This is a genomic window from Oceanimonas sp. MB9, from assembly GCF_011319775.1.
In the GTDB taxonomy this organism is placed as follows: Bacteria; Pseudomonadota; Gammaproteobacteria; order Enterobacterales; family Aeromonadaceae; genus Oceanimonas; species Oceanimonas doudoroffii.
In genome coordinates this window covers 1-55,654 of sequence record NZ_VFBE01000007.1, presented here as the reverse complement: position 1 = coordinate 55,654, position 55,654 = coordinate 1, and the positions used below count along the sequence as shown (strand labels likewise).

Below are 55,654 nucleotides of genomic sequence, written 5' to 3'. Positions count from 1 at the left end.
TGCGGTGGAAGGTTCCGTTCAGGTGGACATGTCACCGGTGCCCGGCGACCCGGAAGCCACCATTGAAAAAATGCGGCAAATCAAGGCCGCCGCCCTGGCGCCGGCGGAGCCGTCCCAGGCCGATCGCAGCGCCGCGGCCCAGGCCGAACAACTGATTGCCGAGGCCCGCAGCGAGCTGAGAGAGCAACAACGTGGCGGCACCGATAACCGCGCCACCGGCGACGAACCGCGCGACGCCGGCACAACGGAAACCGCCGAGACGCCATTGGCTTTGAACACTGCCAGCCCCATGCAGCAGCGTAATGACGTCATCGCCGGTGTCTACGGCCGCGCCGCCGAACAACAGGCCCGAGCCCTGATCGGCCTGGCCTGATTCCCCCTTCCCTCCTGACTTCGCGACCGTCGGCCATACTCCCGGCGGCCGCGCTCACGTCGCATTTGTAACCCGCTGACAAACTTTGGTGACATTTAGCGGTTTCAATGGCCGCCCTTATTCACTTGCCGTCCGGCTGAGCATCACCGGGGCGTATTGCAACTGCGAACAAGATGAAAAAATCCTTCTCGATTTGGGTAGTGGCGTTGCTGGTGCTCGCCTTGGCGGGCACGCTGGGTTATGCGCAATGGTTTGGCGACCAGACCCCTTCGGCGCCGGTTACGGCCGAGGTGCAGCGGGGTGACCTCAGTAGCCTGGTCACCGCCACCGGCATTCTGCAACCCAGCGACCATGTGGACGTGGGGGCCCAGGTATCGGGCCAGCTCGAGGTGATCCATGTGGAAGTGGGCGACCAGGTCAAAGCCGGCGATCTGCTGGCGGAAATCGACCCCACGGTGTATCTGGCCCAGGTAGATGCCAGCCGGGCTCAGCTACGCAACCAGCAGGCCCAGCTCAAGGACCGCCAGGCCCAGCTGACCCTGGCCCGCATTCAGCACCAGCGCCAGCAACGGCTGATGGCGGAAAACGCCACATCACGGGAAGCGGTGCAAAGTGCCGAGGCCGGGCTGCACTCGGCACAAGCCCAGGTGGAGGCGCTCAAGGCCCAGATCAGCCAGACCGAGTCCAGCCTGCGCGCCGACGAAGCCAACCTGGACTATGCCCGTATCTATGCCCCCATGGACGGCACAGTGGTAAGCATCGACGCCCGCCAGGGACAAACCCTGAACACCAACCAGCAGGCCCCCACCCTGATGCGTATCGCCAACCTGGCCACCATGACGGTGCAGGCGCGAGTGTCGGAAGCCGACGTCAACCGGCTGACCCCGGACATGAAGGTGTACTTCACCACCCTGGGGGATGCTCGCCGACGCTGGCACAGCCGGCTGCGCAAGGTTGAGCCGACCCCGGTAGTGGAAAACAACGTGGTGCTCTACAACGCCCTGTTTGATATCGACAACCCGGAAGGGCGGCTGATGACACAAATGACCACTCAGGTGTTTTTTGTGCAGGCCGAGGCGCACGATGTGGTGCTGGTGCCGGTGTCGGCGTTGCGCTTTGCTTCACCGGAACAGGTCGATCGGGCCCGGGTCAGGGTGCTGAATGCCGATGGCCAAACCGAGCCGCGCACGGTGCGGCTGGGGGTCAGCGACCGCATTCAGGCCGAAATCATCAGTGGCCTTAAGCCGGGTGATCGTGTGGTGCTGAACCTGGCCGCCGGCACCGGCGATCAGGGTGAACGCCGCCCCCGAATGAGGATGCGTTTCTGATGAGCACACCACTGATCTCCTTGCGCGGCATAGTGCGGGAATATGGCAGCGGCGAGCTGACCACTCGCGTGCTGCACGGCATTGACCTGGATATTTACGCCGGCGAATTCGTCGCCATCATGGGCAGCTCCGGCTCGGGCAAGTCGACCCTGATGCACATTCTCGGCTGCCTGGACCAGCCCGACGACGGTGAATACCGGCTGCTGGGCCACGATGTGGCCAGCCTTGACCCCGACGAACTGGCCGCCCTGCGCCGGGAGACCTTTGGCTTTGTGTTTCAGAGTTATCACCTGCTGGGCGGGCTGAGCGCGCGGGAAAACGTGGAAGTGCCGGCCATTTATTCCGGCCTGCCGCGGGCGGCGCGGCGGCAGCAGGCCGCCGGTCTGCTGGCCAGGCTGGGGCTGGAGCATCGACTCGACAATCGCCCGGGGCAACTTTCCGGCGGCCAACAGCAACGGGTATCCATTGCCCGGGCGCTGATGAACGGTGGCGACATCATTCTGGCCGACGAGCCCACCGGCGCCCTCGACAGCAAAAGCGGCGCCGAGGTGATGGCCCTGCTGACCGATCTGGCCCGCCAGGGCCATACCGTGATCCTGATCACCCACGATGCCGGCGTGGCGGCCCAGGCCGATCGGCGCATTGAAATCAGTGACGGTCGTATAGTGGCAGATTCAGAGCCGGCGACGGAGCGCCCGGTGATGCCGGCAAGAAGCCGGCATCAGACCGGCGGCTCGCTGGCCAACGAGCTGCAGGAAGCGGTTCGCACCGCCTTTCGCTCCCTGCACAGCAACCTGTTTCGCGCCGCCCTCACCCTGCTCGGCATCGTGATTGGCGTGGCCTCGGTAATCACCATGCTGGCCATTGGCAACGGCTCCCAGCAACAGGTGGTGCAGAGCATCAGCGCCATGGGCAGCAACCTGCTGGTGGTGCGCCCCGGCGCGCCCAACCAGTGGGGACGACACGCCACCTCCACCCTGGTGCCCGCCGACATGGAGGCGATAAAGGGACTCGATAACGTTACGGCGGCGGTGCCCGAGCTGGGAGGCAGCGCCACCCTGAGGGTGGGCAATCGGGATCACAGCCCGGAGATCAACGCCACCTCCGCCGACTTTACGCTGGCCCGGCAGTGGAGTCCGAGCGCCGGCACCTTCTTTACCGCCGAGGATGAACGCAACTACGCCACCGTCGCGGTGCTGGGTCAGTCGGTGGTGGATGCGCTGTTTCCGGGGCAGGATCCCCTGGGACAATACGTGATGGTCAACAACATTCTGTTTCAGGTGATTGGCGTCATGGAAACTCGGGGGGCCTCGCCCTGGGGCCAGGATCAGGACGATGTGGTGTTTGTGCCCTATACCACCGGCGGGTTGCGGCTGTTCGGCCAGCAGTTCCTGCGCAACATAACCGTGTCGGTACAGGAGGTGGCGACCATCAATGACACCGAGGCCGACATTCACCGGCTGCTGCTGGCCCGCCATGGGGTGGAAGACTTTCAGATTCGCAACATGTCTTCCCTTATCGATACGGTGTCGGCCACCACTCAAACCTTTACCTGGCTGCTGGGCTCCATTGCCGCCATTTCGCTGTTGGTGGGGGGTATAGGAGTAATGAACATCATGCTGGTGAGCGTGACCGAGCGCACCCGCGAAATCGGAATTCGCATTGCTACCGGTGCCCGCGGCCGCCATATACAGCAGCAGTTTCTGACCGAGGCACTGGTGGTGTCGGCCCTGGGTGGTGCCATTGGCGTGGTACTGGGCTTGAGTGCCGCCGCCCTGGTGAGCCGCTTTGACATTCCGGTGCATTTCTCACCGGCACCGGTGCTGCTCGCCTTTGGCTGTGCCTTTATTACCGGCCTGATCTTTGGCTGGCTGCCGGCACGCAAGGCCGCCCGCATGAACCCCGTTGTGGCCCTGGCTTCGGAGTAACACCATGACCGTTTTTCGCCCCCTAACCCTGCTGGCACTGCTGACCCTGAGTGGCTGCGCCCTGCATGACGATCCGATACTGCCCACGCCGACGCTGGCCGATCACTGGCTGAGCCCAAGTAAGGCCACCACGGCGCCGGATCGACAATGGTGGCAAGGCTTTGGCTCTCCAACCCTGAACCAGCTGGTAGAGCGGGCACTGACCAATGCGCCTGATTTGCGCATTGCCGCCGAACGCATTAGCCAGGCCGAAGCCAGACTGGCCGCCAGCGGCGCCTCCCTGTTCCCGACCCTGAACGCCAGCGGCAACAGCAATCGCGACTGGTCACAGCCAGGCTCCCCGAGTGAACGCAGCAACCTGGGCCTGGAGCTGAACTACGAGCTGGATCTGTGGGGTAAAAACAGGGCGGGCCGGCTGGCCGCCGGTGCCAACCTGGCCGCCAGCCGTTACGACTTTGAAAGCGCTCGGCTGACGCTTATCGGCGCCGTGGCCAACACCTGGTTTCAGCAGCTGGCCAACGAAGAGCGGCTGCGCATCAACGAGCGCAACCTGGCCATTGCGCAGAACAACCTGAGCATAGTGGACGCCAAATACCGTAACGGTGCCGCCGCCCTGAGCGAAGTGCACCGCCAGCGCACCGCCGTGCTGACTCAGGAGGCCAGCCTGCTGCCGCTGCGGGAGCAGGCCCGCCAGGCTCAGTCCGCCCTGGCCATTTTGCTGGGTGAGACACCCCAGGCCTTCGCGCCGGCGGCGGGTGAGCTGATGGCACTGTCGGTGCCTGCGGCCGGCCCCGGACTGCCATCGGAACTATTGCTGCGCCGCCCCGATCTGGCCAGCGCCGAGGCCGGCCTGCTGGCGGCAAATGCCGATCTGAGCGCGGCCCGTGCCGCCCTGTTGCCCTCGGTGCAGCTTGCCGGCAGCGGCAGTCTGGCCAGTGCGGCCCTGCTATCGCTGGCGGATCCCAGCCATACCCTGAGCCTGGGCACGTCACTCAGCCAGGTGTTGTTTGACGGCGGCCAGCGCCGGGCCGAGATAAGGCTGAGCGAGTCCCGCCGGCGCGAGCTGGCCGAGACCTACCGTCAGGCGGTGCTGACCGCCCTCAAGGAGGTGGAAGACGCCCTGGGTAACGGCGCCCTCTATCAGGCACAAGAAGCCCGCCAACTGCGCATTGTGGCCGAAGCCCGGGAGACCCTGCGCCTGAGCGAAGTCCGTTACCGGGAAGGCGCCGACGAGCTGCTGACCCTGCTGGATGCCCAGCGTACCCTGTTCAGTGCCGAAGAGCAGCTGGCCAGCCTGCGCCAGAATCGGCTCGACGCCGCCGTTAACCTGTTCAAGGCGTTGGGCGGTGGCTGGGAGGCGCCTGCTGGCATTGTGCCAGCAGGCGCTCCAGTTGAGGCCACAATGAATCCGGGCAGTGCGCCGGGTTGATACGCATATAACTGTCGGCATCGGCCTGATGGCTGAAGTAACGCCCCGGGGCCAGCAGAATGCCCTCTTCCGCCGCCCGCCGGCTGAGATCGGCGGCGCTGATCTCGCCGGGCAGTTTCAGCCAGCAGAAAAAGCCGCCCACCGGCCGGTGTTCCACTCCGAACCCCAGTGATTCAAAACGGGCCAGCACGGGCTCACGCACTTCATCCAGTCGCCGACACAGCTGCTCCACATGGCGGCGGTAGCGGCCACCGGTGAGCAACCGGTACATCAGATCTTCGGTGGCCATGGAGGTGGACATGCCGGTGATCAGCTTGATGTCGGTCAGTTCGGCGATCAGCGCCGGGTTGCTCACCAGAAACCCCACCCGCAGATCCGCCGACAGGGTTTTGGACAGGCTGCCGGTGTAGATAAGTCGCTCAAACCCGGCCAGGCTGGCGAAACGCAGGCTGTGCCGAACGTCAAAGTCGGCGTAAATATCATCTTCCAGCAGCCAGCACTGGCGCTCACTCAGCAGGCTGAGTACGCGCAGCGCCCGTTGGCGGCTGACGCCGGCGCCAGTGGGATTGCTCAGCACCGAGTTGGTGAGATAGAGCACGGGCCCGTGCTGCTCCAATGCCAGGCGCAGGGCCGCCGGCACCGGGCCTTCGGCGTCTCTGGGCACGGCCACCGGTACGGCGCCGTGCAATCGAATCAGGGCCTGAAAGTTGTAAAATCCCGGATCGTCCACCAGCACCCGGTCTCCGGGCCGAACCAGGGCGCGCATCACCATGTCCAGGCCGTGAGAAGCACTACCGGTCATCAGGATCTGGGCCGGATCGGCCTGAATGTCATACCGCTCCAGCCTGAATCCCAGTTGCCGGCGCAGCGCCGGATGTCCCTGGACGGAGCCATATTCGGTGAGCGGGGCCGGCTGGCGTGCCAGTTCACGCAGGGCCGAACGCAGATCGGCGTCCCCCAGCCAGTCGGCGGGCAGGCAACCACTGCCGGGTTTGAAAGGAAACGTTTCGGTATCCATCACTCGCCGCAGCAGTGCCACCTCCTGGGCCATGGCACTGGCCGAGGCATCCACCTCCCGCACCAGCCGGCGAGCCTGGGTGCTGCGGGCAACATAAACGCCGCTGCCACGGCGGCTGACCACCAGGCCGGCGGCGGCGAGCCGCTCGTAGGCGTCGGTGACGGTAAAGCGACTGACCCCCAGCGCCTCCGCCAGTTGCCGAATGGAGGGCAGCCGCTCTCCCGGTTGCCAGCGCCCATCACCCACCGCCTGGGTGGCATGGCGCACCAGTTGCTCGACAAAGGGAAGGCTGCCGGCCTTGTCAAAGGCCCAGTCGGCGGCAGAAATGGTCATGGTCATATTCCCCATACAATGGAGTCAATACTGCAACAAGTGTCTTGATTGTCTGCCAGTAAAGCGAGGATGCTCCACGATGGCAAGCGCGTTCCCGCTGCGCGCACGGGCGGCTTCGTCATATAATGGTGGTTATTTGGTACGGAGATTGCCTTGAGCGTTCCGAATTATCTGGCCGGTTATCCGGCGTCCCTGCAACAGCAGGCCGCAGAGCTGTTGGCCAGTGGCCGTCTCGGCCTCTACCTGCAGCGTAAATACCCCAAGCCGCACGCGGTGCAGAACGACAAAGCCCTGTACGATTATGTGAGCAGGCTGAAAAGTCGCTACCTGAAAAAAGCGGCGCCGCTCAGCCAGGTGCGCTACGACAGCAAGCTCAATGTGGTGAAACAGGCACTGGGGCTACACACCTACCAGGCCCACCTGCAAGGCAGCAAGCTGAAAACCCGCAACAGCATCACGGTGGCAGCCCTGTTTCGCGAAGGGCCACCGGAATTCCTGCGCATGATAGTGGTGCATGAACTGGCCCATTTTCGCGAGAAGGAGCACAACAAAGCCTTCTATCAGCTGTGCTGCCACATGGAACCTGATTATCACCAGCTGGAATTGGATACTCGTTTGTGGCTGCTCTGGCGGGATCAGAGCCAGGGGCATGAGGCGAACGACTCGAATGGATGAGACCTTGTTGTTTTTTCTTTAAAAAACAATAAAACACCTGCTTTTTATGTGGGAAATACGTATATCTGGCTCTGGCGTCGAGTTCTAAAATGAGCTCCCAGTAACACGACCTCCAGACGAGGATAATAACAAATGACCAAAACCATACTACTGGGAGCCTTGCTGAGCGCTACCGCCGCCCCGGCGCTGGCGGAAATGCCACCACAGGCGGCCGTGTGCATCAGCTGCCACCAGGCCAGCGGCCTGGGCATGGCCAACCTGGCCCCATCCATTGCCGGCATGCCGGTGCCCTATCTGGCCGAACAACTGCGCCATTTTCAGAGCGGCGCGCGCGACAACGCCATCATGAAGCCCATGGCCATGATGCTGGACGATGCCGGTGTTGAAGCGGTGAGCCAGTGGTTTGCCAGCCTGCCGGTGAGCCTGCCAGAGCGTCCGGCCTTCAGGGGCGAAAAACCTGCCCCCCAGAACATGGCCACCGGCGAAAGGCTGGCCTACCAGGGTGACTGGCAGCGCGACATTCCCAGTTGCGTCTCCTGTCATGGCCCGGAAGGCGTGGGCGCGGGCGAGGCCTTTCCCCGCCTGGCCGGCCAGCACGCCGATTACATTGAGGGGCAGCTCAAGGCCTGGCAAAGCGGTAGCCGAGCCCCCGATACTCACGGCTTGATGGCGCCCATCGCCAAACGTCTGAGTGCGGAAGACATTTCCGCCGTCGCCAGCTACTTCGCCAGCCTGGGAGGCCAGTAACATGTTCAGAATTTCCGCCATGACGCTTGGCCTGTCTCTGGCCGTTACCGGCCTGGCCCATGCCCAGGGCACCGCTCAGGCCGCGCACCTTGAGAAACTGGCCATTCAGGAAGAACTCCCGGTGGGGAAGGCCGCCGGGACATACCCTTCCCCTCCGGGCTGGGACAAACTGCCCGACGGTGAGTTTGGTGAAAAGGTGGTTCGGGGTTACAACTACTTTGTTAACTCCCAGTCCATGTCACCGGAATTTGTGGGCAACGGCCTGAACTGCGTTAATTGCCATATGGATGGTGGCAAAAAGGAAAACGCCGCGCCGCTGTGGGCCGCCTATATGAGTTATCCGGCCTATCGCAAGAAGAACGACCGCATCAACAGCTATGAGGAACGCATTCAGGGTTGCTTCCTTTATTCCATGAACGGTACGCCGCCCGAGCATATGAATCCTGTGCTGGTGGATCTCTCCGCCTACGCCTACTGGCTGGCCCAGGGCACCCTGACCGGGGAGCAGTTTGATCCGGCCGACATGGCTATTCCCAGCGACGAAGAGTTACTCAAGGGCGGCAAGCGCGACGACTTCCCCTTTATGCAGGCCTATCTGGATGCAGGCGGCAGCACCGAACCCAAGACCCCGGGCCGAGGCTACCCCAAGCTGGCCGAGCCGGAACTGCCTCCCGCTTTTGCCCGCGGCAAGCAGGTCTATGAACAGGAATGCGCCGTGTGTCATGGGGCCAGCGGGGAAGGCCAGCAGGTTAATGACCGCTACGTGTTCCCGCCACTGTGGGGGCCGGACACCTACAACTGGGGCGCCGGCATGCAACGGGTAAACACCGCCGCCTACTTCCTCAAGCAGAACATGCCCCTGGGACAGCCGGGCAAGCTGACCGATCAGCAGGCCTGGGATGTGGCCATGTTCCTCGACTCCCACGAGCGTCCGCAGGATCCACGTAACCACGGTTCACTGGAAGAGACCGTCAAGAAATATCACGGTGGATTCAGCCAGTACGGCAAGGAAGTCAACGGCAGCGTGCTGGGCACCGCCAGTCACCCGAACCATCCGAACAAACCGTAATAACAGGCTCGGAGTAATAAAAGGCCGCAAATGCGGCCTTTTTAATGTGTCGAATGGACGTCATCAGAAGGTGATCGGCAGACTGAAGGACACTTCCACATCCGGTGCGTCCTCGGTCAGGCCCGCCTGCAGATTCAAATTGAGTGAAGATTTCTCGGTCAGAGCCAGGGAGAAACCGGTGGACAGACTGTCCAGCTGCAATACCTCGCCCACTTTGCGGCCGTTAATGCTGGGTTTAAATACGGTCCTGTGATTCACCCCCAAGCTGAATGAAAGGCGATTATTGACCGCAAAGCCCATGCCCATACCCAGAAAGAAACTGTTGCCCAGGTTAAATTTATCGTTTGCTTCCCCGTCATCATCGAGGTCTCTTCCCGCATCATCTCCCAGGTTCCAGCTATAACCTGCAGTACCAAAGAGCACCGCAGGATCTGTTGGATAAATCAGTGTCATGCTAGGTTCAATTGACCAGGTACCGGAACCGGTGGGCGGGTCTCTGAAGATATCATTTTCGTCAAGTTCATTATCAAAAGGTGACTCGCCTGTATCTGATTTAATCCTCACCCCACCGATCCAAAAGGGAGCAGACTCCAGGTTAAATTGGTAACGAATAGCACCTTCAATATCACCCAATGCTCCCCCTTTCGAAGTGAAGGTTCTGGGTGCCTCTGAAGCCTGTCCATTGCCCACACGCTTGCGAAACGTGTCGTATCGATAAACCCAGGGAACCCTCAGTTCCAGTTCAATTCTTTCTGTAAGACCATAGCGGGCCGCCAGGCTTGTTGTGAAGGTTGCCTGATCGGCATCTTCCAGCTCGATAATGCCCACCAGAAATGCTGGCACTTGGGTAAATCCCAGTATGGAAATACGGTTAGAGGTGTTTTGCGAATAACTAACGGCAGGCTCTATTTCAAACGTTCCCTTGGGAGTCAACAAGCCACGGGTTTCAAGGGTGTTGGCGATGGAATCAACCACCTGCTTGTCTTGGGCATGGACAGGTATAGCCAGCGAGAATAGCAAGCCAGTGAAAAATATCCCTTTTTTCATAACTATCTCCTTATTCCATATCTTGCTATCAACCTGTGTAACGATGACTTGGATATACACAACAACTCGGCTGCTCTCCCGGTTCTACCAGGCACCATATCCAGTACACGCTTGATTGCGTATGCTTCGGCCTTTTCCCTTGCCTTTTTCAAGCTTAGATCATGATGAACTTCAGTGACAAAATTATCGCTCAGTCCCATCATGGATGCTTCCAGGTAGTCACTTTCACAACGTGAGACTCCAACCATCACCCTATCATTTAACTCTGAAATATTTCCCGGCCAGCTGTAGTCAAGAATAGTCTTTTCCGCACCGGCGGAAAATCCTAGAATATTTTTATTCCATTTACGTGTTGTTCTTTGCAAAAACACCCTTGCCAAAAGTACACTATCCTGTCCTCTTGCCCGAAGAGAAGGTATTGATATCCACTCCTGCTTTAGATATGAAAGCAACTCTGGAGTGATTGATGAACACCCGTTCAGGCCTTCAGAGTCCATGCTGCAACTGAAGACAAAGTGACACCCTTCCACATTCATGGATAACAAGGAACATATACTTGACTGAACTTCTTCAGGCAGTTCAACAACATCCTGAATAAAAACACACACGTTATTTGACTTGTTCTTTAAAAATGAAAGCTGCTGGGTGATTTTAGCATTAGAAAAACTTGAACTCAGGCTGGAGAAATCGAGTAACGATATATTATGCAAGTCCGCCCAGCGTCCGGCGAGAAATCGTTTGCCGACGCCGGCCTCACCTGACAGAGTTAAGCATTTACTCTCACAAGCATACAGCTTGCTCAAGGACTCTCTAAAACCATCGCTTTTGCCAATGACCTCCCCCTTCTGAAAGGGTAAGCACAACATATTTCTTAATTCATTCATGCCATAGGCACGGCCAAGAGTGACTAATAAACGATCATCATGTACAGGCACGGTATGATAATCGTAACAATATGTTACAACAAATATGCTCCATTCCTTCTGGGACAGCTGCTCCTTGGACAACAAGGCAACCCAGCAGATACCGCTGTATCTCGTCATGAAACATTTAAGGGCTGATGAGGGCTCCGCTTCTCCTACACAATCCAGCAAGGCCACCGTTGTATCACTGCTGTCGAGGTATGCCGATGCCGACTCAAGGTTGGTATACCTGATGATTGACCAGTAATTAGACTGATCGCTTAGTGACTTCACACTCGCCATGCAACTGGAGCACTGAAGCAGCAAAATCTCCCTTTCCAAGATCATGAACTATCACCACAATCATCATCCTATGATTGAAAAAATATAGTTCATAAACCACACTCAGTGTCGCCCATCGCCCCCAAAAAAGTATAAGGCATTGATTGAACTTACTTTTTAATGATAACCCCCCTCAATCTGACACCTATTTTTCACAGCAAAGAAAACCTGGCAAAATTATGCATTTCACCAGGCTGCCACTTAATAAACTCTACCAAAGCCTGTTAATAGCCAAGCCTTCTGGTAGCCGCCCTAATTCTGGACTCTACATTTCGTTGTGCTTTATAACTATGATAGTTAACAGGTGATTTAATGTTCACGTCAAGAGTCGCATTGGTTTTTATATTGCTGGCTGAGCTCTTGAGAATAAGGCCTACTTTCCCTGCATCCAAAACCGGAGTAATACTCACACCAGTGACATCAATCAGCTCCTTGTTTGCCTGGCCATTTAAAAGCCCATAAAGATTGCTATTAAAAGCAAGCCGATTGTTTATCATTACCTTCATACTGAGACCAATGGAATAATGTGTGTCAGCGGTAAAAAAGCCTCCTCGCTGCTGCTCCAATACACTTTCCTGCAGCGCCGACATGCTGCTAAATACAGCCGTTTCGTTATTAAAAGCCTCTGCGGAAGCAGTCAGCGCCAGTGCTACCACCACCCATTTCATAACGGCATACCTCCATCAATAATCGTACTCAGATGGCAACATCAAATCAGTTAGGTGTGGAAGTCGCTGCATGAGTGCAGTTCTGGTCGGCGCATCAGCCACCGAGTGCTCCCAGTCTTCACGCTGATTAAAGCTCGCCTTGGCCAGCTCAACATTGTCTCTAATAAATAAAAACACTCCGTTACTGGCTTTATCAAACTCATCCACATTGATAACGTGTAGCCCGAGCGAAGGGTCTCCGATCAGCACCTTGCCATCCTGAACGCCTTTAACAACCACAAAGTGGTTATAACCATTATAGTTAACCAGTGCAATTGATGGCATGGCAAGCTCTCTGAGCTTATTTACATCAACTTTAAAGCCGTCTGATTTAAAACCTCTCCTAGTCAAAAAATTTTTCATGTCAAGCATGGAAAATCCTTGCTTTTCAATTATGGACTTATCACCATACCTGAACATTTCTTCAAAAATCACTTCTTCAGTCATCGGGGTGTTATAGTGATGACTCAGAAGAGATGCAAGTGCCGCAGATCCGCAGCTAAAATCATATTTTTGCTTTACAACCTCCCCAAATTTTATATCAGAAAAAGATTGCACCGGAATCCTTAACCGGCTCCCTCCGGCACCAGGCAGGTTAATTGCCAAACTCACAGCCGGAATAAAAGCAACTATCCATAGTAACTTTTTCATGTCATTTAGCCGAAATAATGTTCACGTTAGTGTTCATGTTGGTAACATTATTGTTCCCTGAGTTCATATTGACCATCATGACGCCATGGGCACCCGCAAAAGAGCCGGATGCAATATTGTTATATCCAGTTATACTCTTCTCTACTTTACCAAATACCGCACCAGCCTGTGAGGTAGTATTGTCCTGATCATCATTAACCAGATACATGCCTCTTTTATCATTCAGATCTTGCTCTTCTATTATGGAGAGCTGATCAAGTGTGGTATTGGCGTAGACCGAAGAAGCCATTAATACCGTTGCAAGCATTAAACCTTTCATGGTTCCCTCCGGTTTATATGCCGACCCCTCGGGGCCGGCACCTTCAACAGTTAAAACTGAGCACTACCGTTCACGTTAATGGACTGGTTACCCACAGAGCCGTGACCAGAAATGGCGTTCTGCTGGCCCATGCCATAAACAGCCCCCATATTGCTCAGGTTGTTGTTACCAGAAGTAATCATGGAAACAGAAGCGGCAGCAGCGGCAGCGTTAGCACCTGCAGTTTGAGTCAGGCTCTGAGTCGGAGTAAGTACTGCCAGACCAGCACCAGCACCCATACCAGCACCCAGGCCAGTACCAATACCGGCACTGTTACCACCGGCTCCACCATCACCACCGTCCGCGCTGTTGACATCCAGAATACCCAGAGTCAGCAGCCCCAGATCCCAGATATAGCCTCCATTACCACCATTACCACCATCGTTACGGCTCACATTACCTACGCCTGCGCCCAGACCGAGGCCAAGACCAAGACCAGCTGCCAGGTTACCGCTGTGCTGATTCATGTAAGCACCGTTGTAAGCATTGGCGTCGGCTGAATTACCATATACACCCGCATTGGAATTGGTGTAGCCACCGTAGCCGCTTTGGGTGCTGTAGTTGCTCTGATAATTCTTTTTCACAGTGGTGGTGTAAACGTCATTATCCGGCGACCATACCCAGTATTTGCTTACATCATGATCGATGTAGATGCTGTTATCACTGTTATCACTTTTATCGATGTAACCGCCTTTAACAGCTTGCAGGCCTTGATTATTAGTAATGTCACCGTGATCTTTTTTCTTGCTGTCGTAGCCATAGCCGTAGCCATAACCGTTAGCGGCAGCACCAAATGAAATTCCCAGTGAAGCGGCAACAATCACAGCCAGAGTTTTCTTTTGAATAGACATGGTAAATTCCCTCTTTTGTTTTTCGTCTACCTTTGAACGCCACTGCAGTAAGGTAATTTAGCTCGATAGTAATTACCTTGACATCTCGGCGAATACAGGGTCTTTCTGCTTAACCCTGACATTAAGATTAGCGGAGGGATTTTTTAGAGATGTACCAAAAGCGAGTACTGGTAAATCAAGTTTTAATATTTGTTGAAAAAAGGGTGCAGACGCAGAATAAAAATTCTTATTTTTGAGACACCGAGCTCAAACGAACCCCTTTTTATGTTACAAACCCACACCCTGTAACACGCATTACAAGTTCCAGTTTTAATCATATCGAAACAAGCACCAAAGGGGACTCAAAAAAATCCACAAAACAACAAAAGGGGAACCTATTGGCTCCCCTCTCTCAGAGTTTTAAGTTCACTTATTCCTAAAGCTTATTTGCAGTATTAGCTTATAACAGTGTCTGCTCACCAGCCGCTTAAGCACCACGATTCATTCAGAACCACAGGACGCTAACCAGGCACAAAAAAGCGTGCCTGGCAGCGCACTCAAGGTGTATGAACGCGCGGATGATGAATGTCACGGGGAGGAAGCCATCTGACGCAGATCATATCCGGTGGGGCTTTGGTGCACGCGTAAATCGAACTCGGGCAGTACCGCAAAAATGTGGTCGAAGATGTCGGCCTGTATGCCTTCGTAGTCGGCCCACCTGGTGGTATTGGTAAAGGCATAGATCTCGATGGGAATGCCGTCGCTGCCGGTTTCCAGCTGACGCACCATCAGGGTCATTTGCTGATGAATGTGCGGGTGCTGGCGCAACATGACCGCCAGGTAGGCCCTGAAGGTGCCCAGGTTGGTCAACCGCCGGCCATTCACCAGCGAGCTCATGTCGACGGGCTGCTCGCTGTTGTAACGCCCAATCTCCTGCAGTTTTTCATTGAGATAGCCGTCAAGCAGACGTGCCTTTTGCAGCCGGCGAATGTCCGCCTCATCGAGAAAACGCACGCTGCTGGCATCCAGCCGCAGGCCACGCTTGATACGCCGGCCGCCAGACTCGCTCATGCCACGCCAGTTCTTGAAGGAGTCCGAGATCAGCGCATGGGTGGGAATGGTCGTAATGGTGTGATCCCAGTTTCTGACCTTGACCGTGGTGAGGCCAATATCGATAACCTCGCCATCGGCGCCGTAACGCCCCATTTCCAGCCAGTCACCCACCGTCAGCATGTCGTTGGCTGAAAGCTGAATGCCGGCCACCAGCCCGAGAATGGGATCCTTGAACACCAACATCAGTACCGCCGTCATGGCGCCCAGTCCGCTGAGCAGAATGATCGGTGACTTGCCGATAAGGGTGGCGACGATCAACAGACCAATAAAGATGCTGGCAATCAGCTTGATGCTCTGAAAAATGCCCCGCAACGGAAAGGCACGCATGGCCGGACGCTGGCGAAAAATGTCGAGCAGGGCATCAAGCAGGGAATAAAGCGACAACAGGGCATAAAGCAATATCCACAAGTTGGCGGCGGTCTGAATGGCGGGCAGCAACAGGGTATCGCGTTCCAGCCAGAGGCCGGCCTGCAGGTAGATGATGACTCCCTGCAGGGTCAGCGCGACCCTGCCAAACAGCTTGCGTTCAAAAAAGGCCCGTCGCCAGATGCGTTGGGTACTTCTGGCCCGCCCTTCCACCCAGCGCAGCACTACCCGGTGCAGCACAAAGTGAATGCCCAGGGAGATGACCACGATCAGCGCCAGCGCGATGACGGTGTAGGCCAGGCTGGCAAACTCGGGCAGGTGGGCGTTGAGCCAGGGCATCAGCCAGGCTTCCAGATCCTTTACCTCGTTCATTGTTGTTATCCGCATGCATGAGAGAAGCCTTCATGCTACCGGCTGCAACAGGTGTCATCAATTGGTCGGACCATAGCGATAATCACCGCCGGCCTGTAACGCCTTGCGATAGGCCGGCCTGGCCTGCAGGGCGTTCACATAGGCGCGCAAGCGGGGAAAGCTGTCGGCCAGGGCCGGATTATGCATGGCGGTTTCCAGCGGAAAGCTCATCTGAATGTCGGCGGCGGTGAATTGTGAGCCGTTGATCCACTCGTGACAGGACAGGTGATCCGCCACAAAATTGAGGTGGGTGCGAATCTGTTCATCGAGAAAGGCCCGGTTCACTCCCGCCACGATTTTGCCCACCAGCGGTTTTATAAAAAACGGCATGGGTGCCCGTTTGACCCGCTCAAACACATAGTGCATCAGCAACGGCGGCATCAGCGAACCCTCGGCGTAATGCAGCCAGTACACATATTGCCACCAGTCATGCCCGTCACGGGCAGGCAGCAGGGTAGCGGCACCGTAACGCTGACTCAGATAATCGATAATGGCCCCCGACTCGGCCAGGGTAAAGCCGTCATCGGTGATCACCGGTGACTTGCCCAGGCCGTGGATTTTTTTCAGGCTGGCGGGCGCCAGCCCGGTAGCATCATCACGCCGGTAACGCACCAGCTTATAGTCCAGCTTCAGTTCTTCCAGCAGCCACAGAATCCGCTGGGCACGGGAATCCTCCAGGTAATGCAGGGTGATCATCATGCTCTCCTTTCCGTTACATGGCGTCGTTCAAACCCCATATGTTACGAGAATGTTTTAATACTTATGTCCAATGGTGACACTCATTAACAAGCTCTAGGATAGGGATCGCTTGAACAGGGAAAGTATTATTCATCGAGGAGATGATCATGTCTGAATCCCAGACCTACCGCTCCCAGCGCAAGCCCCGTCGTCACTTCGACAACAGGGCCGCCTACCTGGAGCATGAGCTGTCCATCATGTCACCCCGCCGCTGGGGCATTAACCTGCCCTTTCGCGACTACCGTTTTGAGCTGGAAGATCTGGTGCCGGCCCTGGCGGCCACTATTGGCAAAATCGTCATGGTGGCGGCCGTGGTCGCGGCCTTTGCCGGCCCACTCGGCCTGAGTGACGCCTTTGTGGTGGAAAACGTGCGCTTTGAAATGCTCATTGCCGCACTGCTGTTCGTCATTTTGTTTTCCGGCTTTATCAATCCCAACGCCAACCTGGCCGGCACCCATGGTCCCATGATTCCGCTGATCCCGCTGATTGTGGCGTCCGGTGGGCACCCACTGGCACTGGGGCTGCTGGTCGGCCTGTTCGGCCTGTTACTCAGCATCAGTAAAGGCGGCAGCAAGCTGATGGCGCTGACCAGCGACGGCGTGCGCGGTGGCCTGCTGATCTATCTCGGCGCCATGGGACTGCTCAGCCAGATCAAGGCGCTGACCGCCTGGGCCAACGGCCTGGACATGGGTCATATCGCCTTTGTGGTGATCCTGGCCACCATCATCATGTATGCCCTGTTGGCCCGGCTGGAAATGCGCTGGCTGTCCATTCCGCTGGGCTCCGGCATCGCCTTTTTTATTGCCATTGCCCTGGGCGCTCCGTTCGAGTTCGTTACCGAGCCGGGCATGCCGCACCTGAGCCCGTCCTACTGGTGGGGCGAGAACAGTGGCTGGCAGATGGGCTGGCCCGAACTGCACCACTTTATCAGCGTAGCGCCCTTTGCCGTGCTGGCGGTGGCCATGTGGTCTCCCGACTTTATGGGCCATCGCGTGTTTCAGGAGCTGAACTACCCGAAAAAGGCCGACAAGGTGCTGATGAACGTGGACGACACCATGGGTGTGGCCTCGGTTCGTCAGGCCGTGGGTAGCCTGCTGGGCGGCGGTAACCTGACCTCGTCCTGGGGCACCTACATGATTCCGGCGGCCATTGCCAAGCGCCCCATTCCCGCTGGCGCCGTGCTCACCGGGGTGTTCTGTGTGGTGGCCGCACTCTGGGGCTATCCCATGGATCTGGCGGTGTGGGCCCCGGTACTGCGGGTGGCCCTGATTGTGGGTGTGTTTATGCCACTGCTGGAAGCCGGCATGCAGATGACCCGCAATACCACCAGCAGCCAGTCTGCGGGCATAGTGGTATTCGCCTCCGCCTTCGTCAATCCGGTGTTTGGCTGGTCGATGACCATGCTGCTCGACAACCTGGGCCTGATTGGTGACAAGGAGCGAGGCAAGAAACTGCGCATGATGGATCGCTGGGTCATTCCGGGCGCCACCTTTGTGGTACTGCTGAGCATCATGGCCGCCGTGGGCATGCTGCCGGGCATACCGGCGCTGATCACCGGCGAGTAACCTCTCACACTACGCAAAAAGCCGGAGCACTACTCCGGCTTTTTTATTGCTTGCTTCGTGAGGAGTGAGGGGTGAGGAGCCCCTCACGCCTTTCCCCTCACTCCTGTCTCCTCACTCCGCTCCCTTCATCCCTCACCGTTAAAGGCGAACTCCGGGGCCAGCCGGCTCAGCCCCAGCCCCTGACCCTTGCTTAACCGAATCTGCACCGGCACCCGCTCCTTCAGCGCCTCGATGTGGCTGATCACCCCTATCATTTTGCCGCTGGCATTAAGGGCATCAAGCGCGTCCAGCGCCACTTCCAGGGTATCGGCATCCAGGGTGCCAAACCCCTCGTCCAGAAACAGCGAGTCGATACGGGTCTTGCTGCTCACCAGATCCGATAGTGCCAGTGCCAGCGCCAGACTCACCAGAAAGCTCTCACCGCCGGACAGGGTTTGCGTATCCCGGCTCACATCCGCCTGCCAGGTGTCGATCACCGCCAGCTCCAGCTCGGCAGCATGATTGCGCGCCAGCCGGTAGCGGCCGTGCAGCCGCTCCAGCCGGCGGTTGGCCAGATACACCAGGTGCTCCAGGGTCAGGCCCTGAGCAAAGCGACGATAACGGGCGCCGTCGGCGGCACCGATCATGCTGTTGAGCTGCTCCCAGCGCTGCAGTTGCTGGCGGTCCTGCTCAATACGCTGCAACAGGCTTTGCTGACGCTCACGCTGAGCGGCATCGTGAGCAAGGCGCTCTTCCAGCCGGCCCAGTTGCTGCTGCGCCATGTTTGCTGCCTGCTGCTGAGTTTGTTGCTGCTGCTCCAGCTCGGCCAACGCCGGCGGCGCTGCGTCACCCAGTTGCCGGCGGGCCAGCTGTGCCTGTGCCAGCCGGTCTGCTGCCAGCGCCAGCTCCTGCTGCAGACCCTGCAGCCGTGTTTGCAGCTGCCGACGCTGGTCATCGGGCAGCAGTGCCGCCAAAAAGGCCGCTTCATCGGCAAAGGGGCTGTCGGTCAGAGCCTGTTGCCAGCCGGCTTGTGTCTCGCTCAGCGCTTGCTGCAGACTGACTTTTTGCTGTTGCTCCTGCTCCAGCAGCAGGCGCTGGCGCTGCAACGCCTCTTTGAGTTCAGCCAGTTGGATTTCAGCCTCGCTGGCTGCCGCCTCAGGCTCGACGGCAGTCACCGGTTCACCTTCGGGCAGGGCAAGCTGATCCCAACCCTGCTGCCAGTGCTCAAGCCGGCGCTTTGCCTCCCCAAGGGCTGCGGCCAGCTGCTGGCGTTGTTCATTAAGCTGTACGGCCATTTGCTGCTGTTGTTGCCACTGCTGCCATTGCTGCTCGGTTTGCATCAACCAGCGTTGCCAGTTGTCGGGCTGGTGGCCCACACTGGCGCTCAACTGCTGCTCCAGCTTTCGGCGCTGCTGCTCACAGGCAAGAGCCTCGTCGTTCAGCTGCTGTTGCACCTGTTGCAGGGTCTGCTTTTGCTGGGCCAGCAGCTGTTGTTGGTGGGTCAGTTCACTGGCCTGCGCCATGGCGGCCTGGCGGGCCTGCTCTGCCTGATTAAGCGCAGCTTTGGCGGCGTCAAGCTGCTCCGCCTGCTGCTCAAGCCCGGCAAGCTGCCGGCGGCGCGCATCCAGTAACGGCTGCCAGCCGGCGGCCTCAAGAGACAGAGTCTGCAACAGACTGTTCTGCTTGCTTTCCAGCTCGGCAATGGCCGAGCTTAACTGCTGCAACCGCTGGCAGATATGGTCCAGCTCGGCCTTGCATCTGGCCTGCTGATCACGCAACTGAGCCCCGGCCTGCTCGGTTTTTTCCAGCTCATGGCGCTTTTGCTGCAGCTCGGCGGCGGTGCTGTTATCCAGACTTTGATAAGCGGCAATGGCCGGGTGAGACTCACTGCCGCAGAGCGGACAGGCCTCGCCGGGCTGCAGCTGCGCCCTGTGCTGCTCAAGAGAGCGAATAAGCTGCTCCTGCTCCAGCAAACGGGCTTTGTCCTTGATTTGCTCCTGCAACTGACGGTATTGCTCCCGGGTTTGCATCAGCTGCTGCTCGCCCTGCTGCCACTGAGGCTCAAGCCGGACTCTGGCCTGCTGCAGCTTCCCTTGCTCCTGTTGCAGCTCCTGCAGGCGCTCGGCGGTTTGCTCCAGTGCCAGCCAGTGGGGCTGCTGGCCGCGTAACTGCTGCCACTGTGCTTTCAGCGCCGGCTCGGTGGTATGGCCAAGCACCGCTGCCAGTGCCTGCTGTTGCTGCCGGTATTCGGCTTCGGCCTGCTGCTCACTCTGGCCGGCCTGCTGCTGTTGCTGCTGCAATGTCTGCTGCTGTTGGGCCAGCTTTTGTTGCTGCTGGCTGTGTTGCTGCTGTTGAGCCTGCACCCTGGCGAATTGCTGATGAAGCTGTTCAAGCCGTTTAAGGTCGCCGCGCCAGCCGGCCAGTTGCTCACCCAGGCGTTCGCCGGCGGCATTGACCGCCATGGCCTCGGTGATCTGCTGTTGTTGTTGCTCCAGTTGCTGATCCTGCGCCAGCAGCCCCTGATAATGCAGCCGGCTGAAGCTCAGTCCTTGCCAGCGGCATTGCTGTTCTTGCTTCGTCAGCTGCTGCAAACCGGTTTCCCGTTCGGTAATCTGCCGGCTCAGAGCCTGCAGGGCGGTATTCTGCTGTTGCAGTTGCTGCCAGTGCGGCTGCAGCCGGGCCGCCGGTTCACTGCGCTCCAGCGTCCGTTGCTCAGGGGCGGCTTCGTTCAGCGCGGCCTGCGCCTGCTGGTGAGCCATATTTGCCTGAGCCAGCTGCTGCTCACTTCGATCCCATTGCTGCCGCTGCGCCAGCGCGGTTCGGGTTTGTGTCAGCACTTGCTGCGTTTCACTCAGTTGCTGAGCGGTCTCGGTGCGCTGCCGCTCAATCTCGCCGCGCTCTTCCTCGCCGAGCAGGGCCACGCCTTTTACTTGCGCTTGCTGCTCGGCCAGCGCCTGTTTGTGCTCCCGAGTCTGTTCAAACACCCGCTGGGAAATGCGGGCGTAAATGTCGGTACCGGTGAGCTCTTCCAGCAACTCGGCGCGCTCGTTGGCATCGGCGTGCAAAAAGGCGGCAAAGCCGCCCTGGGCCAGCATCATCGACTTGGTAAAGCGGCCAAAGTCGAGGCCGGTGAGGGTTTCCGTCAGCTTGAGCTTGTCGTTGATTTTGTCGGTGAGGATCTCGCCGTCCCGCCTGGCCAGCTCCACACGCGGCGCCTGCAACTTGCCGTCGGTCTTGCCCCGGGCCCGGCGCTGACTCCAGAAGGCCCGGTAGCCATCGCCCTTCACCTCGAACTCCACTTCCGCCAGACAGTCGGCGGTGTGCCGGCTCATCAGCTCATTGCTGCCGGCAGACACGGTTTTCATACGCGGAGTCTGATGATAGAGCGCCAGGCAGATGGCATCCAGCAATGTGGTCTTGCCGGCGCCGGTGGGCCCGGTAATGGCAAACAGACCGTTGTCGGCAAAGGGAGCCCGAGTAAAGTCGATTTTCCACTCCCCCTGCAGGGAATTGAGGTTTTTCAGTCGCAGACTCAAAATTTTCATGCCTGCTCCCTCAAACTTGCCAGCACCTGCGCATACAGTCGATCCAGCTCGCGCTCATCGCCTTCGGCCAGCTCCTCCATGGCCAGCCGCCGTTCAAATACCTGCTCGGGCGTGAGCTCGCTCAGGGTTTCTTTTTGCTCCGCCAGCAAAGCGGCACTGCGCCCCTGGCGCTCCCGACGCACCAGCAGTACCTCTGCATTCAGCCCCTCACACAGGGCCTGCACCCTGGGCTGCAAGTCACTCAGGTAGTCCTCTTCGGTCACGGTCACCTCCAACCACACCGGCCGTGTCGGTGTGCCCGCCGCCGCGGCCTCGGACAAGGCCGCTGCCAGTGCCTGCAGACTGCCCTTGACTCGGGCCAGGGGCTGAAACACCGGCACCGGCAAGGGCGTCACCGTCTGCAGGCCGAATGCGTTCAGCTCCACCAGCAGCACCTGCTTTTGCTGGCCGGTTTCATCAAAGCCCAGCGCCAGCGGCGAGCCGCTGTAACGAATGTGCTCGTTTCCCCCCACCTTTTGCGGCCGGTGAATATGGCCGAGGGCAATGTAGTCGGCGGGTGGAAAGGCACTGGCGGGAAAGGCTTCCAGGGTGCCAATGTAAATGTCCCGCACCGAGTCGCTGCTGCTGGCCCCGACCGTGGTGAGATGACCGGTAGCGATAATGGGTAGCTCTCCCAGTTCGGCGCGCCGGGCCCGAGCCCGCTCAAACAGCGCCTGATAATGGTCGGCAATGGCCTGCTGCAGTGCGCGGCCCTTGTCGTCCGCGCTGTCGCCGGCCCGGCTTTCCAGCAGATCCCGCGGGCGCAGAAAGGGAATGGCACAGAGCAGTGCGCCCGGCGCGCCGTCACTGTGGTGCAGGGTGATCAATTGCTGTTCCGGTTCGGCCAGCCTGCCGGGGATCACACTCACATGCAACGCCTGCAACAGCGCCCGGGATTCGTTCAGCATGGCCACCGAGTCGTGGTTGCCTCCCAGCAGCACCAGGCTGGCGCCGGTGCGGCTCATGGTCACCACAAAGTTGTGGTATAGCTCGCGGGCATAGCTGGGCGGGGTACCGGTGTCAAAGATGTCGCCGGCCACCAGCACCGCATCCACTCGATGCTGCTCCACCTGCTGCACCAGCCAGTCGAGAAAGGCGGCGTGTTCGTCCAGCCGGGTTTTGCCCATGAAATGCTGACCCAGATGCCAGTCGGAAGTGTGCAGAATGCGCATGCCATCCCTCAAAGGTGCGATGAATGGCCGTATTAAAGCCGCTATTGAAAGCGCTGGCAAACGGCCTTGGCCATGGCAGAAAACTTGTTAGACTGGCGCTTTCGCTTTCAGATGTCGTTTCCATGCCATTTTCCTATGATTTTCTCGCCCTGGCCGCCGCCTCCTGCTGGGCCGTGTCCAGCCTGCTGTCGGCCAGTGCCGCCCGTCATCTGGGGGCCTTTGCCTACTCCCGCTGGCGCATGTTTTGCGTCAGCCTCATGTTGTGGGCCGCGGCCCTGGTGACCGGGGGCTGGGCCAGCCTGGACTCCCCAGCCCTGGGAGTGATGGCGGCCTCCGGGCTTATCGGCATTTTTATCGGTGACACAGCCCTTTATGCCGCCATGAACCGGCTGGGACCGCGCCGGGCCAGCGTGCTGTTCGCCACTCATGCACTGTTTTCGGTGGTGCTGGGCTATGCGCTGTTCGACGAACGCATTGGCGGTCAGGCGCTGGCCGGCGGTGTGCTGCTGGTAGGCGGCGTCATGACCGCCATTTTCTTTGGCAAACGCAGCGGTGAAGGGCACGCCTGGGAGCAGGACAATGGCAGCCCCAGGCCCGGCATTGCGTTGGGGCTGCTGTCGGCCCTGTGCCAGTCGGTGGCCACCCTGATGGTAAAACCGGTGATGGAAGGCAACGTCGATCCGGTCGCCGCCTCGGCGGTGCGCATGACCACCGCCTTTGCGGCTCACCTGGCCCTGTTGTGGTGTGGGCTGGCCGTGGCCAGGCCATTGCAGCGTATCAACTGGCCGGTGTTTGGCATGGTGGCACTGAACGCCTTTCTGGCCATGGGCGTGGGAATGACACTAATCCTGCTGGCGCTGCGCCATGGCGAGGTGGGTATGGTGGCCATGTTGAGCTCGGTAAGCCCGGTGCTGGTGCTGCCGCTATTGTGGCTGGTTATGAAACGCCGGCCCGCCGGCGGCGCCTGGATTGGCGCCCTGGCTACTGTGATTGGCACGGCGTTGATTGTCACCCGCTGAACGGAGGCTAAACGGTCAGGCCTTCTTCATCGAGGGCACGACGTACCCCTTCGTCTTCCTTCATGTCCTGAAAGTGACGGGCCAGGTGGGGGTAGGCATTCAGTCCCTCGGGCAGCACACGGGTGGCCCAGAGTTCAAAACCAAAGGCGCAGGCATCCACTATGCTCTTGTGTTCGTCCATATACCAGGTGCGGCTGGCAAGGTGGTTGTCCATGCGCTGCAGCAGCGGCGCCACTCGGCCGGGCACCGCCGCCTTGATGGCCTGCAGCGCGGCATCGCTGCGGTCGGTAGTGTATTTGCGCGGGGCGAAGTAGGGCACAAAGGCGTTGTACAGATCGGCGTTGAGAAAGCTCATCCAGTAGTCGCACTGATATTGCAACACGGGATCGCTACCCGGCCCCAAATGTTCCCCTTCCGGCAACCGGGCCAGATAGCGAAGAATGGCGCTGCTCTGGTAGAGCGCGCCCATTTCCTCGGTAAACAAGACCGGCACCGCCGCCATGTAATTGATTTTGAGAAAGGCCGGATCCCTAGTGTCTGCCTGTTCCAGCTCGTAGGGCAGCCCCAACCAGGACAGCACAATGTGCGGGGCCAGAGAGCAGGCGCCCGGCTTGTAAAACAGCTTCATCAAAAGCCTCCTTTAACCATGAAATAAGCGGCAGGGCGATGGAAGACCGGCCTGAAGGCCCGTGCTGTGATGCCGCCGGTGACTCAAGCACAAGTATCAGCAGGAAATGGAAAATTGGCGATCTTCGACGCCAAAAAACATCGTCAATTGGATACTTGTTGACCGGCCGGCTTAATCCTCAATCGCCAGCAGCATTTTTTTCATCAGGCCAGCCAGCTGTTGCTGCTCATCCGTCGTCAGGGTGGCGGCCAGCTCCGCTTCGGCGGCCAGGTGGTATTTGACCGCTTCTTCCACAATATTGAAGCCGGCTTCGGTGAGGGTGACGATCACGCCACGCCGGTCGTGATCGGCCTGGGCCCGGGTCACCAGGCCACGGCTTTCCAGCCGGTTGATGCGGTTGGTCAGGGCACCGGACGAGATCAGCACCATGGCCTGCAGTTGATTGGGAGACAGCTGGTAGCTGGGCGGATGCCGGCGCAGGGCGGCCAGCACATCGAATTCGCCCACGTTGAGTTCGTAACGGGCCAGATCCTGCATCACCCGGCGGGTAATGAAGTATTCCAGCCGCACCACCCGGCCGACCACCTCGGTGCTGTCAAAACTCAGATCGGGGCGGGCCCGTTGCCAGAGGGTTACGATGCGGTCGATCTGATCCATCATGTCATGGTCCTGGGATGTGGCGTGCTGCGTGTGATTATCGTTCATTATGTCAGGTTCTTCCTGGAGCCATTTTGATATCAAGATAATCCACATCATACCATAAAGCCCAGCCCGTAAACCCCGCTACGATATCGGGATATTCGCCGGCCGGCGCATTTAATGACCATGATTCTTGGGGTATACTCGCCGGGTTTAACGGAAAACAATGAAAGCCAACTGGGAGAATGAAAAGGTGAGCCTGTTTAAAAACCTGTTGCTTGCCGGTGTTGCCGCTGCTTCGCTGAGTGGTATGGCCTACGCCGCCAATGATATGTCGCCTGAAGCCATTGCCGAGCGCACCAAGCCGGTGGGCAGCGTGTATACCGCCGCCGATCTGGAAGGCATCGTCGACACTGCCGCCGCCGGCGACAGCGGCGAGCCCGCCGCGCCCCGCAGCGGTGAAGCGGTCTACAATGCCGCCTGCTCCGCCTGCCACGGCACCGGCGCCGCCGGCGCCCCGGTAAAGGGTGATACCGCCGCCTGGGGTCCCCGCGCCGAAAAGGGTCGCGACACCCTGCTGAGCCACGCGCTGAACGGCTTTAACGCCATGCCCGCCCGTGGTGCCTGTGGCAACTGCTCCGACGAAGAAATCGCCAACGCCGTTGACTACATGCTGGACGCCATTTAAGCGCGCCCGCTTTCGTAGTGAAAAAGCCGCAGCAATGCGGCTTTTTTATTGCCTGATTAGCGAGGGGGGGAAGTGAACGGTTTTCTCCTCACCCCCCACCCTGCACGCCTCACTATTTCTTATTGAGCATGGCCCGCAGGCTGGCCACGCCGGCCTGGCCCTTCTGCATGCGTTCGCCTTCGCTCTGGGGCTTGCGATTGTGCTCCCAGTCCAGATCCTGCTGGGGCAGCTCCAGCAGAAAACGGCTGGGCTCGGGCCTAACGGTTTCACCGTATTGCCGCCGCTCCCGGCACAGGGTAAAGGTCAGCGCCTGCTGGGCGCGGGTAATGCCCACATAGGCCAGCCGCCGCTCTTCCTCGATATTGTCTTCGTCAATGCTGCTCTGATGGGGCAGCAAGCCTTCCTCCATGCCCACCATAAACACAAAGGGAAACTCCAGTCCCTTGGAGGCATGCAGGGTCATCAGTTGCACCTGCTCGCCGTCATCTTCGTCCTCTCCCCGCTCCATCATGTCGCGCAAGGTCAGCCGGGTCACCACCTGCGGCAGGGTCATGGCCTCTTCCAGCTCGGAGCCTTCCAACATCTGGCTGACCCACTTGAACAGGGTGGAGACGTTCTGCATACGCATCTCGGCGGCCTTGGGGCTGGGGGAGCTTTCGTACAGCCACTCTTCGTAGTGAATGTCCTTGATCATGTCGCGCACCGCTTCCACCGCATTGCCCCGGGCGGCTTCATCTCCCAACCGCACCAGCCAGTCACTGAAGGCCCGCACCGCCACCAGGCCTCTGCCCGACAGGGTCTGCTCCAGCCCCAGCTCAAAGCTGGCGGCAAACAGGCTTTTGCCCCGAGTATTGGCATAGGTGCCCAGCTTCTCCAGGGTGGTGGGGCCGATTTCCCGCCGGGGCGTGTTCACCACCCGCAGAAAAGCGTTGTCGTCGTCCGGGTTCACCAACAGCCGCAGGTAGGCCATGATGTCCTTGATTTCGGACCGGGAGAAAAACGAGGTGCCGCCGCTGATCTTGTAGGGAATGCGGTTGGTCATCAGCGCCTTTTCCAGCAGCCGGGACTGATGATTGCCCCGGTAGAGAATGGCGTATTCGCCGAACTTGCTGGCATTCATAAACTTGTGGCCCATGATCTCGGCCACCACCCGCTCCGCCTCATGCTCCTCGCTCTTGGCGAACAGCACTCTGACCGATGCCTCGTATTCCATTTCCGAGAACAGTTCTTTCTCGAATACATGGGGATTGTTGGCAATGAGGATATTGGCGCACTGCAAAATGCGCCCTCGGGAGCGGTAGTTCTGCTGCAGCTTGATGACCTTGAGGCTGGGAAAGTCTTCCTTCAGCAGCACCAGGTTCTGAGGCCGGGCACCGCGCCAGGAATAGATGGACTGATCGTCGTCGCCCACCACGGTAAAGCGGGCGCGCTCGCCGGCGATGAGCTTGACCAGCTCATACTGGCTGGTGTTGGTGTCCTGGTATTCGTCCACCAGCAGGTAGCGAATTTTGTTTTGCCAGTAGGCGCGTACCTCGGCGTTGGTCTTGAGCAGCAGGGTGGGCATCAGGATCAGGTCGTCGAAGTCCAGGGCGTTGTAGGCCTTCATGTGCCGCTGGTAGCGCTCGTAGCACTGGGCAAACAATACGGTCTCGGCGTCGGTGGCCAGGCGGGCGGCGCGGGAAGGCAGCACCAGATCGTTTTTCCAGTTGGAAATGGTCGAGAGCAACCGGGAGATTCTTTCCTTGTCACCCTCAAGTTCCGTGTCGGTGAGCTCCTTTATCAGCGCCAGCTGGTCCTGATCGTCAAACAGCGAAAAACCCGACTTCAGCCCCAGGGTCTTGTGCTCCCGCCGAATAATATCCAGCCCAAGGGTGTGAAAGGTGGACACCATCAGGCCCCGGGCCTCCCGCTTGCCCAGCGTTTGCGCCACCCGCTCCTTCATCTCCCGCGCCGCCTTGTTGGTAAAGGTCACGGCGGCAATGTGCCGGGCCTGATAGTCACACTGACGCACCAGATAGGCAATTTTGTTGGTGATCACCCGAGTCTTGCCGGAGCCGGCACCGGCCAGCACCAGGCAGGGTCCGGCAATGTAGCGAACGGCTTCATCCTGGGCGGGGTTCAATTTCATGGCGGCTCCTCGGGCATTAAACGGTCGGTGATTTTACCGTCATGGCCGCCCGGGGTGAAGGGTGCCTTGTCATCGGCTTTGGTTTGGCTCATGATCCCGAGAGTTCTTTCTTATGGTTATGCATGATCGTGGATATTCGAGTACTCAGACGCGACTTCCCTACCCTGGCGCAAATCGTTAACGGCCATTCGCTGGTGTATCTCGACAACGCCGCCACCACCCAGAAGCCTCAAGCCGTGCTGGATGCGCTCAATCATTACTACCGGGACACCAACGCCAATGTGCACCGGGCGTCCCATGCCCTGAGCGGCCAGGCCACCCGCGCCTTTGAGCTGGCCCGGGAAAAAGTGGCGCGCTTTATTCACGCGCCCTCGGCCAAGGAAATCATCTGGACCCGGGGCACCACCGAAGCCATTAACCTGGTGGCCTTCAGCCTGGGCCGGCATTTTCTGCAACAAGGCGACGAAATGCTGGTATCCACCTCGGAGCACCACGCCAATATCGTGCCTTGGCAGCAGGTGGCCGCCACCACCGGCGCCGTACTCAAGGTTATTCCCCTCACCGACAATGCCGAGCTGGATATGGCCGCCGCCGAGCGGCTGATTACCCCGCGCACCAAACTGCTGGCCGTAGGCCATGTGTCCAACGCCCTCGGCCAGGTCAATCCGGTAGTGAAGCTGATTGCCATGGCCAAGGCAGTAGGTGCAGTCACCTTGGTGGACGGCGCCCAGGCGGTGGGTCATTTCCCGGTGGATGTGCAGCGGCTCGGCTGTGACTTTTACGCCTTTTCCGGCCACAAGATGTTTGCGCCCACCGGTATCGGCGTGCTCTACGGCAAAACCGAGTGGCTGGAAAAAATGCCGCCCTGGCAGACCGGCGGCGAGATGATCAAGACAGTAAGCTTTGAACACACCCGCTTTGCCGCGCCGCCCTTCAAGTTTGAAGCGGGCACGCCCAACATTGCCGGCGCCATTGCTCTTGGGGCGGCGGTGGACTACCTGCAGGGACTGGACAGGGCCGCACTGCAGCGCCACGAGCATGGGCTGCTGACGCAACTGCTGAATGGCCTGGCCGCCATGGACGACATTCGCGTCATTGGCCGGCCTCAGGCCGGCTCGGTGTCGTTTACCATGGACGAAGTGCATCCTCAGGATCTGGCCACCCTGCTCGACATGCAGGGCATAGCCGTGCGCACCGGCCACCACTGCGCCATGCCGCTGATGCAGGCGTTAAAACTGAAGAATGGCACGGTGCGGGCCTCATTTTCCTTCTATAACACCAGCGATGACGTGGCCGCCCTGCTGGCCGGCATCAACAAGGCCCGGGAGCTGCTGTGATGACCCACCCCTTTGGTACCGAGATCACCGACACCGAAGTGCGCGCCCTGTTTACCGCGGCTCAGGGCTGGGAAGCCCGCTACAAACAGCTGATCACGCTCGCCAGGCAACTGCCGCCCCTGACCGACAAACACAGGGTAGACGCCAACGCCATTCACGGCTGTGAAAGTCAGGCCTGGCTGGTGGCCGAGCAGGATGCACAGGGCCGCTGGCAGTTTCACTGCGACGCCGACGCCCGCATCGTAAAAGGCCTAATGGCGGTGGTACTGGCCGCCCTCAGCAACAAGACCAGTGCCGAGATTGCCGCCTTTGATATGGAGGCCTATTTCGAGGAACTACAACTGCTCAACCACCTGAGCCCGTCCCGAGGCAATGGTTTACGAGCAGTCGTTTCGGCAATCAAAGCCAAAGCGGAAAGCTGAACCGGCTACAACGCCGCAAAGCGACACATCAGCGCGGTTGCACTCCGCCGACACGCTTCAAGTACCTCCCTGTAACGCTCGAAAATGCCATCCATGGCATTTTATGGTCGGCTACGGCAATCCCCATTGCTGCTTCGTGCAACTCTGGCGCTGCCTGTTTACCAACAATCAGCTTCTGAATGCTCCAAGGAGGGCAAAGGGTGTCTGCTTCGCCGTGCCCTTTGCGCCAGGGCCGAAAATTGCTCCTGCATGTTCGGCATTCCCGCCATCCATGGCGGTCAGATGCGCGACGGAGCCTATATGGGGCGAGCTTGCTCGCCGTGACGAAATATTTCTACCCGACCGAACATTCAGTATGTTCGCAGCGGGTTGAAACATTGAGTGGCATGTCCCACGGCGTGCCGGAGAAGCAGTGCGCTTTGACCGACGAAATGGCACAAGCTAGCAAACGGCAATTAGGCTGATTCAGAGTTAGCCTGAGCGGCAAGCCGGGAAAGCACCCGGCTGACCATAAAGAAGCCGAAGGTGGCGGTGATATGAGTGACGGCGCCAAAGCCTGAAGCACAGTCCATTTTCATGGTGCCGTCCGATTCCTGCTTGGCGCTGCAGATGCCGCCCTCGCCGTCCGGGTAACGGGGCTGCTCGGTGGAAAACACACAGTCGACGCCAAACTTGCGCTTGGGGTTCTTGCTGAAGTTATAAAAGCGGCGCAGTTCGCCCCGCACCTTGGCCGCCAGGGGATCCTGAATGGTCTTGCTGAGATCCTTTAACTGGATCTGCGACGGATCTACCTGGCCGCCGGCGCCGCCGGCGGTAATGACCGGAATCTTGTTGCGCTTGCAAAAGGCAATCAGCGCCGCCTTGGCCCGCACCGAGTCGATGGCATCCACCACGTAATCAAAGCCCGTCAGCAGATGCTCGGCCAGGTTGTCGGCGCTGATAAAGTCATCCACCACTGTCACTCGGCAGTCCGGGTTAATCAGCGCAATGCGCTCGGCCATGGCTTGCGTCTTTTCCGCGCCAATCTGGTTACTAAGGGCATGGATCTGTCGGTTGGTGTTGGTAATGCAGATGTCGTCCATGTCGATCAGGGTGATGGCACCTATTCCTGAACGCGCCAGGGCTTCCGCCGCCCAGCTGCCCACGCCACCAATGCCAATCACACACACATGGGCCTCGGCAAAACGGGCCGAGGCCCGGACACCATAGAGGCGGGCAATGCCCCCGAAACGCTCGTCAAAACTCATTAAATTCTCCATGCCACCTTACTATTGCTTATCCCGATAAAAAGCAAAACATGGCGGCAAATGTGCCGCCAACGGCCGGGATTTATCGGTTTTAGTGCATCCAGAGCGGAATAAGCGTGCTACCTGTCTGGGCAACATTATAAAACCGCCACAATAAAAGGCATACACACATCGTGGGTCCCACGCCGTTGCGCCGCAGGGTGCGACGGCACAGGCCGAATCGCCCCATGTTAAACAAATGAAAAAATATTGTTTTTTTTCATTGAAAAAATAAAAGCCGGTGATATTTTCATCTGTGTAGGGAGAGATAACGTGGCTATCCGTCAGATAACCACCCGCCATACAACTACATGGAGGTACACCTGGTGAACGATACAGCTATAGGCAAAGTTGGCAGTTTTTCGCATAAAAACCCCCTGTCGCCCCGTAATGGCATCACCACTCGGCTGCTGGGCGAGTACGACAGAACCTTGTTCTGGCCGGTGCTAACGATATATGCCTTTTTGATGCTTTACGCTTTTCTATTTCCCGACGCCATGGGGAATACACTGTCCTCTATCAGGGACTTTCTGATTTTCAACTTTGGCTGGAGTGTGCTGCTTGGCGTGGGCGCTACCCTGGTGTTCTGTCTGTACCTCTTTATCAGCCCTTATGGCGATCTGAAACTCGGCACGGAGAATACGGTTCCCGAGTTTTCTTTTGGCTCCTGGGTGGCCATGATGTTCAGCTGTGGCCTGGGCATTGGCTTTGTGTTCTTCAGTGTTGCCGAGCCTCTGACCCACCTGTACGAGTCACCCCATGTGATCGACATGGGGCAGGCCGGTCAGGCCGGCGGCGTAGCCAAGGCGGTGCAGATCACCCTGCTCGACTGGGGCATGCATGGCTGGGCCCTGTTTGCCGTGGCGGCCTGGGCCATTGCCTACCCGGCCTACAAATACGGTCAACCACTTACGGTGGCAACCGGGCTGTACGGGATTCTCGGAGAGCGCTGCAACACCAGTTTTTGGGGACGCCTGGCCAACGGCCTGGGCATTATCGGCACCATAGGCGGCAATGCCACCATGATAGGACTGGGCGTCGCCTCCATCAGCTATGGCCTGAATACCCTGTTTGGGCTCGAACTCGGCGCCCTCGGTCAGGCGCTGGTGATGATAGTGGTCATCATCGCCTATGTGATCTCGGCGGCGACCGGCGTTGAACGTGGCATCAAGCTGCTCAGCCAGGCAAACATGATCATGGCCGGCATCATACTGTTTGCCATTCTCTTCTTTGGTCATGCACCGGCCCAATATCTGTTGAACCTGACCACACAACTGGTGGGCGATTACTTCGGGCAGGTGTTTTCGCTGCAATTCTGGTCCGATGCCAGCAACTTTGAACAGCGGGAATGGCTGGGCTGGTGGGTGGTGTTCTACTGGCTGTGGTACATCTCCTACATTCCCTTCTGCGGTGGCTTTATTGCACGTATTTCCAAGGGCCGGACCCTGCGGGAGTTTATTTTCGGCGTGATCCTGGTTCCCATGGTGCTGACCATTGGCTGGTTCAGCATCTGGGGCGGCTCGGCCGGATATATCGAGGTCAATGACATTGCCCCGCTGTGGGAAAGCGTGCAGGAGAAACCCGAGTCCGGCATTTACATGCTGCTGGACAGCATGCCCGGCGGCTGGTGGCTCGGCCTGATGGTGCTGTTCAATATTGTCATCTTCGCCGTCACCACTTCCGACTCGGCCTCTTTCTTCGCGGCCATGCAGGTCTCCAATGGCAATGAGAACCCGAAAGTTTCCATGCGTTTGCTGTGGGGCGTCATTATCGGCTTTACCGGCATCATGTTTCAGTTATTCGGCGGTTTTTCCGCAATAAAAAGTCTCGCCATTGTCGTGGGGGCGCCTTTCTTCTTTGTCGGCATCGCCTATATGTTCTCCGTTTACCGCATGCTCAGACAAGGAAAGGAAAAAAGGCATAAGCATATTTACCAGCCGGAAAGTTAACGTCAGTTCCGCCCTGATTTATGTGCAAGCAGGGCGATGTTTACAAAGCATGTGGGGAACCTGTCGGCGAGCATCACGATTCGGCGACACCCCATGAGTTTTACATGGCAGTTTGGTTTATCTATCAGCATGGAGTGACAAGATTATGCCTGCAACCCAGCCTTATTATCCTCATTACGATCCGCTGCATGACGCCTCTCCGGGCACGGCCATGGACTATCCGCCCAGTTACTGGCGCTTTCATGCCGGCGAGCCGCCGCAGGACGACGGCCCGGTCAATGGCGACATGGAAGCCGATGTAGTACTGATTGGCGGCGGCTTTACCGGGCTGGCCACGGCCATGTTTCTGGCCCGGGAACACGGCATCAAGGCGGTGGTGTTGGAGGCCAATCAAATCGGTTGGGGCTGCTCCGGCCGTAACGGTGGCCAGGGCCATCTGGCCTGGGGCCGGCTGAGCCGCAGTCAGTGGGTACGAAAATGGGGGGTGGACGTAGCCCGCCGCCTGCATGCCAACAGCCTCGAAGGTTTTGAGGTGTTTCAGTCGCTGGCAGAAGATCCGGACATTGACTGCGAACCCCAGAACCTGGGCAACCTGCTGATCGCGCACAGTAAACAGGCCCTGGAAGGCCTGCATCAGGAATCCCGGCTGTGTAATAAGGTGCTCGGTTACCAAACCCGCATACTCGACCGGGATACCGTACTGAACCAGTATGTGGGCGATCAGGAATGTCATGGCGCCATGCTTGAGCCGGTAGGCATCGCCGTGCAGCCACTGAAGCTGGCCTATGGCTACGCGCGAGCGGCCCGCAGGCTGGGGGCGAAGATCCACACCGGCAGTCCGGTTCAACACTGGACCACCGATGGCAAAATGCACTATTTGCAGACACCGGGCGGCATGGTGCGGGCACGCAGCGTGGGTATCGCCACCGCAGGGTACACCAGCCCCAACCTGAACAAACTGACTGCCTATCGGAATATGCCCATTATGGCCAACTCGGTATGGACCCGTCCCCTGACCGACGACGAGATAGAAGCCTGTGGTTTTCACTCCACCATCTTTATGACCGACACGCGCAAGTTGCGCTATTACTATCGTTTTCTGCCGGAAAAACGGCTGCAAATAGGCAGCCGCAGTGCCATCAGCGGGGCCGATGCCCAGAACCCAAAGCACCTCAAAATTGTGCAGGAAGCCATTGCCCGCAAGTTTCCGGCGCTGGCCGGCATAGAAACGCCCTTCTTTTCTCATGGCTGGATGGATATCTCTCACGACATGATGCCGCGTGTGGTGCAGCCTGATCCGAAGCAAAGTGTGTTCTATGCCCAGGGTTACAGCGGCAACGGGGTATCCTTTTCGGCCTATGCCTCCAGGCAGATGGCCACCCTGATTGCCGGCGGAAAAATAAAGGAGGCGGATCTTCCCATTTTCTCATCACCGCTCCCCAGTCACCCGCTGCGTCCCTTGCGCCGCTTCGGGCAGCGGGCGCTTTATAAATACTTTCAGGTGCTGGATACAGTACGTTGAAAAAACTGCTGCGGGCAAACCGCCAACCTTCCCGCCGCGGCTAAAGGCTCATGTTTACCGTCACCAAGGAAAAGTGCTGCCCCGATATGCTTTTCAGGGCAGCCCAAACACCAAAGGAGTAAGGACAATGACCAATCAGGAAATGCTTAACCTTTTCGATGCATTCAATCGCCACGATATCAACGAAGTCATGTCATATTTTGATGACGACATCGTCTTTGAGACCGTTGCCGGAAATGAAGCGTACGGCTCCCGTATCGTGGGTCACCAGGCCGTAAAGGCGCGGTTCGAGGAAACCTGGGGTACCATGCCGGATGTACAATGGATTAATGGCCATCATTATTCTGCCGGTGATCGGGTTATCTCGGAGTGCACCTTTGTGGCAACCCAGCCCGACGGCAAACGTATTGAAGCCGACAGCCTGGATATCTTTACCTTTCGCGATGGCAAGATTATCGGCAAGCGGGCCTTTCGCAAGCAGCGCCCTCCCTTTGACCCGGCTTAACGCCACCTGATAATACCAGCGCCGACCCTGCACATTCCTTTATGGCCGGCGCTGGGCATGTTCGGCCACCCTTTCGAATACCAGCTACTGTTACCGCCTTTTTCATGCATTCCCTGTTTTTTCGCCCTGAGTGAAAAAATAAAAACTTATTTCAAATACTCCACACGCGTCTGTTAGGCTTGGTCGAAAAGACTGAAACCAGGTGAAGATAAGTGATGCCAGCCTCAAAACACAGCCATACCCAGGCCGCTGACAATGACGGTTTGCGTATCGGGCAGCAGATCCGCGACCTGCGCAAGGCCAAGAAAATGACGTTGTCGGAGCTGGCGACGAAGGTAAACAAATCGGTCGGGTACCTGAGTCAGGTGGAACGGGGCGTGTCTTCGCTGCCCATCGGGGTGCTGCAAACCATCAGTGATGCGCTGGATGTACGTGTCAGCTGGTTCTTTCAGCCCGACGCTGATCTTCCCGATCAGGAGCGGGACTATATAGTGCGCGCCGGCCGGCGGCGGGCCATGACCTTTTCCGGCATCGGCGCCAGAGAGGAGCTGCTTTCTCCCCGGCTCAGTGGCCAGTTAATTCTCATTATGACACGACTGGAGCCCGGTGGTAGCGGTGGGGAAGAGCCCAGACAAAGAAAGGGGGAAGAGGCCGGATATGTTGAAGCAGGCCAGCTGGAGCTGATCATTGGCGAGCAGACCTTTCTGCTTGAGGCCGGTGACAGCTTTTCCATCACGGGCAATGAACCACATCTGATACACAACCCGGGCCAAACCGAAACCCGCATCGTCTGGGTGATGGCGGGCGTGGACTACTGAGCAGGGCCGAGCCCTTCTCTGGTATTCTTTCCATAAAAAAGGGAGACCGAAGTCTCCCAGTTACAGCTCTGTTTATTGTTTTGTTTGTTTAACCGCCAACGGCGATGTTTTTCATGTCGGTCATGTAGGCGCGCAGGGTCTTGCCGATGGTCTCCACCGGGTGGTTGCGAATGGCCTCATTCACGTCAATCAGGCGACGGTTGTCAACGGAGTTGGACTCAACGCTGATGGTCTTGCCAATCACGTCGGTGCCCACTTTCGGCATGAAATGCTCGCGCAGCAGCGGTACCGCGGCATTGGCGAACAGGTAGTTACCGTATTCGGCGGTGTCGGAGATTACCACGTTCATCTCGTACAGACGCTTGCGGGCCACGGTGTTGGCGATCAGCGGCAGTTCGTGCAGAGACTCGTAGTAGGCAGACTCGTCGATAATGCCGGAGGCGGTCATGGCTTCAAACGCCAGCTCAACACCGGCCTTGACCATGGCAACCAGCAGAATGCCGTTGTCGAAATATTCCTGCTCGTCAATCACGGCGTCGGTGACCGGATACTGCTCAAAGCTGGTGCCGGCAGTTTCTTCACGCCAGGTCAGCAGATCGTGGTCGTCGTTGGCCCAGTCGGCCATCATGCCGGCGGAGAAGTTACCCTGAATGATGTCATCCATGTGCTTGTTGAACAGCGGACGCATCAGCTCTTTCAGCTCTTCGGCCAGATCGAACGCCTTGATCTTGGCGGGGTTGGACAGGCGATCCATCATGTTGGTGATGCCGCCCTGCTTCAGGGCTTCGGTGATGGTTTCCCAGCCAAACTGAATCAGTTTGCCGGCGTAGCCGGCGTCGATGCCATCGGCCACCATCTTCTCGTGGCATACGATGGCGCCGGCCTGCAGCATGCCGCACAGAATGGTCTGCTCACCCATGAGATCGGACTTCACTTCGGCCACGAAGGAAGACTCCAGCACGCCGGCACGGTCGCCGCCGGTGGCGGAAGCCCAGGCCTTGGCGATGGCCAGGCCTTCACCCTGAGGATCGTTCTCCGGGTGAACGGCGATCAGGGTAGGTACACCGAAACCACGCTTGTATTCTTCGCGCACTTCGGTACCCGGGCACTTGGGCGCTACCATCACGACGGTGATGTCTTTGCGGATCTGCATGCCTTCTTCAACAATGTTGAAGCCGTGGGAATAACCCAGGGCGGCGCCTTCCTTCATCAGCGGCATAACGGCGTTAACGGCAGAGGTGTGCTGCTTGTCGGGAGTCAGGTTCATCACCAGGTCGGCGGTGGGGATCAGCTCTTCATAGGTGCCTACCTTGAAGCCGTTCTCGCTGGCCTGAACGAAGGACTTGCGCTTCTCGGCGATGGCTTCGGCACGCAGGGCGTAAGACACGTCCAGGCCGGAATCGCGCATGTTCAGACCCTGGTTCAGACCCTGGGCGCCACAGCCAACGATGACTACCTTCTTGCCTTTCAGATAGTTACAACCATCGGCGAATTCCTCGCGGCTCATAAAGCGGCATTTGCCGAGCTGTTCGAGTTGCTGACGCAGGTTCAGGGTATTGAAATAGTTAGCCATGACCTTTTGCTCCAATTAGTCCGTTACTTTTGAATAGTTGCACCGTGACCGGTGACGACTCCAGCACTATACCCCAGGCCATTCATTGCCGGAAATGATATATTCGAAACAGAGCATTTCATTTGGCGCAATACAATGGAACTTCGCAATCTCGAACTCTTCGTCCATCTCAGCCAGAGCCTGCACTTTGGCCGCACCGCCGACGCCATGGCGGTCAGCCCGTCCACCCTGAGCCGGGCCATTCAGCGTCTGGAGCAGGAAGTAGGCTGCGAGCTGCTGATGCGGGACAACCGCAGCGTCGCCCTGACCCCGTCGGGACTCAAGCTGCAACAGTTTGCCGAAGGCTGGCTGGCCGACTGGCAAAGCATGCGCGATCAACTGCGCCACAGCGACAGCCCGCTACAGGGGCGGCTTCGCTTGTTTTGCTCGGTGACCGCCAGCTACTTTCTGTTGCCCGACATTCTGGCCCGCTTTCGTACCCGCTACCCGCAACTGGAACTGCGCCTGGAAACCGGTGACCCGGCCCAGGCCATTGACCGCATGCTCAATGACGAGTCGGACTTGGCCATTGCCGCCCGCCCCGACGCCCTGCCCGCCAAGCTCGAATTCATTCGTTTGCAAACGGTGCCGCTGGTGTTTATTGCCCCGCGCATTCCCTGCCTGGCCAACGAGCTGCTGCAACAAAGTCCGGCCGACTGGAGTCGTATTCCGGTCATTTTGCCGGAGCAGGGCGTGGCCCGGAAACGGACCAACCAGTGGTTTCGCAACAAGGGCATCAGCCCTCATATTTACGCCGAGGTGGCCGGCAACGAAGCCATCGTCGGCATGGTAGCACTGGGCTGCGGCGTGGCCCTGGTGCCCACGGCGGTGATTGAGCACAGTCCCATGGCCGACAAGATTCGCCGGCTGGCGGTGACCCCGGATCTCAAGCCCTTTGAGGTGGGCGTATGCCTGCTGAAAAAGCGGTTGGAGGATCCCCTGATTCGCGCCTTTCGCCAGATTGCCCTGCAACAGGCCAATCCCGGATCCCCATGAGCCGCGGGATTGGGTTACAATGGCGGCAATATTTCAAGGAGAGCGACCATGCTGGACCCGAAAAAACTGGAAGAGATCGCCAAACAGATTCAGAGCAACATGCCCGCCGGGCTGAAAAACATGGGTGAGGAAGCGGAAAAGCGCATTCGCACCGTGCTGCAGGCTCAGCTGGGCAAGCTGGACGTGGTAACCCGGGAAGAATTCGACGTACAAACCAAGGTGCTGCTGCGCACTCGGGAAAAGCTGAACGAGATGGAAACCCGCCTGGCGCAGCTGGAGCAACAGCTGGCCGATGGCCGCAGCGAGCAGGAATAATCCTCACAAGCAAAAAAATAATGCCGGGCAAGCCCGGCATTATTTTTAGCCAACGGTACGCGTTTAAATAAACTCGTAGGCGTCGCCAAACAGGCGCTCGGCGTCCACGCCCTTTTCCTTGAAGGCTTCCCGGGCCACACCCGCCATTTCAAAGCGGCCAGCCACGTAGATGTCGTAGCCGGTCAGGCTGGGGAAGTCCTCCATAATGGCTTCGTGCACCAGGCCGTCCCGGCCCTGCCAGTGCTCGTTACCGGTCTGCACCACGGGCACATAGGTCAGCTCCTTGTGCTCGGCGGCCCAGGCAGTCAGCTCGTTATGGGCATACAAATGCTCTTCGTGGCGCACGCCCCAGTACAGAAACACCGGCTTATGCAGGCCGTCGGCCAGCATTTGCTGCAGGATGGAGCGGGTATAGGCAAAGCCGGTGCCGCCGGCCATCAGGATCACCGGGTGGCGCGATTCGCGCAGGTAGGCCTTGCCCGCCGGCAACTGCACCTCGATTTGACCCTGCTCCTGCATGCGCTTGAGCACCTGCATGGCATAGGTGTTGTCGGGCGAGGCACCGATGTGCAGCTCGATTTCACCGTTTTCCTGGGGCATGTTGGCGATGGAAAAGGGACGCTTGTCGTCATCCGCCATCACCACCAGCAAATACTGACCGGGGTGGAAGTCCACCGGCTGCTCCGGCTTCAGCCGCACATACCAGAGGGTGTCGGCCATTTCATGAAGCGCTTCGACATTACAGCTAATTTTTTGCATGACTATCCTTTGTTCTCACTCTGTTCTGCACTCGCGCTCAGGATCCCGAGCTGATCCCAGATCGCATCGACCCGTTGTTTGACCTCGTCCGTCATCACGATGGGCTCGCCCCATTCCCTATCGGTTTCGCCCGGCCACTTGTTGGTGGCGTCCAGCCCCATTTTGGAGCCCAGGCCCGATACCGGTGAAGCGAAGTCCAGGTAGTCGATGGGAGTGTGCTCGATCAATGTGGTATCCCGTGCCGGGTCCATTCGGGTCGTAATGGCCCAGATCACATCGTTCCAGTCTCTGGCATTGATGTCGTCGTCGCACACGATAACGAACTTGGTATACATGAACTGTCGTAAAAACGACCAAACGCCCAGCATGACACGTTTGGCATGGCCGGGATAGCGTTTTTTCATGGTCACCACCGCCATGCGGTAGGAACAGCCTTCCGGCGGCAGGTAAAAGTCGCTGATCTCCGGAAACTGCTTTTGCAGTATGGGCACGAACACCTCATTCAGTGCCACGCCCAGCACCGCCGGCTCATCGGGCGGGCGGCCGGTGTAGGTGGAATGGTAGATGGCATCGCGCCGGCGCGTGATCCGCTCCACGGTAAACACCGGAAACTCGTCGATTTCGTTGTAGTAGCCGGTGTGGTCCCCGTAAGGACCTTCCGGGGCGTTTTCGCCCGGATAGATATGGCCTTCCAGCACGATCTCGGCGCTGGCCGGCACTTCCAGATCGGAGCCGATGCACTTCACCACCTCGGTGCGGCTGCCCCTGAGCAGCCCGGCAAAGGCATATTCCGACAGGGTATCGGGCACCGGGGTGACGGCGCCGAGAATGGTGGCCGGATCGGCACCCAATGCCACCGCCACCGGATAAGGCTTGCCCGGATTGGCCTCCTGCCATTCACGAAAATCCAGTGCGCCGCCGCGGTGACTGAGCCAGCGCATGATCACCTTGTTTTTGCCCAGCACCTGCTGGCGGTAAATACCCAGGTTCTGGCGCTTTTTATAGGGGCCGCGGGTGATGGTCAGGCCCCAGGTGATCAGCGGCGCCGCGTCGCCGGGCCAACAGTGCTGCACCGGAATCCGGGTCAGATCGACTTCGTCGCCTTCCTGAATCACTTCCTGACAGGGGGCACTTCTCAGCCGCTTCACCGGCATGTTGAGCACCTGTTTGAAGATGGGCAGCTTTTCCATCAACTCTTTCAGGCCCTTGGGTGGCTCGGGCTCTTTCAGGTAAGAGAGCCAGCGGCCCACTTCGCGCAGGGCGCCGACGTCCGGCTGCCCCATGCCCATGGCCACTCGCTTGGGAGTGCCGAACAGGTTGCCCAGCACCGGCATGTCATAACCCTTGGGATTTTCAAACAGCAATGCCGGACCGCCCGCCTTCAGGGTGCGGTCGCAAATCTCGGTCATTTCCAGGTAGGGATCAATCTCCTGGTGAATGCGCTTCAGCTCCCCCTGGGCTTCGAGTTGCGCGATAAAATCTCGTAAATCCTTGTATTTCATAGGTTGTTCCGAGTGTATCGAGTGGCAGCGGGATTATACCCGCTTCGCTTTCCGGTGGCTTGCATTCCAATAAAAAACCGCGGCAAGCCGCGGTTTTTTTCGTGCTGGGTAACGGTTACTTCTGCTGGCGCTTCATGGCCTCGAAGAACTCGTCGTTGGTTTTGGTCATGGCCAGCTTGTCGATCAGGAACTCGATGCCGTCGATCTCGCCCATGGGATGCACGATCTTGCGCAGAATCCACATCTTCTGCAGCTCTTCCGAAGTGGTGAGCAGCTCTTCGCGGCGAGTGCCGGAGCGGGTGATGTCGATGGCCGGATATACACGCTTCTCGGCGATCTTGCGCGACAGGTGCAATTCCATGTTACCGGTGCCCTTGAACTCTTCGTAGATGACATCGTCCATCTTGGAGCCGGTGTCAACCAGGGCGGTGGCGATAATGCTCAGGCTGCCGCCTTCTTCCACATTACGGGCGGCACCAAAGAAGCGCTTGGGGCGGTGCAGGGCGTTGGCATCCACACCACCGGTCAGTACCTTGCCGGAGCTCGGCACCACGGTGTTGTAGGCACGGGCCAGACGGGTGATGGAGTCGAGCAGGATCACCACGTCCTTCTTGTGCTCCACCAGGCGCTTGGCCTTTTCGATAACCATGTCGGCCACCTGCACGTGACGGGCCGCCGGCTCGTCAAAGGTGGAGGCGATCACTTCGCCTTTGACCATGCGCTGCATCTCGGTCACTTCTTCCGGACGCTCGTCGATCAGCAGCACGATCAGCACACACTCGGGGTGGTTGTAGGCAATGCTCTGGGCGATGTTCTGCAGCAGCATGGTCTTACCGGCCTTGGGCGGTGCCACAATCAGGCCACGCTGGCCCTTGCCGATGGGAGACGCCAGATCCAGCACTCGGGCGGTAATGTCTTCGGTAGAACCGTTGCCCCGCTCCATCTTCATGCGCTCGTTGGCATGCAGGGGAGTCAGGTTTTCAAACAGGATCTTGTTGCGGGAGTTTTCGGGCTTGTCGAAGTTGACCTGGCTGATCTTCAGCAGGGCGAAGTAGCGCTCACCTTCCTTCGGTGGCCGAATCTTGCCGGAAATGGTGTCACCGGTGCGCAGGTTGAATCGACGGATCTGGCTGGGGGAGACATAGATATCATCCGGGCCGGCCAGATAGGAGGAGTCGGCGCTGCGCAGAAACCCGAAGCCGTCCTGCAGAATTTCGAGAACGCCGTCGCCGAAGATATCTTCACCACTTTTGGCATGGGCTTTGAGGATAGCAAAGATGATGTCTTGCTTGCGCAGACGGGCGAGGTTTTCCAGGCCCATGTTTTCCCCAAGCTTTATCAGCTCAGATACAGGGGTATTCTTGAGTTCAGTCAGATTCATAGTGGTGAGTGTCTATCAACCAGGAATGTCAAATGGTCAGAAAAATCTGCCGGATTGATGTTTGGTATAAATGAAGAGCCCGAAGGCACGAATAGGCTAGCAATCGAACAACAAACTAGCACCAAAAAGGAAAAGCGTCTAGCAAAAACCACAAGGGGCGCCTTGCGCACCCCTTGTTGCATTACAGGTTGGCGTCCAGGAACTCTTTGAGCTGAGTCTTGGACAGGGCGCCGACCTTGGTGGCAGCCACTTCACCATTCTTGAACAGCAGCAGGGTGGGAATGCCACGAATGCCGTACTTGGGAGCGGTTTCTGCGTTCTGGTCGATATTCAGCTTGGCGACGGTCACCTTGCCTTCATATTCTGCGGCCACTTCATCCAGAATGGGGGCGATCATCTTGCAGGGACCACACCATTCAGCCCAGAAATCCACCAGTACCGGACCTTCCGCCTTGATGACATCGGCATCAAAGCTGGCATCGGTCAGCTGAACAATTTTGTCACTCATCTCCAACTCCAGTCAGTGTTTGCCCTTCAAAAACATACAACGCCAGGGCAATTTAGTTGCCCTATTTCAAATGATCCTGTTTATTATTGCAAGCCTAACCTGATAATCTGAACGCTATGAGCAAGACACATCTCACCGAGACCAAATTCGACCAGCTGGGCCTGCATCCGCAGGTGCTGGCAGGCCTGGAAGCCAAGGGATTCCATAACTGCACGCCCATTCAGGCGTTGTCGCTGCCCCATCTGCTCACCGGCCGGGACATCGCCGGCCAGGCCCAGACCGGCACCGGAAAAACCATCGCCTTTCTCGCCGCCACCTTTCATCACCTGCTGACCAAGCCTGCTCCCGCCGAACGCAAAACCAATCAGCCCCGTGCCATCATCATGGCCCCAACCCGGGAGCTGGCGGTGCAGATCCACAATGACGCCGATACCCTGAGCGAGCACACCGGCCTCAAGCTGGGCCTTGCCTATGGTGGCGACGGCTATGAAAAGCAAACCCAGGTGCTGAACGAAGGCGTGGACATTCTGGTGGGCACCACCGGCCGCATCATCGACTTCTTTAAACAGAAGGTCATCAGCCTGGACGCCATTCAGGTGGTGGTGCTGGATGAAGCGGATCGCATGTTTGATCTGGGCTTTATCAAGGACATTCGCTTTCTGTTCCGCCGCATGCCGCCGGCCACCCAGCGCCAGAACATGCTGTTTTCCGCCACCCTGTCGCTCAGGGTTCAGGAACTGGCCTATGAGCACATGAACGACCCCGAGCACGTGCAGGTGGAGCCGGAGCGCAAGACCGCCGGCCGCATCAAGGAAGAGCTGTTTTACCCGGCGCAGGAAGACAAGATGCGCTTGCTGCTGACCCTGATGGAAGAAGAGTGGCCCGACAAGGCCATCGTCTTTGCCAACACCAAGCACAGCTGCGAAGAAGTCTATGCCTGGCTCAAGGCCGACAATCACAGGGTGGGCCTGCTCACCGGTGACGTGCCTCAGAAAAAACGACTCAAGATTCTGGAAGATTTCACCGGCGGCGTGCTCGACATTCTGGTGGCCACCGACGTGGCCGCCCGTGGCTTGCATATTCCCGATGTCAGTCACGTGTTTAACTACGACCTGCCCGACGATGCCGAAGACTATGTGCACCGCATCGGTCGCACCGGCAGGGCCGGGGCCAGCGGCAGTTCCATCAGCTTTGCCTGTGAGGAATATGTCTTCAACCTGCCGGCGGTAGAAGCCTATATTGAGCACGAAATTCCGGTCAGCAAATATGACAGCAACGCCCTGCTCGACGATCTGGCGCCGCCCAAGCGTATTCACCACCACAGGGCCGGCGTAAACCGCAATGTGCGAGATCGCCAGGGCGGCGGCCAGCGTCGCTCCTCGGGTAATCGCCGGCGCCGGCACCAGGACAGCCGAAGCTGAGGCCTGCGTGAAAAACCCTTCCCTGTATGCGGCCATCGACCTCGGCTCCAACAGCTTTCACATGCTGGTGGTGCACGAGGTGGAGGGTGCCTGCCGTATCCTGGCCAAGGTCAAGCGCAAGGTGCGCCTGGCCGCCGGACTGCAACCCGACGGCAGCCTGGATGAGGCCGCCATGGAGCGCGGCTGGGATTGCCTGCGGCTGTTCGCCGAACAGCTGCAGGATGTGCCCGCCGACCAGGTGCGCATTGTTGGCACCGCCACCCTGCGCCTGGCCACCAACATCGACCGCTTTATCGGAAGGGCCGAGGCCATACTGGGACATTCCATTCGCATCATCTCCGGCGAGGAGGAAGCGGCCACCATCTATCAGGGGGTAGCCTGGACCTCATCGGGCACCGGTCGTCGGCTGGTGATCGATATTGGCGGAGCCAGCACCGAACTGGTAATTGGCGAAGGCACCTCGGCCGACCTGCTCAACAGCCTGCACATGGGCTGTGTTACCTGGCTGAAGCGGCACTTTCCCAACGGCGAACTGAGCGAAGCCCACTTTGAACGAGCCATTGCCGCCGCCCAGCACGAGTTGTCACCGGTGGCCGCCGGCTACCTCACCCAGGGCTGGCAACACTGCATCGGTGCCTCGGGCACGGTGCAGGCCATTCAGGAAATCATGATGGCCCAGGGGGAAAACGAACAGATCACCCTGGCCAAGCTGCATCGGCTCAAGGCGCAGGCCATTGCCTGTGGCCGGGTGGAGCAACTGCAGCTGCCTGGCCTGACCCCGGAGCGGGCGCCGGTGTTTGCCTCGGGCCTGGCCATTCTTATCGCCCTTTTCGACACCCTTGCCATCGAGCACATGGTGCTGGCCGGTGGTGCCCTGCGTGAGGGGCTTATCTATGGCATGCTCGGCACTCGCCAGGAATGCGACGCCCAGGACAGAACCATCGACAGCCTGATCGCCCGCTATCAACTTGACAGAGAGCAGGGTGAACGGGTGCGCAACACGGCACTGCAGGCCCTGAAACAGCTGCAGCCCGACACCGACAGTGATGCCGCCCGCATGCTGGCCCGAGCAGCCATGCTCTATGAGTTGGGCCTGTGCATCGAGTACAAGCGTGCCCCCGAGCACGCCGCCTATATTATTCGCCATATCGATCTGCCGGGTTTTACCGCGCCCCAGAAAGGCCTGCTGGCCGCCCTGCTGCTGAACCAGCGAGACGACTTTCAGCTGGAGGCGCTGCAGGCACAGTGTGCCCTGGATGGCGAACGGGCCGTGTTGCTGGCCCGGTTGCTGCGCCTGGCCATTATTCTGTGTCTGCGCCGCACCCGCGGCACCGTGCCCGCCTTTGCGTTGCGGAGAGACGGCAACCGTCTGATCCTCACCCTGCCCGCCGGCTGGAGCACCGGTCATCACCTGCGCGCCAGTGAGCTGTTCGCGGAGGCCCGTCGCCAGAGCGCACTGGGCTGGCAGCTGGACATCGTCGAAGCATAAGTGTGCGGAGTGGCCTGCCCATGCTGCGAAATAGCATGAATTTCCTTCACCTCAGACATGTAATCATTCCTTTTGTGGTGCTGATCGCCCGAGGCTAAGCTGAAAGCCAGACAACGAAAGGAAACATCTAATGACATCCCTGGATACCCTATTACGCGCAGCCCACCCCTGCTTTTGGCACAACCCCGACTACTACCCTAGTGCGCCCGTCAATGACGCGGTTGGCATTCGCCAGGCCGCCGAACGCCTGACCCGATTCGCCCCATGTATTCGCGCCCTGTTTCCCGACACCGGCGATGGTATTATCGAATCCCCACTGAGCCGGGCCGACAATTTTGCCCGGGCCCTGGAAAATTACTGGGGCATGCCGGTGACCGGCACCCTATGGCTGAAACGGGACAACGAACTGCCCATTTCGGGATCCATCAAGGCCAGGGGCGGTATTCACGAAGTGCTGAAATACGCCGAAGAGCTGGCGCTGAGCGCCGGCCTTCTGCATCAGGAGCAGGATTACCGGTGCCTGCTGGATGAAAAGGTCCGCGCCCTGTTCGCCCGCCACACCCTGGCGGTGGGCTCCACCGGCAACCTTGGCCTCAGTATCGGCACCATGGCGGCCCACCTGGGCTTTCAGGTGGATGTACACATGTCCGCCGATGCCCGTCAATGGAAAAAAGACCGGCTAAGGCAGCTGGGTGTCCGGGTCCATGAGTATGAAGATGACTACAGCCGGGCAGTGGCCGAGGGCCGGCGCCTAGCCGAGCAGGATCCCGATTGCCATTTCGTCGATGACGAACACTCGCTCGATCTGTTCACTGGCTACGGCGTGGCGGGGCGCCGTCTCAAGGCCCAGTTGGATGCAAAGGGCATCATCCCCAGTGCCGAACATCCCCTCATTGTCTATCTGCCTTGCGGTGTCGGAGGCGGCCCCGGTGGCGTGGCTTACGGTCTAAAGCAGGAGCTGGGACCCCATGTTCACTGCTTCTTTGTCGAACCAGTCCAGTCTCCCTGCGTGCTGCTGGGAATGATGACCGGCAAGGGGGCTGAGCTCACGGTAGAGGAGTATGGCCTAAACAATCGTACCGCCGCCGATGGCCTGGCGGTCGGGCGTCCCTCGGCCCTGGTCTGCCGGCTGATGCAGCCGATACTGGCCGGCGCCATGACGGTGGAAGATCAACAGCTGTTCCGGCTGCTGACGCTGTTGCAAGATAGCGAAGGTATCAAAGCCGAGCCCTCGGCCATGGCCGGTGCCGGTGGTATGCACCAGTTGCTACAACAGACCGAGTGGCAGCAGCTGGCCACTCAGGCGCATCACCTGCTGTGGCTGACCGGCGGCAGCATGGTCCCCACGGAAGAACACCGGGCCTACTATCGCAAAGGTCAGGCTTAGGCATGCGCCTGCAAGGAGGCCGGCTCGCCGCCCTACATTGTTTCCTGCACTGTGCCCGGCAACTGAGCTTTGCCCGTGCAGCCGAACTGCTGCACTTGTCGCCCAGCGCCGTCAGTCATCGTATGCGCAAACTGGAAGAAGAGCTGGGTTTTCCCCTGTTCCAGCGCCGGCCCCGAGGGCTAGTGCTGACCGAGCGGGGCGAAACCCTCTACCACACCTTGGCCCAGAGCCTGGGACAAATCGACAGCGTACTCACTCAGCTGGAACAACCAGGCCCCTGTGGCCAGCTGCGGCTTCATGCCATGCCGGGCTTGGCGCAGGGCTGGTTGCTTCCACGCTTGGCTGACTTTTACCACCGCTATCCCGGGCTCGGACTTAGCTTGGTCACCGGCAACAGTCAGGTGGACTTCGGTGCCAGCCGCTGGGATGGCGCCCTCTATTACTTGCCCGCCCCGCTCCCCGGGCTGGCCCACGATTCGTTGATGACGGAAGACCTGATCCCCGTCTGTAGTCCGGCCTATTTCCAGGCCCTGGACTCCGGCTCACTCCGGCAGGCCCGGCTACTACACGATGCTAGTGCCTGGTTTGGTTGCCGTCCCGAGGCGGAATGGCAATACTGGCTGGAGCGACACAAACAACCCATCGGAGAGCATCATCTGTACTTTGACCAGACCGAACTGGCGGTGCAGGCCGCCCTGGCCGGGCTTGGTGTGGCCATGGGTCGCGGTCACCTGGTCGCCGCCAGACTAACCGCTGGCACGCTGATTGCTCCTTTTGGCCCGGCCGTGACCGCCCCCTGCCGCTACTGGCTGACATACCCGGCCGAACAAAAAAAGGCCCCGGTGTTCGGGGCCTTTCGTGACTGGCTGCTGGCTCAGCTCTGATCCTTAAGCCACCGGGCAACCCGTTTGGCGAAGTAGGTAAGAATGCCGTCGGCGCCGGCGCGCTTGAAGCACAACAGCGACTCCATGATGCATTCCTTTTCCTTGAGCCAGCCATTCTGAATCGCGGCCATGTGCATGGCATATTCACCGCTCACCTGATAGGCAAAGGTGGGCACACCAAACTGATCTTTGACCCGACGCACCACGTCCAGATAGGGCATGCCCGGCTTCACCATCACCATGTCGGCACCTTCTTCAATGTCAAAGGCCACTTCCTGCAGGGCTTCATCGGTGTTGGCGGGATCCATCTGATAGGTGGCCTTGTTGCCGCCCTTGAGGTTGCCGGCGGAGCCGACCGCATCGCGGAACGGGCCGTAGTAATTGGAGGCATACTTGGCGGAATAGGCCATGATCTGGGTATTGATAAAGCCATTCTCTTCCAGTGCCCGACGAATGGCGCCGATGCGGCCGTCCATCATGTCGGACGGCGCCACCATATCGGCGCCGGCGGCGGCATGGCTCAAAGCCTGCTTGACCAGCACCTCGGTAGTCACGTCGTTGAGCACATAGCCTTCGTCATCGAGAATGCCGTCCTGGCCGTGTACCGTATAGGGATCCAGGGCCACGTCGGTCATGATGCCAAGCTCAGGGAAGGCCGCTTTCAGTGCACGCACCGCTTCCTGCACCAGGCCGTCGGGGTTGTAGGCTTCTTCCGCCAGCAAAGACTTCTCGGCGGCATTCACCACCGGGAACAGGGCCAGCAGGGGAATGCCCAGGGTCACCAGCTCGGCGGCCTCCTCCAACAGCAAATCGATGGACAGGCGCTCAACACCAGGCATGGAGGCCACGGCCTCCCGGCGCTGAACGCCCGGCAGCACGAACATGGGGTAGATCAGATCGTCCACGGTCAGGGTGTGCTCGCGCACCAGGCGACGGCTGAAATCGTGCTTGCGCAGACGGCGCAGACGGCGGCCGGGAAAGCCACCCATCACTTGTTTGGTCATGTTCACTCCTGAAGTTGGAAAAAGGCCCGGCTGGTCGCGGTGGTGGCGGCGATCAGGCCGGCGGCGTGCTCACCCCGACAGGCGGCAATGCGTCCGGCGATATGAGGCAAATAGGCGGGCTCATTGCGGCGGGAAGCCGGCCTGGGCGACAGATCCCGCGGGATCAGATAAGGGCTGTCGGTTTCGATCATCAGCCGCTCGGCCGGGATCAGCGCTACCAGCCGCTGCAGCTCACTGCCGCGACGCTCATCGCAAATCCAGCCGGTAATACCGATGTGCAGATCCAGTGCCAGGCAGTCTTTCAGCTCATTCTCGCTGCCGGTAAAGCAGTGCAGCACCGCCGCCGGCAGCCGGTCCCGCCAGGGCGCAAGAATGGCCATAAAGCGCTCGTGGGCATCGCGGCAGTGCATAAACACCGGCTGCTGCAGCTCCGCGGCCAGGGCCAGCTGGGCTTCAAAGGCAGCCTCCTGTTGTGCCCGGGGCGAAAAGTCCCGGTTGAAGTCGAGGCCGCACTCACCCACGGCCACCACCTGAGGCAGTGCCGCCAGCTCACACAGCTCACTCAAGGTGGCATCGTCAAAGGTGCTGGCTTCGTGAGGGTGCACTCCGGCGGTGGCATAACACAGCCCGGGGTGGGCGGCGGCCAATTCCGCCACCGCCCGGCTTTCCGCCAGATTGGTGCCGGTAAGTACCAGAGCATTAACGCCGGCGGCCTGAGCCCGCTCCAGCACGGCCTCCCGGTCTTTATCAAACTGGGAACTGGTAAGGTTGACCCCGATGTCGATCACGCCGTGGGCTCCTGTTCGTCGTCCTTTTCTTCTCGCACATAGAAACGGCCAAAAAAGACGCCGATCTCGAACAGCAGCCACATGGGAATGGCCAGCAGGGTCTGGGAGATCACATCCGGCGGTGTGAGCAGCATGCCGACGATAAAGACAATCACCACCACATAGGGCCGCTTGGCGGCCAGCTCCCTGGGAGTAGTCACTCCGGTCCAGCACAGCAAAATGGTGGCGATGGGGATCTCAAAGGCGATGCCAAAGGCGATGAACAACCCCAGCACGAAGTCCAGATAGCTGGCAATGTCGGTGGCAATGGTTACCCCTTCCGGCGCCATGCTGGTGAAAAAGCCGAATGCCAGGGGAAACACCACAAAATAGGCAAAGGCCGCACCGGCGTAAAACAGCAGGGCGCTGGAAAACACCAGGGGGGCGATCAATCGCTTTTCGTGCTTGTACAGGCCCGGTGCGATAAAAGCCCACACCTGGTAGAGCACAATGGGAATGGCGGCAAAAAAGGAGACAATCAGCGTCAGCTTGATTGGCGTCAGAAAGGGCGTGGCCACGCCGGTAGCGATCATGCTCGCCCCTTCCGGCAGTTGCTTCAGCAAGGGCGTCGCCAGCAGGGTATAGATGTCGTTGGCAAAATAGACCAGGCCCAGGAACACCACCAACACGGCGGCAAAGGCACGCAACAGACGCGACCTCAGCTCCACCAAGTGGCTGATCAGGGGCTGCTGTGATTCAGTCATTCAGAAGGTTTCCGGGACTCAGTACTGGAGGGTTCATCCGTATTCTGCTCGGGGCGCTTTTCATAGGGCCGGTTAACCGAGGCGGCGGCGTCTTTCAGTTGATCGATGGATTGCTGCAGCTCGGGGCTGAGATCCTTCATGCCGAGCTGCTCAGCCTTTTTCAGATCCCGGTGCAGCTCTTCCATTTTCAGCTCCTGGGCCAGTTCGGTTTTCACCGCATTGGCGGTATTGCGCACCGTGCTGAACAGGCGGGAGACGGTGCGAATGGCCACGGGCAGGCGCTCAGGGCCGAGAACCACCAGGCCAATGACCGAAATCACCACCAATTCCCAAAAACCGATATCGAACATGGCTTATACCCGATCTTTGTCTTTGGCCTTGTCCTGCTCGTTCAGTGGCTCGCCCTGTTCCTTTTTGTCGGCCAGCTTTTGCTGCTCGAAGTCCGCGTCCTTCTTGCCCTGCTCCTCGTCACTCATGGCCTTTTTAAAGCCCTTGACCGCCGAGCCCAGATCGCTGCCCATGCCACGCAGCTTCTTGGTTCCGAACAGCAGCACCACGATGAGCACCACGATAAGCAGTTGCCAAATACTGATTCCACCCATAACTCATTTTTCCTTTGCAAACAGAGAACGATAAAGGCCCATTATATTGCAGCCAAATGACGAAAATCTGACACCAGATCAAACTATCGGGCAATACGCCGCCAGCCCAGCCACCATACAACCAAAGTCAGCAGCAGGCCAGACATGGCCAGCCGGCTTTCATCCATGCCCAGCAACAGGGTGCTGGCCAACAGGGTACTGGCCCCCATGGCCAGCAGAAACCGCCCCTGGCCCTGGCGCTTGTCGTGACCGGCGTAGCGCTCGTACAGGCCCGTCATCTGTCGCTGCTGCAGCTTGGCCTGGCGCAGGGCATCGTAGATAAGCTCGGGAATCTCCGGCAGTTTCTCGGCCCAGAACGGGGCATTTTCCTTTACCCCGTTGATCACCGCCTTATAGCCCACCTGTTTCTGCATCCAGTCTTCCAGGAAGGGCTTGGCGGTTTTCCACAGATCTAGCTGGGGATAGAGCTGGCGGCCCACCCCTTCCACGTAGAGCAGGGTCTTCTGCAACAACACCAGCTGGGGTTGCACCGCCATGTTAAAGCGGCGGGCAGTATTAAACAGATTCAGCAGCACATGGCCAAAGGAGATTTCGGACAGGGGCTTTTCAAAAATGGGCTCAAGCACGGTGCGAATGGCCGATTCGAACTCTTCCACCTTGGTGTCGGCCGGTACCCATCCCGACTCCACGTGCAGCTCGGCCACCTTGCGGTAGTCCCGGTTGAAAAAGGCCAGAAAGTTTTCCGCCAGATAGCGCTTGTCGTCCCGGTTGAGGGTACCGACGATGCCGCAGTCGATGCCGATCCACTGAGGATCTTCCGGATGGTCGTAAGACACAAAAATATTGCCCGGATGCATGTCGGCATGAAAAAAGCTGTCACGAAAAACCTGGGTAAAGAACACCTCCACACCCCGCTCGGCGAGCAGCTTCATATTGGTGCCGTTGGCTTCCAGGGCATCGGTGTCCGACACCGGAATGCCGTAAATGCGCTCCATCACCAGCACATTCTCGTGGCAGTAGCTGGAATAAATCTCCGGCACATAGAGGGTACGAGAACCCTCGAAATTGCGCCGCAGCTGAATGGCGTTGGCCGCTTCCCGCAGCAGATTTAGCTCGTCGAGCAGGGTCTTGCGGTATTCCTCCACCACTTCCACCGGCCGAAGCCGGCTGCTGCGCTCCGGCACCAGCCGGGCAATCAGGGTGGCCATGGAATGCATCAGGCTGACATCGGCCTCGATCACCCGCTCGATGCCGGGCCGAATCACCTTGATGACGATCTCCTGTCCGGTCTTGAGCCGGGCGGTGTGCACCTGGGCAATGGACGCCGAGGCCAGGGGTTTTTCGTCGAACTCATCAAACAGGGTTTCAATGGGTTGGCGCAGGCTGTGTTCAATCTGCTGGCGGGCCAGTTTGCCGTCAAAGGGCGGCACTCTGTCCTGCAGCAGGGCCAGCTCTTCGGCGATGTCCGGCGGCAGCAGATCACGGCGGGTGGAGAGCATCTGGCCGAACTTGATAAACACCGGCCCCAGGCTTTCCAGGGCCAGGCGAATGCGCTTGCCCCGGGACAGGTCCGGATGTCTGTTTTTCAGCCAGAACAGGCTTTTTCGAGCCATGCGCGCCGGCCAGATTTGCAGCCGGGAAGGAATCAGCTCATCCAGGCCATAGTCAAACAGGGTACGGCCAATCTGGTAAAGGCGGCGCAGCTCCCGCAGTTTTCTCATGAATGGGTCACCTTGTCGGTCAGTGCCGCCAGGCGTCCCTGCAGGCGGTTCAGTCGTTTGTTCAGCGCTTCCACTTCGTCACCAAAATCGGCCAGCTCCAGCGGCCCTACCGCCAGCCGGGCTTCTTCACGGACAAACTCGCCCAAGTGTTGCTGTGCATCGCTCAGCCGGGCGCCAAGGCCGGTCCGAATCTCGCGGCCATGTCGGCACAACAGGTGAGCCAGGGCATCACCGGTGTAGGGCACCAACCACTCTTCAATGTCGACGGGATTGTCCCGCATCAGTGCACTCAGATCCTGCCAAGGCTGCGGATCGCCCTCGAGATCGATGCGGCCGTCGCGAATGTACTGCATCAGCAGGCCCTTGTCCCTGAGCAGCCCAAGGGCACCGATCGACAGGCTTAGGTGGCTGTCGACCCGGCCTTCGTAGTTGCCCAGTAACTCCACGTGGCCCGGGCCGAACACCAGGTAAAAACTGGTGAAGTCTATCAGGGTCAGCTGTAGCACTCGGCCATGCAGAGGCTGCAGCCCTCTGCTGAGCGCAGGACTCTGCCGCAGCAGCCGGTTGATGGCGGTTTCCAGGCTGCCGTTCAGCAATGGCAACAGCAGTGACTTCATCAGAATTTGAATCCGCGGTGCAGTGCCACCACGCCGTCGGTCAGGTTGAAATACTCCACCTGCTCCAGGCCAGCGTCTTCCATCATTCGCTTGAGGGTGTCCTGATCCGGGTGCATGCGAATAGACTCAGCCAGATACTGATAGCTTTCGCTGTCCTGGGCCACCAACGCGCCCATCTTGGGCAGCACATTAAAGGAGTAGAAGTCGTACAGCTTGCTCATGATCTCATGCTGAGGCTTGGAAAACTCCAGCACCAACAGCCGGCCGCCCGGCTTCAGCACCCGCTGCATGGAGGCCAGTGCCTTGTCCTTGTTGGTGACGTTGCGCAGGCCAAAGGCGATGGTGATCAGATCAAAGTGATTGTCAGGAAAAGGCAGCGCCTCGGCATTGGCCTGCACATAGGAAATATTGTTGCCTAACCCCATGTTGCGCAGCTTGTCGCGGCCCACCTTGAGCATGGAGTCATTGATGTCGGCCAGTACTACCTGGCCCCGCTCGCCGACCATGCGGGAAAACTTGGCGGTCAGGTCGCCGGTGCCACCGGCCAAATCCAGCACCTTGTGGCCCGGACGCACGCCGGAACAGTCGATGGTAAAGCGTTTCCACAGGCGATGAATGCCGAAAGACATCAGATCGTTCATCACGTCGTACTTGGCCGCCACCGAGTGGAAAACGCTGGCCACCATGTGCTCTTTTTCATCGGCATTTATGGTCTGGTAACCAAAATGGGTCGTCGACTTGTGCTGTTCTGACATTCTCAAGACACCTGTAAAAATCGAAGTAAGGCAGTGTACTGCAAATGCACGGGCCGGACTAACGGGAAGCCAGCAGGCTGTGGGTGATCTGCATTCCCAGAAAAGTGAATATCATACAGCAAACCACATTCAGGAACACATTCAGCCCGGCCTTGACCCACTGGCCGTGTTCCAGCAACAGCACCGTATCCAGAGAAAAGGAAGAAAAAGTGGTCAGCGCTCCCAGCATGCCCACCATCATAAAGGGTCGCCAGGAGTGCGCGCTTAACGCCTGCTGTTGTACCAGCACAAAGATAATGCCCATTAGCAGGGAGCCAATCAGGTTGACGGTCAGAATGCCGTAGGGAAAGGAGCGGCCGAGCAGACGGCCCATCACATCGGTGATGACGAAACGCAGCACGGCGCCGATCGCGCCGCCAAGGGCAATAAACATCAGGGTTTTCATGACAAACCGGCGTAAACAAGGAATGGCCTCAGTTTACGCCGGTCGGACTCAAAAACCCATGCTCGAAGGAATCAGGCCTGACGTTCCCGTTTGGACCGCACCGACTCACCGGCCACGCCGAAGTCCTGAGTGGCGATGTCCTGCAGCAGAATACGTACGGTCTCGGGCTTGACGTCCAGGGCACGTACACAGGCGTCGGTCACTTCGCTGATCAGGGCTTCTTTCTGCTCGTTACTACGGCCTTCGATCAGGGCGATGTTAAGAATCGGCATGATTTTTTCCTTTATATGTCTGAAAAACGAGCCGACATTAGAGTAAAAAATGTGACTTGAGTCAAATTTGGTGGGGTTGTGCTAAGAAACGAAAAAAGCCCGACACGTTCGTATCGGGCTTTTCGGTATTGGGTGCCTGGCAGTGACCTACTTTCACATGGCAGCTGCCACACTATCATCGGCGCGGGTGCGTTTCACTACTGAGTTCGGCATGGAGTCAGGTGGTTCCACAACGCTATGGCCGCCAGGCATAAAACTTAATTCGGAAAAAACTTTATGATGAATGCTGTTTGTAGTCTTGAGACCGCAAGTCTCTCACACTTCTTGGGTGTTGTATGGTTAAGCCGCACGGGTCATTAGTACAGGTTAGCTGCACGCCTCACAGCGCTTCCACACCCTGCCTATCAACGTCCTGGTCTCGGACGGCCCTTTAGAGGCATCAAGTACCTAGGGATGACTCATCTCGAGGCTCGCTTCCCGCTTAGATGCTTTCAGCGGTTATCGATTCCGAACTTAGCTACCGGGCAGTGCCACTGGCGTGACAACCCGAACACCAGAGGTTCGTCCACTCCGGTCCTCTCGTACTAGGAGCAGCCCCTCTCAATCATCCAACGCCCACGGCAGATAGGGACCGAACTGTCTCACGACGTTCTGAACCCAGCTCGCGTACCACTTTAAATGGCGAACAGCCATACCCTTGGGACCGACTTCAGCCCCAGGATGTGATGAGCCGACATCGAGGTGCCAAACACCGCCGTCGATATGAACTCTTGGGCGGTATCAGCCTGTTATCCCCGGAGTACCTTTTATCCGTTGAGCGATGGCCCTTCCATTCAGAACCACCGGA

At 58.7% G+C, this 55,654-nt stretch carries 52 protein-coding genes and 2 rRNA genes (1 of these 54 cut by a window edge); 22 read left to right on the top strand and 32 right to left on the bottom strand.

Translation table 11 applies throughout. The features are described from left to right. From OJHNALOF_RS10405 to OJHNALOF_RS10390, 4 genes are all read left to right on the top strand, one after another. Nucleotides 1-373 carry the 3' portion of a putative metalloprotease CJM1_0395 family protein gene (locus tag OJHNALOF_RS10405; RefSeq protein WP_165661985.1) on the top strand. It extends 464 nt beyond the left edge of the window, so only the last 373 of its 837 coding nucleotides appear in the window; its start codon lies off the left edge, out of view; it ends in the stop codon at nucleotides 371-373. A 173-nt stretch (nucleotides 374-546) separates the two neighbouring features. Further along, the gene (locus OJHNALOF_RS10400) at nucleotides 547-1,701 is read left to right on the top strand and encodes an efflux RND transporter periplasmic adaptor subunit (protein WP_165661984.1); all 1,155 of its coding nucleotides are present in this window, start codon (nucleotides 547-549) and stop codon (nucleotides 1,699-1,701) included. Further along, nucleotides 1,701-3,629, top strand: a complete 1,929-nt coding sequence (locus OJHNALOF_RS10395) for a MacB family efflux pump subunit (protein WP_165661983.1) — start codon at nucleotides 1,701-1,703, stop codon at nucleotides 3,627-3,629. Before OJHNALOF_RS10400 ends, OJHNALOF_RS10395 begins: the two co-directional genes overlap by 1 nt. Before the next feature lie 4 nt (nucleotides 3,630-3,633). Continuing rightward, nucleotides 3,634-5,058, top strand: a complete 1,425-nt coding sequence (locus OJHNALOF_RS10390; RefSeq protein WP_165661982.1) for an efflux transporter outer membrane subunit — start codon at nucleotides 3,634-3,636, stop codon at nucleotides 5,056-5,058. Here the strand turns inward: OJHNALOF_RS10390 and OJHNALOF_RS10385 are convergent. Next, nucleotides 4,961-6,409, bottom strand: coding sequence for a PLP-dependent aminotransferase family protein (locus OJHNALOF_RS10385; RefSeq protein WP_165661981.1), 1,449 nt, complete (start codon nucleotides 6,407-6,409; stop codon nucleotides 4,961-4,963). The genes OJHNALOF_RS10390 and OJHNALOF_RS10385 overlap by 98 nt on opposite strands. 153 nt (nucleotides 6,410-6,562) lie before the next feature. Between OJHNALOF_RS10385 and OJHNALOF_RS10380 the strand changes: the two genes are divergently transcribed. From OJHNALOF_RS10380 to OJHNALOF_RS10370, 3 genes are all read left to right on the top strand, one after another. Continuing rightward, complete coding sequence (locus OJHNALOF_RS10380) at nucleotides 6,563-7,084, top strand: M48 family metallopeptidase (RefSeq protein ID WP_165661980.1); 522 nt, start codon at nucleotides 6,563-6,565, stop codon at nucleotides 7,082-7,084. Nucleotides 7,085-7,216: 132 nt separating this feature from the next. Then, the gene (locus OJHNALOF_RS10375) at nucleotides 7,217-7,831 is read left to right on the top strand and encodes a c-type cytochrome (RefSeq protein ID WP_094201533.1); all 615 of its coding nucleotides are present in this window, start codon (nucleotides 7,217-7,219) and stop codon (nucleotides 7,829-7,831) included. Between the two features lies 1 nt (nucleotide 7,832). After that, nucleotides 7,833-8,900, top strand: coding sequence for a c-type cytochrome (locus OJHNALOF_RS10370; RefSeq protein ID WP_165661979.1), 1,068 nt, complete (start codon nucleotides 7,833-7,835; stop codon nucleotides 8,898-8,900). 63 nt (nucleotides 8,901-8,963) lie between these two features. Here OJHNALOF_RS10370 and OJHNALOF_RS10365 read toward each other — a convergent pair whose 3' ends face one another. From OJHNALOF_RS10365 to OJHNALOF_RS10330, 8 genes are all read right to left on the bottom strand, one after another. Further along, on the bottom strand, nucleotides 8,964-9,947 hold the full coding sequence (locus OJHNALOF_RS10365; protein WP_094201531.1) for a transporter: 984 nt from the start codon (nucleotides 9,945-9,947) through the stop codon (nucleotides 8,964-8,966). 2 nt (nucleotides 9,948-9,949) lie between these two features. Further along, nucleotides 9,950-11,197, bottom strand: coding sequence for a VpsR-related response regulator (locus OJHNALOF_RS10360; protein WP_094201530.1), 1,248 nt, complete (start codon nucleotides 11,195-11,197; stop codon nucleotides 9,950-9,952). 218 nt (nucleotides 11,198-11,415) lie between these two features. Next, nucleotides 11,416-11,859, bottom strand: a complete 444-nt coding sequence (locus tag OJHNALOF_RS10355; RefSeq protein ID WP_094201529.1) for a hypothetical protein — start codon at nucleotides 11,857-11,859, stop codon at nucleotides 11,416-11,418. Nucleotides 11,860-11,874: 15 nt separating this feature from the next. Continuing rightward, nucleotides 11,875-12,549 (bottom strand): C39 family peptidase, encoded by a 675-nt coding sequence (locus OJHNALOF_RS10350; protein ID WP_094201528.1) that lies wholly within the window; start codon nucleotides 12,547-12,549, stop codon nucleotides 11,875-11,877. A 1-nt stretch (nucleotide 12,550) separates the two neighbouring features. Beyond that, entirely contained in the window at nucleotides 12,551-12,868 is a 318-nt protein-coding gene (locus tag OJHNALOF_RS10345) for a hypothetical protein (RefSeq protein ID WP_094201527.1), read from the bottom strand. 50 nt (nucleotides 12,869-12,918) lie between these two features. Further along, entirely contained in the window at nucleotides 12,919-13,758 is an 840-nt protein-coding gene (locus tag OJHNALOF_RS10340; protein WP_141202205.1) for a hypothetical protein, read from the bottom strand. Between the two features lie 567 nt (nucleotides 13,759-14,325). Then, nucleotides 14,326-15,588, bottom strand: coding sequence for a mechanosensitive ion channel family protein (locus OJHNALOF_RS10335; protein WP_094201525.1), 1,263 nt, complete (start codon nucleotides 15,586-15,588; stop codon nucleotides 14,326-14,328). A gap of 57 nt (nucleotides 15,589-15,645) precedes the next feature. Then, nucleotides 15,646-16,326, bottom strand: coding sequence for a glutathione S-transferase family protein (locus OJHNALOF_RS10330; RefSeq protein WP_240919705.1), 681 nt, complete (start codon nucleotides 16,324-16,326; stop codon nucleotides 15,646-15,648). A 146-nt stretch (nucleotides 16,327-16,472) separates the two neighbouring features. On the opposite strand from OJHNALOF_RS10330, the gene OJHNALOF_RS10325 reads away from it, so the two are divergent. Next, complete coding sequence (locus tag OJHNALOF_RS10325; protein WP_240919704.1) at nucleotides 16,473-17,930, top strand: DUF3360 family protein; 1,458 nt, start codon at nucleotides 16,473-16,475, stop codon at nucleotides 17,928-17,930. Between the two features lie 125 nt (nucleotides 17,931-18,055). Here OJHNALOF_RS10325 and OJHNALOF_RS10320 read toward each other — a convergent pair whose 3' ends face one another. Both OJHNALOF_RS10320 and sbcD read right to left on the bottom strand, forming a co-directional pair. Beyond that, nucleotides 18,056-21,454 carry an AAA family ATPase gene (locus OJHNALOF_RS10320; protein ID WP_165661978.1) on the bottom strand — a complete coding sequence of 1,133 codons (3,399 nt, stop codon included), beginning with the start codon at nucleotides 21,452-21,454 and terminating at the stop codon, nucleotides 18,056-18,058. After that, nucleotides 21,451-22,665 (bottom strand): exonuclease subunit SbcD, encoded by a 1,215-nt coding sequence (gene sbcD, locus OJHNALOF_RS10315; RefSeq protein WP_165661977.1) that lies wholly within the window; start codon nucleotides 22,663-22,665, stop codon nucleotides 21,451-21,453. Before sbcD ends, OJHNALOF_RS10320 begins: the two co-directional genes overlap by 4 nt. 122 nt (nucleotides 22,666-22,787) lie before the next feature. Between sbcD and OJHNALOF_RS10310 the strand changes: the two genes are divergently transcribed. Then, nucleotides 22,788-23,684 (top strand): DMT family transporter, encoded by an 897-nt coding sequence (locus OJHNALOF_RS10310; RefSeq protein WP_165661976.1) that lies wholly within the window; start codon nucleotides 22,788-22,790, stop codon nucleotides 23,682-23,684. A gap of 7 nt (nucleotides 23,685-23,691) precedes the next feature. Here the strand turns inward: OJHNALOF_RS10310 and OJHNALOF_RS10305 are convergent, their stop codons facing one another. Next, nucleotides 23,692-24,312 (bottom strand): glutathione S-transferase family protein, encoded by a 621-nt coding sequence (locus tag OJHNALOF_RS10305; RefSeq protein ID WP_094201519.1) that lies wholly within the window; start codon nucleotides 24,310-24,312, stop codon nucleotides 23,692-23,694. A gap of 171 nt (nucleotides 24,313-24,483) precedes the next feature. After that, nucleotides 24,484-25,017, bottom strand: coding sequence for a MarR family winged helix-turn-helix transcriptional regulator (locus OJHNALOF_RS10300; RefSeq protein WP_240919703.1), 534 nt, complete (start codon nucleotides 25,015-25,017; stop codon nucleotides 24,484-24,486). Between the two features lie 160 nt (nucleotides 25,018-25,177). On the opposite strand from OJHNALOF_RS10300, the gene OJHNALOF_RS10295 reads away from it, so the two are divergent. Then, nucleotides 25,178-25,639, top strand: coding sequence for a cytochrome c5 family protein (locus OJHNALOF_RS10295; RefSeq protein ID WP_165661975.1), 462 nt, complete (start codon nucleotides 25,178-25,180; stop codon nucleotides 25,637-25,639). Between the two features lie 112 nt (nucleotides 25,640-25,751). Here the strand turns inward: OJHNALOF_RS10295 and rep are convergent, their stop codons facing one another. Then, a complete protein-coding gene (gene rep / locus OJHNALOF_RS10290; RefSeq protein WP_165661974.1) occupies nucleotides 25,752-27,767 on the bottom strand; it encodes a DNA helicase Rep in 2,016 nt (671 codons plus the stop codon). A 122-nt stretch (nucleotides 27,768-27,889) separates the two neighbouring features. Between rep and OJHNALOF_RS10285 the strand changes: the two genes are divergently transcribed. Continuing rightward, entirely contained in the window at nucleotides 27,890-29,104 is a 1,215-nt protein-coding gene (locus OJHNALOF_RS10285) for an aminotransferase class V-fold PLP-dependent enzyme (RefSeq protein ID WP_165661973.1), read from the top strand. Beyond that, the gene (gene csdE / locus OJHNALOF_RS10280) at nucleotides 29,104-29,526 is read left to right on the top strand and encodes a cysteine desulfurase sulfur acceptor subunit CsdE (RefSeq protein WP_165661972.1); all 423 of its coding nucleotides are present in this window, start codon (nucleotides 29,104-29,106) and stop codon (nucleotides 29,524-29,526) included. Before OJHNALOF_RS10285 ends, csdE begins: the two co-directional genes overlap by 1 nt. Before the next feature lie 455 nt (nucleotides 29,527-29,981). On the opposite strand, the gene tcdA is transcribed toward csdE, so the two are convergent. Then, nucleotides 29,982-30,773 (bottom strand): tRNA cyclic N6-threonylcarbamoyladenosine(37) synthase TcdA, encoded by a 792-nt coding sequence (gene tcdA / locus OJHNALOF_RS10275; RefSeq protein WP_165661971.1) that lies wholly within the window; start codon nucleotides 30,771-30,773, stop codon nucleotides 29,982-29,984. A 365-nt stretch (nucleotides 30,774-31,138) separates the two neighbouring features. Here tcdA and OJHNALOF_RS10270 point away from each other — a divergent pair, with 365 nt between their 5' ends. The 4 genes from OJHNALOF_RS10270 to OJHNALOF_RS10255 all read left to right on the top strand — a co-directional run bounded on the left by OJHNALOF_RS10270 (nucleotide 31,139) and on the right by OJHNALOF_RS10255 (nucleotide 35,606). Further along, on the top strand, nucleotides 31,139-32,761 hold the full coding sequence (locus tag OJHNALOF_RS10270; protein WP_165661970.1) for a BCCT family transporter: 1,623 nt from the start codon (nucleotides 31,139-31,141) through the stop codon (nucleotides 32,759-32,761). Between the two features lie 145 nt (nucleotides 32,762-32,906). Further along, complete coding sequence (locus OJHNALOF_RS10265; protein WP_165661969.1) at nucleotides 32,907-34,283, top strand: FAD-binding oxidoreductase; 1,377 nt, start codon at nucleotides 32,907-32,909, stop codon at nucleotides 34,281-34,283. Nucleotides 34,284-34,410: 127 nt separating this feature from the next. Beyond that, entirely contained in the window at nucleotides 34,411-34,788 is a 378-nt protein-coding gene (locus OJHNALOF_RS10260) for a nuclear transport factor 2 family protein (protein WP_165661968.1), read from the top strand. A 215-nt stretch (nucleotides 34,789-35,003) separates the two neighbouring features. After that, nucleotides 35,004-35,606, top strand: a complete 603-nt coding sequence (locus tag OJHNALOF_RS10255; RefSeq protein ID WP_165661967.1) for a helix-turn-helix domain-containing protein — start codon at nucleotides 35,004-35,006, stop codon at nucleotides 35,604-35,606. An 88-nt stretch (nucleotides 35,607-35,694) separates the two neighbouring features. Here the strand turns inward: OJHNALOF_RS10255 and ilvC are convergent, their stop codons facing one another. Beyond that, nucleotides 35,695-37,179: a ketol-acid reductoisomerase gene (ilvC, locus tag OJHNALOF_RS10250; RefSeq protein ID WP_094201509.1), complete on the bottom strand. Its 1,485-nt coding sequence runs from the start codon at nucleotides 37,177-37,179 to the stop codon at nucleotides 35,695-35,697. Nucleotides 37,180-37,314: 135 nt separating this feature from the next. Between ilvC and ilvY the strand changes: the two genes are divergently transcribed. Next, nucleotides 37,315-38,214, top strand: a complete 900-nt coding sequence (ilvY, locus tag OJHNALOF_RS10245; RefSeq protein ID WP_094201508.1) for an HTH-type transcriptional activator IlvY — start codon at nucleotides 37,315-37,317, stop codon at nucleotides 38,212-38,214. 48 nt (nucleotides 38,215-38,262) lie between these two features. Then, nucleotides 38,263-38,529: an accessory factor UbiK family protein gene (locus OJHNALOF_RS10240; RefSeq protein WP_094201507.1), complete on the top strand. Its 267-nt coding sequence runs from the start codon at nucleotides 38,263-38,265 to the stop codon at nucleotides 38,527-38,529. Nucleotides 38,530-38,592: 63 nt separating this feature from the next. On the opposite strand, the gene fre is transcribed toward OJHNALOF_RS10240, so the two are convergent. The 4 genes from fre to trxA form a co-directional block, all read right to left on the bottom strand. After that, nucleotides 38,593-39,288, bottom strand: a complete 696-nt coding sequence (gene fre / locus OJHNALOF_RS10235) for an NAD(P)H-flavin reductase (RefSeq protein ID WP_094201506.1) — start codon at nucleotides 39,286-39,288, stop codon at nucleotides 38,593-38,595. A 2-nt stretch (nucleotides 39,289-39,290) separates the two neighbouring features. Further along, complete coding sequence (gene ubiD, locus OJHNALOF_RS10230) at nucleotides 39,291-40,790, bottom strand: 4-hydroxy-3-polyprenylbenzoate decarboxylase (protein WP_165661966.1); 1,500 nt, start codon at nucleotides 40,788-40,790, stop codon at nucleotides 39,291-39,293. A 115-nt stretch (nucleotides 40,791-40,905) separates the two neighbouring features. Then, the gene (gene rho, locus OJHNALOF_RS10225) at nucleotides 40,906-42,171 is read right to left on the bottom strand and encodes a transcription termination factor Rho (RefSeq protein WP_094201504.1); all 1,266 of its coding nucleotides are present in this window, start codon (nucleotides 42,169-42,171) and stop codon (nucleotides 40,906-40,908) included. Between the two features lie 181 nt (nucleotides 42,172-42,352). Next, nucleotides 42,353-42,679, bottom strand: a complete 327-nt coding sequence (gene trxA / locus OJHNALOF_RS10220; RefSeq protein WP_094201503.1) for a thioredoxin TrxA — start codon at nucleotides 42,677-42,679, stop codon at nucleotides 42,353-42,355. Between the two features lie 116 nt (nucleotides 42,680-42,795). Between trxA and rhlB the strand changes: the two genes are divergently transcribed. From rhlB to OJHNALOF_RS10200, 4 genes are all read left to right on the top strand, one after another. Next, nucleotides 42,796-44,100: an ATP-dependent RNA helicase RhlB gene (gene rhlB / locus OJHNALOF_RS10215; protein ID WP_094201502.1), complete on the top strand. Its 1,305-nt coding sequence runs from the start codon at nucleotides 42,796-42,798 to the stop codon at nucleotides 44,098-44,100. A 7-nt stretch (nucleotides 44,101-44,107) separates the two neighbouring features. Next, nucleotides 44,108-45,589, top strand: a complete 1,482-nt coding sequence (gene gppA, locus OJHNALOF_RS10210) for a guanosine-5'-triphosphate,3'-diphosphate diphosphatase (RefSeq protein ID WP_165661965.1) — start codon at nucleotides 44,108-44,110, stop codon at nucleotides 45,587-45,589. A 130-nt stretch (nucleotides 45,590-45,719) separates the two neighbouring features. After that, nucleotides 45,720-46,976, top strand: a complete 1,257-nt coding sequence (locus OJHNALOF_RS10205) for a D-serine ammonia-lyase (RefSeq protein ID WP_165661964.1) — start codon at nucleotides 45,720-45,722, stop codon at nucleotides 46,974-46,976. 2 nt (nucleotides 46,977-46,978) lie between these two features. Beyond that, entirely contained in the window at nucleotides 46,979-47,860 is an 882-nt protein-coding gene (locus OJHNALOF_RS10200) for a LysR substrate-binding domain-containing protein (RefSeq protein WP_094201499.1), read from the top strand. On the opposite strand, the gene hemB is transcribed toward OJHNALOF_RS10200, so the two are convergent. The 12 genes from hemB to OJHNALOF_RS10140 form a co-directional block, all read right to left on the bottom strand. Continuing rightward, nucleotides 47,851-48,864 carry a porphobilinogen synthase gene (gene hemB, locus OJHNALOF_RS10195; RefSeq protein WP_165661963.1) on the bottom strand — a complete coding sequence of 338 codons (1,014 nt, stop codon included), beginning with the start codon at nucleotides 48,862-48,864 and terminating at the stop codon, nucleotides 47,851-47,853. The two genes, OJHNALOF_RS10200 and hemB, sit on opposite strands and share 10 nt — an antisense overlap. A gap of 2 nt (nucleotides 48,865-48,866) precedes the next feature. Continuing rightward, complete coding sequence (tatD, locus tag OJHNALOF_RS10190) at nucleotides 48,867-49,652, bottom strand: 3'-5' ssDNA/RNA exonuclease TatD (RefSeq protein WP_165661962.1); 786 nt, start codon at nucleotides 49,650-49,652, stop codon at nucleotides 48,867-48,869. Further along, nucleotides 49,649-50,395, bottom strand: coding sequence for a twin-arginine translocase subunit TatC (gene tatC, locus OJHNALOF_RS10185; protein WP_094201496.1), 747 nt, complete (start codon nucleotides 50,393-50,395; stop codon nucleotides 49,649-49,651). The genes tatD and tatC overlap by 4 nt, the downstream gene beginning before the upstream one ends. After that, on the bottom strand, nucleotides 50,392-50,745 hold the full coding sequence (gene tatB / locus OJHNALOF_RS10180) for a Sec-independent protein translocase protein TatB (RefSeq protein ID WP_094201495.1): 354 nt from the start codon (nucleotides 50,743-50,745) through the stop codon (nucleotides 50,392-50,394). The genes tatC and tatB overlap by 4 nt, the downstream gene beginning before the upstream one ends. Nucleotides 50,746-50,748: 3 nt before the next feature. Then, a complete protein-coding gene (gene tatA / locus OJHNALOF_RS10175; RefSeq protein ID WP_094201494.1) occupies nucleotides 50,749-50,997 on the bottom strand; it encodes a Sec-independent protein translocase subunit TatA in 249 nt (82 codons plus the stop codon). 83 nt (nucleotides 50,998-51,080) lie between these two features. Then, nucleotides 51,081-52,718, bottom strand: a complete 1,638-nt coding sequence (ubiB, locus tag OJHNALOF_RS10170; RefSeq protein ID WP_094201493.1) for a ubiquinone biosynthesis regulatory protein kinase UbiB — start codon at nucleotides 52,716-52,718, stop codon at nucleotides 51,081-51,083. Beyond that, on the bottom strand, nucleotides 52,715-53,335 hold the full coding sequence (locus tag OJHNALOF_RS10165; RefSeq protein WP_165661961.1) for an SCP2 domain-containing protein: 621 nt from the start codon (nucleotides 53,333-53,335) through the stop codon (nucleotides 52,715-52,717). The genes ubiB and OJHNALOF_RS10165 overlap by 4 nt, the downstream gene beginning before the upstream one ends. Next, a complete protein-coding gene (gene ubiE / locus OJHNALOF_RS10160) occupies nucleotides 53,335-54,090 on the bottom strand; it encodes a bifunctional demethylmenaquinone methyltransferase/2-methoxy-6-polyprenyl-1,4-benzoquinol methylase UbiE (protein ID WP_165661960.1) in 756 nt (251 codons plus the stop codon). Before ubiE ends, OJHNALOF_RS10165 begins: the two co-directional genes overlap by 1 nt. A 58-nt stretch (nucleotides 54,091-54,148) precedes the next feature. Next, nucleotides 54,149-54,535, bottom strand: coding sequence for a fluoride efflux transporter CrcB (gene crcB / locus OJHNALOF_RS10155; RefSeq protein ID WP_165661959.1), 387 nt, complete (start codon nucleotides 54,533-54,535; stop codon nucleotides 54,149-54,151). A 71-nt stretch (nucleotides 54,536-54,606) separates the two neighbouring features. Further along, a complete protein-coding gene (locus OJHNALOF_RS10150; RefSeq protein WP_370462317.1) occupies nucleotides 54,607-54,822 on the bottom strand; it encodes a 4-oxalocrotonate tautomerase family protein in 216 nt (71 codons plus the stop codon). A gap of 119 nt (nucleotides 54,823-54,941) precedes the next feature. Continuing rightward, a 5S ribosomal RNA gene (gene rrf, locus OJHNALOF_RS10145) occupies nucleotides 54,942-55,056 on the bottom strand. Nucleotides 55,057-55,142: 86 nt separating this feature from the next. After that, nucleotides 55,143-55,654, bottom strand: a 23S ribosomal RNA gene (locus OJHNALOF_RS10140); the annotation flags it as partial.

Excerpts from the sequence above, each read along its gene's own strand:
- trxA (WP_094201503.1), bottom strand. The coding sequence starts at position 42,679 with ATGAGTGACAAAATTGTTCAGCTGACCGATGCCAGCTTTGATGCCGAT.
- tcdA (WP_165661971.1), bottom strand. The coding sequence starts at position 30,773 with ATGAGTTTTGACGAGCGTTTCGGGGGCATTGCCCGCCTCTATGGTGTC.
- ubiE (WP_165661960.1), bottom strand. The coding sequence starts at position 54,090 with ATGTCAGAACAGCACAAGTCGACGACCCATTTTGGTTACCAGACCATA.
- OJHNALOF_RS10355 (WP_094201529.1), bottom strand. The coding sequence starts at position 11,859 with ATGAAATGGGTGGTGGTAGCACTGGCGCTGACTGCTTCCGCAGAGGCT.
- csdE (WP_165661972.1), top strand. The coding sequence starts at position 29,104 with ATGACCCACCCCTTTGGTACCGAGATCACCGACACCGAAGTGCGCGCC.
- rhlB (WP_094201502.1), top strand. The coding sequence starts at position 42,796 with ATGAGCAAGACACATCTCACCGAGACCAAATTCGACCAGCTGGGCCTG.
- OJHNALOF_RS10350 (WP_094201528.1), bottom strand. The coding sequence starts at position 12,549 with ATGAAAAAGTTACTATGGATAGTTGCTTTTATTCCGGCTGTGAGTTTG.
- OJHNALOF_RS10310 (WP_165661976.1), top strand. The coding sequence starts at position 22,788 with ATGCCATTTTCCTATGATTTTCTCGCCCTGGCCGCCGCCTCCTGCTGG.
- OJHNALOF_RS10385 (WP_165661981.1), bottom strand. The coding sequence starts at position 6,409 with ATGACCATTTCTGCCGCCGACTGGGCCTTTGACAAGGCCGGCAGCCTT.
- OJHNALOF_RS10205 (WP_165661964.1), top strand. The coding sequence starts at position 45,720 with ATGACATCCCTGGATACCCTATTACGCGCAGCCCACCCCTGCTTTTGG.
- OJHNALOF_RS10360 (WP_094201530.1), bottom strand. The coding sequence starts at position 11,197 with ATGATCTTGGAAAGGGAGATTTTGCTGCTTCAGTGCTCCAGTTGCATG.
- sbcD (WP_165661977.1), bottom strand. The coding sequence starts at position 22,665 with ATGCGCATTCTGCACACTTCCGACTGGCATCTGGGTCAGCATTTCATG.
- OJHNALOF_RS10305 (WP_094201519.1), bottom strand. The coding sequence starts at position 24,312 with ATGAAGCTGTTTTACAAGCCGGGCGCCTGCTCTCTGGCCCCGCACATT.
- OJHNALOF_RS10200 (WP_094201499.1), top strand. The coding sequence starts at position 46,979 with ATGCGCCTGCAAGGAGGCCGGCTCGCCGCCCTACATTGTTTCCTGCAC.
- ilvY (WP_094201508.1), top strand. The coding sequence starts at position 37,315 with ATGGAACTTCGCAATCTCGAACTCTTCGTCCATCTCAGCCAGAGCCTG.
- OJHNALOF_RS10300 (WP_240919703.1), bottom strand. The coding sequence starts at position 25,017 with ATGAACGATAATCACACGCAGCACGCCACATCCCAGGACCATGACATG.
- tatB (WP_094201495.1), bottom strand. The coding sequence starts at position 50,745 with ATGTTCGATATCGGTTTTTGGGAATTGGTGGTGATTTCGGTCATTGGC.
- OJHNALOF_RS10400 (WP_165661984.1), top strand. The coding sequence starts at position 547 with ATGAAAAAATCCTTCTCGATTTGGGTAGTGGCGTTGCTGGTGCTCGCC.
- OJHNALOF_RS10325 (WP_240919704.1), top strand. The coding sequence starts at position 16,473 with ATGTCTGAATCCCAGACCTACCGCTCCCAGCGCAAGCCCCGTCGTCAC.
- OJHNALOF_RS10165 (WP_165661961.1), bottom strand. The coding sequence starts at position 53,335 with ATGAAGTCACTGCTGTTGCCATTGCTGAACGGCAGCCTGGAAACCGCC.
- ilvC (WP_094201509.1), bottom strand. The coding sequence starts at position 37,179 with ATGGCTAACTATTTCAATACCCTGAACCTGCGTCAGCAACTCGAACAG.
- OJHNALOF_RS10295 (WP_165661975.1), top strand. The coding sequence starts at position 25,178 with ATGAAAGCCAACTGGGAGAATGAAAAGGTGAGCCTGTTTAAAAACCTG.
- OJHNALOF_RS10390 (WP_165661982.1), top strand. The coding sequence starts at position 3,634 with ATGACCGTTTTTCGCCCCCTAACCCTGCTGGCACTGCTGACCCTGAGT.
- rho (WP_094201504.1), bottom strand. The coding sequence starts at position 42,171 with ATGAATCTGACTGAACTCAAGAATACCCCTGTATCTGAGCTGATAAAG.
- OJHNALOF_RS10345 (WP_094201527.1), bottom strand. The coding sequence starts at position 12,868 with ATGAAAGGTTTAATGCTTGCAACGGTATTAATGGCTTCTTCGGTCTAC.
- OJHNALOF_RS10240 (WP_094201507.1), top strand. The coding sequence starts at position 38,263 with ATGCTGGACCCGAAAAAACTGGAAGAGATCGCCAAACAGATTCAGAGC.
- OJHNALOF_RS10335 (WP_094201525.1), bottom strand. The coding sequence starts at position 15,588 with ATGAACGAGGTAAAGGATCTGGAAGCCTGGCTGATGCCCTGGCTCAAC.
- OJHNALOF_RS10375 (WP_094201533.1), top strand. The coding sequence starts at position 7,217 with ATGACCAAAACCATACTACTGGGAGCCTTGCTGAGCGCTACCGCCGCC.
- OJHNALOF_RS10365 (WP_094201531.1), bottom strand. The coding sequence starts at position 9,947 with ATGAAAAAAGGGATATTTTTCACTGGCTTGCTATTCTCGCTGGCTATA.
- OJHNALOF_RS10260 (WP_165661968.1), top strand. The coding sequence starts at position 34,411 with ATGACCAATCAGGAAATGCTTAACCTTTTCGATGCATTCAATCGCCAC.
- OJHNALOF_RS10395 (WP_165661983.1), top strand. The coding sequence starts at position 1,701 with ATGAGCACACCACTGATCTCCTTGCGCGGCATAGTGCGGGAATATGGC.
- crcB (WP_165661959.1), bottom strand. The coding sequence starts at position 54,535 with ATGAAAACCCTGATGTTTATTGCCCTTGGCGGCGCGATCGGCGCCGTG.
- OJHNALOF_RS10320 (WP_165661978.1), bottom strand. The coding sequence starts at position 21,454 with ATGAAAATTTTGAGTCTGCGACTGAAAAACCTCAATTCCCTGCAGGGG.
- rep (WP_165661974.1), bottom strand. The coding sequence starts at position 27,767 with ATGAAATTGAACCCCGCCCAGGATGAAGCCGTTCGCTACATTGCCGGA.
- ubiD (WP_165661966.1), bottom strand. The coding sequence starts at position 40,790 with ATGAAATACAAGGATTTACGAGATTTTATCGCGCAACTCGAAGCCCAG.
- tatC (WP_094201496.1), bottom strand. The coding sequence starts at position 50,395 with ATGACTGAATCACAGCAGCCCCTGATCAGCCACTTGGTGGAGCTGAGG.
- OJHNALOF_RS10370 (WP_165661979.1), top strand. The coding sequence starts at position 7,833 with ATGTTCAGAATTTCCGCCATGACGCTTGGCCTGTCTCTGGCCGTTACC.
- ubiB (WP_094201493.1), bottom strand. The coding sequence starts at position 52,718 with ATGAGAAAACTGCGGGAGCTGCGCCGCCTTTACCAGATTGGCCGTACC.
- fre (WP_094201506.1), bottom strand. The coding sequence starts at position 39,288 with ATGCAAAAAATTAGCTGTAATGTCGAAGCGCTTCATGAAATGGCCGAC.
- OJHNALOF_RS10285 (WP_165661973.1), top strand. The coding sequence starts at position 27,890 with ATGATCGTGGATATTCGAGTACTCAGACGCGACTTCCCTACCCTGGCG.
- OJHNALOF_RS10255 (WP_165661967.1), top strand. The coding sequence starts at position 35,004 with ATGCCAGCCTCAAAACACAGCCATACCCAGGCCGCTGACAATGACGGT.
- hemB (WP_165661963.1), bottom strand. The coding sequence starts at position 48,864 with ATGACCAAACAAGTGATGGGTGGCTTTCCCGGCCGCCGTCTGCGCCGT.
- OJHNALOF_RS10340 (WP_141202205.1), bottom strand. The coding sequence starts at position 13,758 with ATGTCTATTCAAAAGAAAACTCTGGCTGTGATTGTTGCCGCTTCACTG.
- tatA (WP_094201494.1), bottom strand. The coding sequence starts at position 50,997 with ATGGGTGGAATCAGTATTTGGCAACTGCTTATCGTGGTGCTCATCGTG.
- OJHNALOF_RS10330 (WP_240919705.1), bottom strand. The coding sequence starts at position 16,326 with ATGATGATCACCCTGCATTACCTGGAGGATTCCCGTGCCCAGCGGATT.
- OJHNALOF_RS10265 (WP_165661969.1), top strand. The coding sequence starts at position 32,907 with ATGCCTGCAACCCAGCCTTATTATCCTCATTACGATCCGCTGCATGAC.